This window comes from Streptomyces sp. Y1, from assembly GCF_041053115.1.
Lineage (GTDB): Bacteria > Actinomycetota > Actinomycetes > Streptomycetales > Streptomycetaceae > Kitasatospora > Kitasatospora rubellomurina.
On sequence record NZ_CP163445.1, the window covers coordinates 6,809,013 to 6,866,535 of the forward strand.

Annotated in this window: 49 protein-coding genes (2 of these 49 only partly in view); 34 read left to right on the top strand and 15 right to left on the bottom strand. The window is 74.3% G+C overall.

Translation table 11 applies throughout. From position 1 onward, the window contains the following. Both AB2U05_RS29735 and AB2U05_RS29740 read left to right on the top strand, forming a co-directional pair. Positions 1-1,141, top strand: partial view of a phage tail sheath family protein gene (locus AB2U05_RS29735; protein WP_369184767.1) — the 3' portion only. The gene continues 752 nt to the left of window position 1, outside the view; only the last 1,141 of its 1,893 coding nucleotides appear in the window; the start codon falls outside the window, past its left edge; its stop codon occupies positions 1,139-1,141. A gap of 32 nt (positions 1,142-1,173) precedes the next feature. Then, positions 1,174-1,629, top strand: a complete 456-nt coding sequence (locus AB2U05_RS29740; RefSeq protein WP_045702813.1) for a phage tail protein — start codon at positions 1,174-1,176, stop codon at positions 1,627-1,629. Between the two features lie 13 nt (positions 1,630-1,642). Here the strand turns inward: AB2U05_RS29740 and AB2U05_RS29745 are convergent, their stop codons facing one another. After that, positions 1,643-2,896 (bottom strand): RNA-guided endonuclease InsQ/TnpB family protein, encoded by a 1,254-nt coding sequence (locus AB2U05_RS29745; protein ID WP_369184768.1) that lies wholly within the window; start codon positions 2,894-2,896, stop codon positions 1,643-1,645. 160 nt (positions 2,897-3,056) lie between these two features. On the opposite strand from AB2U05_RS29745, the gene AB2U05_RS29750 reads away from it, so the two are divergent. The 8 genes from AB2U05_RS29750 to AB2U05_RS29785 are packed head-to-tail and all read left to right on the top strand — an operon-like array spanning position 3,057 to position 13,058. Continuing rightward, on the top strand, positions 3,057-5,015 hold the full coding sequence (locus tag AB2U05_RS29750; protein WP_369184769.1) for a phage tail sheath C-terminal domain-containing protein: 1,959 nt from the start codon (positions 3,057-3,059) through the stop codon (positions 5,013-5,015). Between the two features lie 3 nt (positions 5,016-5,018). Then, complete coding sequence (locus AB2U05_RS29755) at positions 5,019-5,576, top strand: phage tail protein (protein ID WP_369184770.1); 558 nt, start codon at positions 5,019-5,021, stop codon at positions 5,574-5,576. After that, on the top strand, positions 5,576-6,868 hold the full coding sequence (locus AB2U05_RS29760; protein ID WP_369184771.1) for a hypothetical protein: 1,293 nt from the start codon (positions 5,576-5,578) through the stop codon (positions 6,866-6,868). Before AB2U05_RS29755 ends, AB2U05_RS29760 begins: the two co-directional genes overlap by 1 nt. 17 nt (positions 6,869-6,885) lie before the next feature. Beyond that, entirely contained in the window at positions 6,886-7,065 is a 180-nt protein-coding gene (locus tag AB2U05_RS29765) for a hypothetical protein (protein WP_369184772.1), read from the top strand. After that, the gene (locus AB2U05_RS29770; RefSeq protein WP_369184773.1) at positions 7,058-8,143 is read left to right on the top strand and encodes a phage late control D family protein; all 1,086 of its coding nucleotides are present in this window, start codon (positions 7,058-7,060) and stop codon (positions 8,141-8,143) included. Before AB2U05_RS29765 ends, AB2U05_RS29770 begins: the two co-directional genes overlap by 8 nt. 45 nt (positions 8,144-8,188) lie before the next feature. Next, on the top strand, positions 8,189-8,854 hold the full coding sequence (locus AB2U05_RS29775; protein WP_369184774.1) for a phage baseplate assembly protein V: 666 nt from the start codon (positions 8,189-8,191) through the stop codon (positions 8,852-8,854). Further along, positions 8,851-10,440, top strand: coding sequence for a hypothetical protein (locus tag AB2U05_RS29780; protein WP_369184775.1), 1,590 nt, complete (start codon positions 8,851-8,853; stop codon positions 10,438-10,440). Before AB2U05_RS29775 ends, AB2U05_RS29780 begins: the two co-directional genes overlap by 4 nt. Further along, positions 10,440-13,058 carry a hypothetical protein gene (locus AB2U05_RS29785; RefSeq protein WP_369184776.1) on the top strand — a complete coding sequence of 873 codons (2,619 nt, stop codon included), beginning with the start codon at positions 10,440-10,442 and terminating at the stop codon, positions 13,056-13,058. The genes AB2U05_RS29780 and AB2U05_RS29785 overlap by 1 nt, the downstream gene beginning before the upstream one ends. A 41-nt stretch (positions 13,059-13,099) precedes the next feature. Here the strand turns inward: AB2U05_RS29785 and AB2U05_RS29790 are convergent, their stop codons facing one another. The 4 genes from AB2U05_RS29790 to AB2U05_RS29805 all read right to left on the bottom strand — a co-directional run bounded on the left by AB2U05_RS29790 (position 13,100) and on the right by AB2U05_RS29805 (position 14,792). Then, positions 13,100-13,312 carry a DUF397 domain-containing protein gene (locus AB2U05_RS29790; RefSeq protein ID WP_369184777.1) on the bottom strand — a complete coding sequence of 71 codons (213 nt, stop codon included), beginning with the start codon at positions 13,310-13,312 and terminating at the stop codon, positions 13,100-13,102. An 89-nt stretch (positions 13,313-13,401) separates the two neighbouring features. After that, positions 13,402-13,626, bottom strand: a complete 225-nt coding sequence (locus AB2U05_RS29795; protein WP_369184778.1) for a DUF397 domain-containing protein — start codon at positions 13,624-13,626, stop codon at positions 13,402-13,404. A gap of 63 nt (positions 13,627-13,689) precedes the next feature. Then, entirely contained in the window at positions 13,690-13,938 is a 249-nt protein-coding gene (locus tag AB2U05_RS29800) for a DUF397 domain-containing protein (RefSeq protein ID WP_369184779.1), read from the bottom strand. Further along, a complete protein-coding gene (locus AB2U05_RS29805) occupies positions 13,935-14,792 on the bottom strand; it encodes a helix-turn-helix domain-containing protein (RefSeq protein ID WP_369184780.1) in 858 nt (285 codons plus the stop codon). Before AB2U05_RS29805 ends, AB2U05_RS29800 begins: the two co-directional genes overlap by 4 nt. A 239-nt stretch (positions 14,793-15,031) precedes the next feature. Here AB2U05_RS29805 and AB2U05_RS29810 point away from each other — a divergent pair, with 239 nt between their 5' ends. The 13 genes from AB2U05_RS29810 to AB2U05_RS29870 all read left to right on the top strand — a co-directional run bounded on the left by AB2U05_RS29810 (position 15,032) and on the right by AB2U05_RS29870 (position 29,427). Then, positions 15,032-15,469 (top strand): ATP-binding protein, encoded by a 438-nt coding sequence (locus AB2U05_RS29810; protein ID WP_369184781.1) that lies wholly within the window; start codon positions 15,032-15,034, stop codon positions 15,467-15,469. Next, entirely contained in the window at positions 15,466-15,738 is a 273-nt protein-coding gene (locus AB2U05_RS29815) for a hypothetical protein (protein ID WP_045701063.1), read from the top strand. The genes AB2U05_RS29810 and AB2U05_RS29815 overlap by 4 nt, the downstream gene beginning before the upstream one ends. Continuing rightward, complete coding sequence (locus tag AB2U05_RS29820; RefSeq protein ID WP_369184782.1) at positions 15,735-15,932, top strand: hypothetical protein; 198 nt, start codon at positions 15,735-15,737, stop codon at positions 15,930-15,932. The genes AB2U05_RS29815 and AB2U05_RS29820 overlap by 4 nt, the downstream gene beginning before the upstream one ends. A 132-nt stretch (positions 15,933-16,064) precedes the next feature. Next, positions 16,065-16,487, top strand: coding sequence for a GPW/gp25 family protein (locus tag AB2U05_RS29825; protein ID WP_045710154.1), 423 nt, complete (start codon positions 16,065-16,067; stop codon positions 16,485-16,487). A gap of 44 nt (positions 16,488-16,531) precedes the next feature. Continuing rightward, entirely contained in the window at positions 16,532-18,724 is a 2,193-nt protein-coding gene (locus AB2U05_RS29830; protein WP_369184783.1) for a putative baseplate assembly protein, read from the top strand. Then, on the top strand, positions 18,724-20,847 hold the full coding sequence (locus tag AB2U05_RS29835; RefSeq protein WP_369184784.1) for a phage tail protein: 2,124 nt from the start codon (positions 18,724-18,726) through the stop codon (positions 20,845-20,847). The genes AB2U05_RS29830 and AB2U05_RS29835 overlap by 1 nt, the downstream gene beginning before the upstream one ends. Further along, complete coding sequence (locus AB2U05_RS29840) at positions 20,844-21,650, top strand: hypothetical protein (protein WP_369184785.1); 807 nt, start codon at positions 20,844-20,846, stop codon at positions 21,648-21,650. Before AB2U05_RS29835 ends, AB2U05_RS29840 begins: the two co-directional genes overlap by 4 nt. After that, positions 21,647-23,239: a hypothetical protein gene (locus AB2U05_RS29845; protein WP_369184786.1), complete on the top strand. Its 1,593-nt coding sequence runs from the start codon at positions 21,647-21,649 to the stop codon at positions 23,237-23,239. The genes AB2U05_RS29840 and AB2U05_RS29845 overlap by 4 nt, the downstream gene beginning before the upstream one ends. After that, positions 23,232-25,313 carry an ATP-binding protein gene (locus tag AB2U05_RS29850; protein WP_369184787.1) on the top strand — a complete coding sequence of 694 codons (2,082 nt, stop codon included), beginning with the start codon at positions 23,232-23,234 and terminating at the stop codon, positions 25,311-25,313. Before AB2U05_RS29845 ends, AB2U05_RS29850 begins: the two co-directional genes overlap by 8 nt. After that, complete coding sequence (locus AB2U05_RS29855; protein WP_045701049.1) at positions 25,310-26,854, top strand: hypothetical protein; 1,545 nt, start codon at positions 25,310-25,312, stop codon at positions 26,852-26,854. Before AB2U05_RS29850 ends, AB2U05_RS29855 begins: the two co-directional genes overlap by 4 nt. Then, on the top strand, positions 26,851-28,284 hold the full coding sequence (locus tag AB2U05_RS29860; protein ID WP_369184788.1) for a hypothetical protein: 1,434 nt from the start codon (positions 26,851-26,853) through the stop codon (positions 28,282-28,284). The genes AB2U05_RS29855 and AB2U05_RS29860 overlap by 4 nt, the downstream gene beginning before the upstream one ends. Further along, positions 28,281-28,508: a hypothetical protein gene (locus tag AB2U05_RS29865; protein WP_045710147.1), complete on the top strand. Its 228-nt coding sequence runs from the start codon at positions 28,281-28,283 to the stop codon at positions 28,506-28,508. Before AB2U05_RS29860 ends, AB2U05_RS29865 begins: the two co-directional genes overlap by 4 nt. Before the next feature lie 112 nt (positions 28,509-28,620). Further along, entirely contained in the window at positions 28,621-29,427 is an 807-nt protein-coding gene (locus AB2U05_RS29870; protein ID WP_369184789.1) for a BTAD domain-containing putative transcriptional regulator, read from the top strand. Between the two features lie 62 nt (positions 29,428-29,489). On the opposite strand, the gene AB2U05_RS29875 is transcribed toward AB2U05_RS29870, so the two are convergent. From AB2U05_RS29875 to AB2U05_RS29900, 6 genes are all read right to left on the bottom strand, one after another. Next, positions 29,490-30,431, bottom strand: coding sequence for a hypothetical protein (locus AB2U05_RS29875; RefSeq protein WP_369184790.1), 942 nt, complete (start codon positions 30,429-30,431; stop codon positions 29,490-29,492). Between the two features lie 204 nt (positions 30,432-30,635). Then, on the bottom strand, positions 30,636-31,139 hold the full coding sequence (locus AB2U05_RS29880; protein WP_045701039.1) for an LURP-one-related/scramblase family protein: 504 nt from the start codon (positions 31,137-31,139) through the stop codon (positions 30,636-30,638). A 94-nt stretch (positions 31,140-31,233) separates the two neighbouring features. Then, entirely contained in the window at positions 31,234-31,902 is a 669-nt protein-coding gene (locus AB2U05_RS29885) for a calcium-binding protein (protein WP_045701037.1), read from the bottom strand. A 41-nt stretch (positions 31,903-31,943) separates the two neighbouring features. After that, positions 31,944-33,104: a non-hydrolyzing UDP-N-acetylglucosamine 2-epimerase gene (wecB, locus tag AB2U05_RS29890; RefSeq protein WP_369184791.1), complete on the bottom strand. Its 1,161-nt coding sequence runs from the start codon at positions 33,102-33,104 to the stop codon at positions 31,944-31,946. Between the two features lie 56 nt (positions 33,105-33,160). Beyond that, positions 33,161-34,414: a glycosyltransferase family 2 protein gene (locus AB2U05_RS29895; protein WP_369184792.1), complete on the bottom strand. Its 1,254-nt coding sequence runs from the start codon at positions 34,412-34,414 to the stop codon at positions 33,161-33,163. Next, positions 34,411-34,575 carry a hypothetical protein gene (locus AB2U05_RS29900; RefSeq protein ID WP_157882218.1) on the bottom strand — a complete coding sequence of 55 codons (165 nt, stop codon included), beginning with the start codon at positions 34,573-34,575 and terminating at the stop codon, positions 34,411-34,413. Before AB2U05_RS29900 ends, AB2U05_RS29895 begins: the two co-directional genes overlap by 4 nt. Before the next feature lie 449 nt (positions 34,576-35,024). Here AB2U05_RS29900 and AB2U05_RS29905 point away from each other — a divergent pair, with 449 nt between their 5' ends. The 9 genes from AB2U05_RS29905 (at position 35,025) to AB2U05_RS29945 (ending at position 46,387) form a co-directional block, all read left to right on the top strand. Beyond that, positions 35,025-36,749, top strand: coding sequence for a DUF2334 domain-containing protein (locus AB2U05_RS29905; RefSeq protein WP_369184793.1), 1,725 nt, complete (start codon positions 35,025-35,027; stop codon positions 36,747-36,749). Positions 36,750-36,784: 35 nt separating this feature from the next. Further along, positions 36,785-37,861: a glycoside hydrolase TIM-barrel-like domain-containing protein gene (locus tag AB2U05_RS29910; protein WP_369186014.1), complete on the top strand. Its 1,077-nt coding sequence runs from the start codon at positions 36,785-36,787 to the stop codon at positions 37,859-37,861. Between the two features lie 407 nt (positions 37,862-38,268). After that, positions 38,269-39,612 carry a cytochrome P450 gene (locus AB2U05_RS29915; protein WP_052706571.1) on the top strand — a complete coding sequence of 448 codons (1,344 nt, stop codon included), beginning with the start codon at positions 38,269-38,271 and terminating at the stop codon, positions 39,610-39,612. 117 nt (positions 39,613-39,729) lie between these two features. After that, a complete protein-coding gene (locus AB2U05_RS29920) occupies positions 39,730-40,752 on the top strand; it encodes a UbiA family prenyltransferase (RefSeq protein ID WP_045701028.1) in 1,023 nt (340 codons plus the stop codon). Then, positions 40,749-41,456, top strand: a complete 708-nt coding sequence (locus AB2U05_RS29925; RefSeq protein WP_045701026.1) for a ubiquinone/menaquinone biosynthesis methyltransferase — start codon at positions 40,749-40,751, stop codon at positions 41,454-41,456. Before AB2U05_RS29920 ends, AB2U05_RS29925 begins: the two co-directional genes overlap by 4 nt. Positions 41,457-41,503: 47 nt before the next feature. Further along, positions 41,504-43,291 carry a non-ribosomal peptide synthetase gene (locus AB2U05_RS29930; protein WP_369184794.1) on the top strand — a complete coding sequence of 596 codons (1,788 nt, stop codon included), beginning with the start codon at positions 41,504-41,506 and terminating at the stop codon, positions 43,289-43,291. Further along, positions 43,288-44,013, top strand: coding sequence for a thioesterase II family protein (locus AB2U05_RS29935; protein ID WP_369184795.1), 726 nt, complete (start codon positions 43,288-43,290; stop codon positions 44,011-44,013). The genes AB2U05_RS29930 and AB2U05_RS29935 overlap by 4 nt, the downstream gene beginning before the upstream one ends. Further along, a complete protein-coding gene (locus AB2U05_RS29940) occupies positions 44,010-45,212 on the top strand; it encodes a cytochrome P450 (protein WP_369184796.1) in 1,203 nt (400 codons plus the stop codon). The genes AB2U05_RS29935 and AB2U05_RS29940 overlap by 4 nt, the downstream gene beginning before the upstream one ends. Beyond that, positions 45,209-46,387 carry a DUF711 family protein gene (locus AB2U05_RS29945; protein WP_369184797.1) on the top strand — a complete coding sequence of 393 codons (1,179 nt, stop codon included), beginning with the start codon at positions 45,209-45,211 and terminating at the stop codon, positions 46,385-46,387. The genes AB2U05_RS29940 and AB2U05_RS29945 overlap by 4 nt, the downstream gene beginning before the upstream one ends. 49 nt (positions 46,388-46,436) lie before the next feature. On the opposite strand, the gene AB2U05_RS29950 is transcribed toward AB2U05_RS29945, so the two are convergent. The 4 genes from AB2U05_RS29950 to AB2U05_RS29965 all read right to left on the bottom strand — a co-directional run bounded on the left by AB2U05_RS29950 (position 46,437) and on the right by AB2U05_RS29965 (position 49,191). Next, on the bottom strand, positions 46,437-46,871 hold the full coding sequence (locus AB2U05_RS29950; RefSeq protein ID WP_045710139.1) for a lasso peptide biosynthesis B2 protein: 435 nt from the start codon (positions 46,869-46,871) through the stop codon (positions 46,437-46,439). Then, a complete protein-coding gene (locus tag AB2U05_RS29955) occupies positions 46,868-47,125 on the bottom strand; it encodes a lasso peptide biosynthesis PqqD family chaperone (RefSeq protein ID WP_045710138.1) in 258 nt (85 codons plus the stop codon). The genes AB2U05_RS29950 and AB2U05_RS29955 overlap by 4 nt, the downstream gene beginning before the upstream one ends. A gap of 65 nt (positions 47,126-47,190) precedes the next feature. After that, the gene (locus tag AB2U05_RS29960; protein WP_157882217.1) at positions 47,191-48,894 is read right to left on the bottom strand and encodes an asparagine synthase-related protein; all 1,704 of its coding nucleotides are present in this window, start codon (positions 48,892-48,894) and stop codon (positions 47,191-47,193) included. A gap of 147 nt (positions 48,895-49,041) precedes the next feature. Beyond that, positions 49,042-49,191 (bottom strand): keywimysin-related RiPP, encoded by a 150-nt coding sequence (locus AB2U05_RS29965; RefSeq protein ID WP_107073100.1) that lies wholly within the window; start codon positions 49,189-49,191, stop codon positions 49,042-49,044. Positions 49,192-49,775: 584 nt separating this feature from the next. On the opposite strand from AB2U05_RS29965, the gene AB2U05_RS29970 reads away from it, so the two are divergent. Next, complete coding sequence (locus AB2U05_RS29970) at positions 49,776-51,242, top strand: aldehyde dehydrogenase family protein (RefSeq protein ID WP_369184798.1); 1,467 nt, start codon at positions 49,776-49,778, stop codon at positions 51,240-51,242. Positions 51,243-51,818: 576 nt separating this feature from the next. Then, a protein-coding gene (locus AB2U05_RS29975; RefSeq protein WP_369184799.1) for an SDR family NAD(P)-dependent oxidoreductase crosses the window boundary here: on the top strand, positions 51,819-57,523 show its 5' portion. 19,369 nt of this gene lie beyond the right edge of the window; only the first 5,705 of its 25,074 coding nucleotides appear in the window; its start codon is at positions 51,819-51,821; the stop codon falls past the right edge of the window.

Consider the following 57,523-nt stretch of genomic DNA (forward strand, 5'->3'; position numbering starts at 1 on the left):
CGTCTACAACGAGCTCGAACTCGACGACGCCCACCCGCGCTCGGTGGCGAGGGTGCTCGCCGCCAAGGACCCGGCCGACGAGTTCTCCCTGGTCTGGCTCGACTACCCGGCGCCCACCGCCCCCGGGGCCCAACCGCCCACGCCGGGCGACACGTTGACCGCCCTGCTGGCGCTCGACGCCGCCCACCCGGGCTTCCTCACGGGCGGCGGCGACGGCCAGGACCCGACCTCGGTGGAGCTGCTGGGCGAGCGCGCCGACCCGGACGACCACAACCGGCCGGCCACCGGGCTGGCCGCGCTCGGCGAGATCGACGACATCGCCGTCGTCGCGATGCCCGACACGGTGAACCTCACCGGCCAGGACCAGACGGAGGCGGCCTCCGGGCTGATCGACCACTGCGAGCAGCTGCGCTACCGGATGGCGATCGTCGACCCGCCGAAGGACAGCTCGATCTCCGAAGTGCGCCGCTTCCGCTCGCAGTTCGACAGCACCTACGGGGCCCTCTACTACCCGTGGCTGCGGATCACCGACCCCACCCGGCGGCCCGACCCGGGCGCGCCCACGCCGACGCTGGACCTGCCGCCCTCCGGCTTCGTCGCCGGGATCTACGCCCGCAGCGACAACGACCGCGGGGTGTTCAAGGCCCCGGCGAACGAAGTCGTTTACGGCATGAGCGAGTTCGTCACCAACGTGACCTACGACCGGCAGGCCGTCCTCAACCCCGAGGGGATCAACGCGCTGCGCTTCTTCGAGGGCCGGTCGAACCGGGTCTGGGGCGCGCGGACGATGAGCTCGGACCCGGAGTGGAAGTACGTCAACGTCCGCCGGCTGTTCATCTACCTGGAGCACTCGATCGACAAGTCGACCCAGTGGGCGGTGTTCGAGCCGAACAACGAGCGGCTCTGGGCCTCGGTGCGGCAGTCCGTCGAGGACTTCCTGCTGGTCACCTGGAAGAGCGGCGCGCTGATGGGCGGCAAGCCGGAGGAGGCCTTCTTCGTCCGCTGCGACCGCACCACGATGACCCAGAACGACATCGACAACGGCCGGATGATCTGCCTGATCGGGGTCGCCCCCACCTACCCGGCCGAGTTCGTGATCTTCCGGATCGGCCAGTTCACCGCCGACGCGCCGGCCGTCTGACGCGGCGTCATTCTCAGCGAAGGAGAGGGCACATGGCCACCCGCAACAACCCGTACGGAGCCTTCAACTTCCTCGTCAAACTCGGCGACGCCGGCGGCGAGGACCAGATCGCCGGCGGCTTCTCCGACTTCACCGGCGCGGGCAACGAGGTGAAGTTCTCCGAGTACCGCAACGGCAACGACAAGGAGAACCACGTCCGCAAGATCGCCAACACCAACACCACCGACGACGTCACCCTCAAGCGCGGCATCATCGGCGACCTGCGGCTGTTCAACTGGATCAAGGCCACCCGGGAGGGCGACTTCGACCCCCGGACGGTCGTCGTCACCCTCCACGACGAGGCCCGCACCCCGGTCTGCTCCTGGACGCTGCACAACGCCCAGCCCAAGAAGTGGGTCGGCCCCACCCTTGCCGGCAAGGGCGGCGGCGAGGTCGCGATGGAGGAACTCCACCTCGTCGCCGAGCGGATCGACTTCGCGTCGCTTTGACATCATCCCCCGGCTACGGCCGGGGGATTCCTCCCGCGCCTGCGGCACGGACGCTCGTGGTCCGCCGGTCGCCAAGGTGGGTTCCCCGTTCACCGGGCCGTGCCTGGCGTGAGATTGCCACGCCGGGTCTGACCGGCCCTCCAGGGGCGTTTAGCCTGTCCGCCTGCCCGGCGGCCAGGATGTTGCGAGCAGCGTTGAGGTCGCGATCATGCTGTACACCGCAAGTGTCACAGGCCCACTCGCGTACGGCGAGGGGCTTGGGTCCGTCACGGTGCCCGCACGCCGAGCAGAGCTGGGACGACGGGAACGCGCGGCCGATGGTGCCGACGTGGCGTCCGTACCGGGCCGCCTTCTCTTCGAGGAGACGACGGAAGATGGACCATCCGGCGTCGTGGACGGACTTGGCGAGTGGGCCCCGGGCGAGGCCGCGCACGTTCAGGTCCTCCAGGTACACCGCTTGGTTCTCGCGGATGATCCGGGTGGTCTGCTTGTGCAGCCAGTCCATGCGGGTGTCGGCCACCTTGGCGTGCGCCTTGGCGACCTTCCTGCGGGCCTTGGCCCGGTTCTTGCTGCCCTTGGCCTTGCGGGACAGCTCCCGCTGCGCGGCCTTGAGCTTCTTCTCCGCCTTGCGCAGGAAACGGGGGTTGTTGATAACGCTGCCGTCCGAGAGGACGGCGTATGTGGTCAGGCCGAGGTCGATGCCGACCTCGGCATCGACCTCGGGCAGTGGCTCCGGTTCTATCTCCACCACGAACGAGGCGTGGTAGCGGCCGGCCGGATCGAGCACGATGGTCACCGACGACGGGTCGGCCGGAAGGCGCCGGGACCACTTCACCCGCACGTCGCCGATCTTCGCCAGATTCAGCTTCCCATTGGACCGGATGCGGAACCCGTTGCGGGTGAACCGCAGCGACTGCCGGCTGTCCTTCCGGGACTTGAACCGTGGCAGGCCTACCGGCCGCCCGGCGCGTTTCCCCGAGACGGAGTCGAAGAAATTCCGGTACGCCGCGTCAAGGTCTCGCAAGGACTGGATCAGCGGATCGACCCCTACCGAGGCAAGCCACGCGCGCTCTCCCGTCTTCTTCGCGGCCGTGATCACCAGCTTTTGGAGATCCGTGCTCCTGGGATACGGCTGCCCCGTTTTTCGGGCCGATTTCCGTATCGCGAGAGCGTCGTTGTACACCACTCGCGCGCACCCGAACGTTCGTGCCAGCACCGCACGCTGACTCGTCGTTGGATAGATGCGATAGGAGTATCGAAGGTGCACGAAATCAACGTACCGGAGGCCACTGACAAGGGTCCTTGGCGCAGCCCGTCGCTGACCACTGAGCTCCCACAGAGCTCCGATTCAGCATCTTCTCCCGCCGACCGGGCAGCGGGACCCCCATCTCTTCGGCCTGAAGGTCTACGCATCTTGGGAGTGCAAAATGACCAGCCCAACCAACGCCCCCGGGCTGCGGCTCGGGGCGCCCGGGGTGTACCGGGACGCCCGGCGGCCGGCGCCCGCCTTCCGGCCGGTGCGGCTGGACGTGGCCGGGTTCGTCGGGGTGGCGCCGCGCGGGCCGGTGGACCGGCCGGTCGCCGTCGAGCGCTGGACGGAGTACCAGCGGCGCTTCGGCGGTCTGGAGGGCCCGGGCCTGCTGCCGTACGCCGTCCGGGCGTTCTTCGCCCAGGGCGGCAGCCGGGCGTACGTGCTGCGGGTCTCGCCGGTGCCGCGCGCGCCCGACCCGGCCGCGCTGGCCGCCGTCGCCCGGTACACCGTCCGGCTGGCCGACCCCGCCGCCGGCGCGCCCGTCGACCTCGGGCTGGTCGCCGCCGACGAGGGCAGCTGGGGCGGACGCCTCGCCGTGCGCTGGGAGTTCGCCGCCGACCGGCACTTCACCGGCCGGGCGGACGGCCTGCGGCTGCCGCTGCCCGACGCGGTCGCCGTGCCGGCCGGCTCCCTGCTCCGGGTCCGCGGGCCGGGGCTGCCGCCCGCCGGGGTGTTCCGCTTCGTCCGCCTGGTGGAGGAGTCGCTGCGCGGCCGAACGGCCGTCCTGGACGCGGCACTTGACGCTGTCGAGCTCGAAGCGGACATCGTCACCGCAACCGTCACCGTCACCGACGCCGACCCCGGCCTCACCCGCGCCGAACGCCTCACCGACCTCGGCCTGTCCGCCGCGCACCCCCGCCCCGCCCGGCAGGTGCTCGCCGAGGAGTCCCTGCTGATCGCCCCGGACGGCGACTGGCCCGAGCGGCTGCTGCCCCCGGACCCGACCCTGCCGGTCGTCGACGCCGTCCTGGTCCGGCCCGGCGCGGACCGCTGGGCGGCCGTCACGGCGGACAGCCTCTTCGGCGACACCCCGCCCGAGCTGTTCCCGGTCGGCGGCGACCGACTGCCCGACGACGGCACCGCCTTCGTCGGCCTCGACCGGCTCGCCCTGGAACCCGAGGTCGCCCTGCTCTCGGTGCCCGACCTGCTCTGGGACTACCCGGTGCCCACCGGCACCACCGACCCGCCGGAGCCGCCGCCCGAGCGGGCGGACGGGCGCTGCCCGCCCCCGGCCGTCCCCGTGGTCTACCCGCCGCCGCCGGAGCGGGCGGTGCTGCTCGACGGCCGCGACCCGGGCGCGCTCGCCGAGATCCTGCGTCGCCAGCGCCGGCTCGTCGACCTGGCGGAGCGCCAGCGCCGCTTCGTCGCCCTGCTGGACGTGCCGCCCGGGCTGCCGCTGCGCCTGACCACCCGCTGGCGCGCCGGCTTCGACAGCTCCTACGCGGCCGCGCACCACCCGTGGCTCGGCGTCGTCGACCCGGACGACCCGCGGCTGAGCGCCGTCCAAGTGCCACCGTCCGCGTTCGCCGCCGGGATCATCGCCGACCGCGAGCACCGGCTCGGCATCCCCTGGGGCCCGGCCAACGCCCTCGCGGCCGGGGCCGTGACGGCGGCCGACCAGCCCGCCCCGGCCGAGCTCGACGAGCTCCACCTGCTCGGGATCGACGTGTTCGCCGCCGAGCGGGACGGCTTCCGGCTGGCCTCCGCCCGTACGCTCTCCCGCGACCCGGACTACCGCCAGCTGAGCGTGCGCCGCCTGATGACGATGCTGCGCCTCGTCCTCGAACGCCAGGCGCAGAGCCTCGCCTTCGAGCCCAACTCGCCGCAGCTGCGGGACGAGTTGCGCGGCGCGGTGACCAGGCTGCTGCGCGACCTGTTCCGTGCCGGGGCGTTCGGCGGGGCCACCGAGGCGCAGGCCTTCTTCGTCCGCTGCGACGAGGAGCTGAACCCCGCGCGGTCGCAGGGGCTGGGCCGGCTGGTCGCCGAGATCGGGGTGGCGCCCGCCCAGCCGCTCGAATACCTCGTCCTGCGGATCGCCCAGGACGCGGACGGCGACGTCAGAGTGGCGGGCTGAGCGATGGCCGAGCTGGTGCAGGGCTTCAACTTCCGGATCTCGCTGCGGCGCAGCACCTCCCCGGGCCCGACCGCGACGCCGCCGCCCAGCCTGGACGGCGGGACGGCCGCCGGCCCGGGGGCGGCCGCCGGGGCGGACGGCCCGGCGGACCGGCTCGGCGACGGCGGCTTCCAGGAGTGCGCCGGCCTGGAGCTGGAGATGGAGGTCGGCGACCACCCCGAGGGCGGCCGCAACGACGGACTGGCCCGGGGGACGGGCCGGATCAGGCTCCAGCCGATCGTGCTCAAGCGCGGCATGCTCGTGCCCACCCCCGGCGGCCGGGCCGACACCGCGCTCTGGGACTGGCTGTACGGCATCGTCAGCGGCGAACGGCGGGCGGCCCGCTACGACGGCGACATCGAGGTGCTGGACCCGACCGGGGCCAGGACCGTCGCCCACTGGCGGTTCACCCGCGGACTGCCCGTCAAGCTCACCGGGCCGGCGCTCAACGCGCGCACCGGCGAGATCGCCATGGAGGAACTGCACATCGCCCACGAGGGCCTGCGACTGGAGGGCACCTGATGGCGGAGCTGGCCCACGCGACCCTGCAGCGGCTCCGGGTGGACCGGGCCGGCGGCAAGGACCGGCCGCCGCTGGTCAAGGGGGACGGTCCGGCGGTCGAGGTCCAGTTCAACCCCGTCTCGCTGCGGCTCAGCCGGAACAACAACGTCGACCGCGGCGGCGTCGGCACCCGCACCGAGAAGCGCCAGAACCCCTCGGCGGAGCCCGCCGTGCTCGCCTTCGACCTGGCCTTCGACACGGCGGAGCAGGGCGGCCCCGGCGCGTACACGGACGTCCGGGAGTGGACGGCGGTGGTCCGGCAGTTCGTCGAGCCGCCGCCGCGCAAGAAGGGCGACCCGCCGCCGATCGTCCGGTTCCAGTGGGGGACGTTCCGGTTCGACGGGATCGTCACCCAGGTCACCGAGGAACTGGACCTGTTCGCCCCGGACGGCACCCCGCTGCGGGCCAAGGTCGGCGTCAGCGTCACCGAGCAGGACTTCGGCCTCGAAGCGCACGAGAAGGGCGCCGGCGCGCGCGACGCCCGCGCCGCCACCGACCCGGGCACGCCGCCGGCCGGCTCCACCCCCGGCACGGCCGGCACGAACCGGCCGCAGCAGGTCGTCCAGGCCCGGGGCGGGGAGAGCGCCCAGCAGCTGCTGGCCCGCCTCGGGCTCGACCCGGCGGCCTGGCGGGCGGCGATGCGGGGGCTGGACAGCCCGCTCGGGCTCACCGCCGGGTTCAACGTGCACCTCGGCGTCGAGGTCGAGGCGGGCGGCGGCCTCGGCCTGTCGGCCGGGTTCGCCGGCGAGGCCGCGGCCACCTCCGTCGCCGGGCTCGCCGGGGCGCTGGGCCTCGGGCCGGATCCCGAAGGTGCCGCTCCCAGCAGCGGGAGCGGCACGGACGACCTGACGGCCGCGGGCTTCGCGCTCTCGGCCGGCGGCGGGATCGCCGCCTCGCTGAGCACGGTGACCGGCGCCCGGGCCGCCCGGGCCGTCGACCTGGCCCGCTGCGCCTTCGCCGTCCCCGGCCCGGTACCCCCGACCGGCGCCGCCCCGCCGCCCGACCCGCGCGCCCTGACGTACGGCCAGGGCGTGCCGCTGCGCAGCCGCGCCGACGCGGACACCCGCGCCGAGGCGGAGACCGGCGGCGCCCGCAGCCTGGCCGGCCGGGCCCGCGCCCGCGAACTGCCGCCGCCGGACGGCGTGACGCCGCCGTGGGAGCACCTGCCGCCGGTGACGCCCGCCCGGGCGGCGGCGGACTGCGCGCAACGCCGCCGTGACGCACCGCCGAGCACCCTGAGGTGGCGGCCGTAGAGGACCCGGGAGGCGCCATGACCGTGCACATCGGCGAAGTCCACACCGACGTCGTCCCCGCGGCCGCGCCCGGCCCGGCGCCCGCCGCCGGGCGCGGCGGCGCCGGGGAGGCGGAGCGGGCCGAGGAGCTGTGCGCGGCGCTCGACCGGGCGCGCTGGCTGGCCGGGCGGGTCGCCGCGGTGGGCTTCGATGACTGAGCCGGGCGTCACCGCCGTCGCCCCGGTCTTCACCGTCGGCAGCGACCTCGTGCGTGACCTGGGCCGGGACTGCGTCCGCCTGGAGGTCGGCGAGGGCACCGAGGGCCTGCGCACCCTGCGGGCGACCTTCCTGGCCAGCGGCGTCGGCGCCCGGGGCCCGCAGCAGAGCCTGCTGCACCTGGACGGGCGGACGGTCGACCTCGGCAGCGCGCTCAAGGTCGCCCTCGGCCCCGACGCCGACCAGCGCAACGTCTTCGACGGCACCGTCTCCGGCCTGGAGCTCGTCCTCGGCGACGGCGACCCGCCCCTGGTCGTGGTGCACGCCGAGGACGCCCTGATGCGGCTGCGGATGACCCGCCGGACGCGCACCTACACGCAGGTGACCGACGCCGACCTCGCCGAGGCCGTCGCCCGCGAGCACGGCCTGCGGGCGGACACCGCCGCGCCCGGCCCGCGCTACGACGTCGTCCAGCAGCTGAACCAGAGCGACCTCGCCTTCCTGCGCGAGCGCGCCCGCCTGCTCCAGGCCGAACTCTGGTGCACCGGCGGCACGTTGCACCTGCGCACCCGGGACACCCGGCCGGGCACCGCGCTCACCCTGGTGCTCGGCCGCGACCTGCTGTCCGCCCGGCTGACGGCCGACCTCGCGCACCAGCGCAGCGAGGTGGTGGTCACCGGCTACGACGCCGAACGCCGGGAGGGCGTCGACGAGCGGGCCGGCCCCGAGCTGGTCGAGGCCGAGGCCGGCGGCGGCCGCACCGGCGTGCGCCTGCTGGCCCGGGCACTCGGCCCCAGCAGCACCCTGCGGGTGCGCGAGGTCGCCCTGAACGCGGCCGAGGCGTCCGCCTGGGCGCGGGCCGAGATGCTCCGGCGCGGCCGGCGCTTCGTCGTCGCGACCGGCCTCACCAACGGCACGCCCGACCTGGTCGTCGGCAGCCGGCTCACCCTGCGGGACGTCGGCGCCCCCTTCGACGGCCCCGGCTACTACGTCACCCGGCTGTGCCACGGCTTCGACCTGGAGCACGGCTTCCGCACCCGCTTCGAGGCCGAGCGGGCCACGCTCAACGACGTGAACTGAGACGTGAACCGAGACGTGAACCGAGACGTGAACCGAGGTGAACCGATGCCCCTGCCCAGCCCGTCCGACGGCGCCGCGCCCGGCTACCACGGCGCCTACCCCGCCCTGGTCACCGACATCGTGGACGAGCAGAAGCTCGGCCGGGTCGAGGTGCGCTTCCCCTGGCTCGGCACCGACGGCGACCGCGACGTCCGGGCCTGGGCCACGCTCTGCTCGCCGTACGCCGACCACGACCAGGGGCTGCTCGTCCTCCCGGAGGTCGGCAGCCAGGTGGTCGTGGTCTTCGAGGCGGGCAACCTGCGCCGCCCGTACATCCTCGGCGCGGCCTGGAACGGCCGGGAGGCCCTGCCGCACCAGCCCGAGCGGGCGAACGACATCCGGCTGCTGCGCTCCCGGGCGGACAGCCGGCTGGAGTTCGACGACACGGCCGGCGCCGCCAAGGTGCGGATCACCATGGCCTCCGGCCACCAGGTGAGCCTCGACGACGCCGCCCAGACCGTGACGGTGCGGCACGCCACCGGCTGCGAGGTCCGGCTGACCGCCACCACGGTCGAGATCAGGGCCAACGTCTCGGTCGACGTCACCGCGCCGATGGTGAAGGTCGACGCGCCGCTGGCCACCTTCAGCGGCATCGTCCAGGTCGGCACCCTGACCGCCGAGCAGATGGTCATGTCACCGGCCTACACGCCGGGCGCCGGGAACATCTGGTGACCGCCGCGGCCCACGGGTTCCAGCTGCGCGCGCCCTGGTACGTCTGCGAGCGCGGCGGCTTCGACCGCTTCGACCCCCGGGCGGCCGCCCCGGCCCTGCAGAAGTACGACGCCCCCGACTTCGTCGCCCGGCTGACGGCGGACCCGCGCGCCTCGCTCGCCTTCGACCCGGTCGAGGACGTGTACGCCTACCCCGTCCCGGTGCCGGCCGGCCAGGCCCGGCGCGGACGGCTGCGCTTCGCCACCCACACCATGGTCGCCACGCCGCTGCGCAAGCTCTACCAGCCCGGCCACCACCGCTTCTACGCCGTCGTCGTCGAGCTGTTCTGCGACCGGCCCGGGCTGCCCCGGCCCGGGCTGCCCCGGCCCGGCGCCGCGGCCGAGGGCGTGCAGCTGCGGATGGTGCTGCGGCGGCAGCAGCGGACCGTCCCGACCTCCGAACGGGCGGCCGTGCGCCGGCTCGCGAGGGCGCTGACCACCGACCTGCTGGCCGCCCGCGGCGCCGCAGCCGGCCGGCTCACCGACCGGGACCTGCCCAATGTGCTCTGGGCCGACCTCGCCTACCGCGCCCGCTTCGAGGCCGAGCACGGCGACCTGCTCGCCGCCCTCGGGCCGCCCGTCGAGCAGAGCTGGACCACCGGCCCCAAGGGCCCGCACTGGGTGCCCACCGGCACCGTGGGCGCGGACGGCAGGCCCGAACCGGAGCAGGAACTGCCGATGTGGCGGATCCCCACCCCCGCCTGGGAGTGCGAGCGGGCCGCCACCCGCTCGCTCTGGTTCGGCCTGGTGCCGACCCTCTCCGGCGAGCACGACGACCAGGGCGCCCCCAAACTCGACGACCAGCACGTGTACGAGCTGCGCTGCGTCGCCCGCCGGCCGCCGGCCCCGGGCCACGAGCACTGCCCGCCGCAGGAGTCCTGGAGCGCCGGCACCGAGCCGTTCAGCCTCGCCGCGTTCTACGACCCGGAGGGCACCAAGAACCACAAGGTCTCGATCACCATGCCGGACCTGCGGGCCCTCGCCGCCCGCGCCGGACGCCCGGCCGGCCCCGGCGGCGTGGCGGTCACCACCCCGCCCGGCTCCCAACTGCCCGTCACCGGCGGCGACATCCCGAAGCCCGGCAGCGGCACACCCGGCGGCACCGACTTCCGGATCTGCACCTTCGCGCTCGAACTCTTCATGATCGTGGCGTTCTTCCTGTTCAGCCTCTTCCTGCCGATCGTGGTGCTCGCCTTCCAGCTCTGGTGGCTGCTCGCGCTGCGCTTCTGCCTGCCACCGGACCTCGTCGCCCTCGGCGCCCTCCAGGCGTACCTCAGCGCCCCCGGGCACGACCTCGCCACGCTGCTCACCGGGCCCGGGCCGGGCAACCCCGGGCCGGGCCGGCTCGACGACCTGCTCGGCGCACCGGGCGCCACGGCCACGATGGCGGCGCGGGCGCCCTTCAAGCCGAGCGCGCCGGGCGCCGATCCGGAGGCCCAGGCGGCGGCCGCCGACCTGGTGGCCGCGCTCGACCCGACCACCGGCGCCACCGGCTCGCCGCCGCCCGTCGAGAGCTCCCCGCCCGACCCGCTGTGCGGAGGCCGCTGATGGCCGGCCCCGCTCGTGAGGTCAAACCGCCCGCGCCCGCCGCGCCCAGGGCGGCGCCCGGGCCTGCGACGGAAGGGCCCGCCGGCGCCCTCGCCGGGCAGCTGGCGGGCGCCGTGCCCGCGCGCCCGGCCGTCGCGCCCGACGTGCCCCGGGACGTCCTCGCGCTGGAGGGCGGCGCCGCCCTGGCGCCCACCCCGGCCGTCACCGCGTACCTGGAGCGGAAGGGCCCCGTCGGTGGCCCCGTCCGGGCCGCGCTGGGCACCCTCGCCACCGGGACGCTCAACCTCCGGAAGACCGACGAGGGCCTGACCACCGGCCCGGACTACGAAACCCTGCCGCTGGCCCACCCGTTCTTCCTGCCGCTCACCCGGTACGGCGTCGAGCCGGTGCTCGCCGTCCGGGTGCGCGGCGGTCTGCTGGAGGGCCACGCCTCCGCCGTCGTGAAGGGCCGGCTGCTCACCGGCCCGGCCGAACTGCTCGGCCAAGTCGCCGAGCACGCCGATCAGTTGGGGCTCGCCGGGGTGAGCGCGCTGAAGCTGCCCGCGGTGGAGAACCGGCTCGACGGGCCGAAGCTGCTGATCCGGGCGGCCGGGCTGCACTTCCGGCTCGGCGGCTTCCTCGACGCCACCGGCGCGCTCGGCCTCGCCGACGAGTTGGTCACCTTCGACGCGACCGCCACCGGCACGGTGCCCGGGCTCGCCGTCGTCACCCTGCCGGTCAAGCGGGACGCTGAGGGGCGGCTGTCCGGCGAGGCCACGGTCGAGGTGGACCTGAAGGGCTTCAAGGGATCGGTGACGGCGGCCCTCGCGGGCGGCGTCGTCGACGTGCGCGGCAGCGTCCACTACGCCAACGACAAGTTCGACGGCGAGGTGACCCTGGTCGCCACCGACGAGCAGAGCGCCGGCCGGCTGACGGGCGAACAGGTCGCCGCCGCTCAGGCCAAGGCGGCGGCGCCGAAGCCGTCCGTCCCCGAGGACGAACAGGCCTCGGGCCCCACTGGCCCGCGCCCCGGGCCGCGCGTGGTTGTCGGCTGGGGAACGGTCAGCGTTCAGCTCGCCGAATGGCTGAGCGGCGAGGCCCTGGTGGTGGTCGACCACCACGGGGACGTCACCCTGGTCGGAAAGATCACGCCGAGGATGACCAAGCCGCTGTTCGAGCAGAAGGACTGGGTCAAACCGCTGCCCAAACTGGAGGTGCGCGCCCTGTACGGCGTGCCGCTGGTCGGCAACGTCTTCGTCTTCGCCAACGTCGGCCTGGAACTGCTCGCCAAACTCGGCCCGGCCACGCTCGACCGGATGGCACTCACCGGCACCTGGTCCACCAAGCCCGAGGTCCTGAAGGACTTCGGCATCACCGGCACCCTCAACGTCTCCGCGTTCGCGGGGCTCCGGCTGGTCGCCCAGGGCGGCGCGGGCGTCGAACTCCTCGGCCACGACATCAAGGCGGGCGTGGCGCTGAACGCCCTCGCCGGGATCCGCGGCTACGTGGAGGCCACCCCGCGGATCGGCTACCGCGAAGTCGCCGACCCCAAGGCCGGCAAGCACGGCGAGTTCTTCATCGGCGGCCACCTGGAGATCGCCGCCCAGCCCTTCCTCGGCCTCGGCGGCGACCTCTTCGTCGCCCTGGTCAGCCCCTGGTGGTCCCCGGCGCCCAGCCACCGCTGGACCTGGCCGCTGTTCCAGCTGGAGTACCCGCTGCCGGGCGAGTTCGGGATCGGCGCCGACGTCGAGCACGTCCTCGGCTCGGGGAAGGTGCCGGAGGTCAAGTTCGGCGAAGTCGCCTTCAGCGCGGACAAGTTCATGACCGATTTGATGAACGACCACGTGCCGAAGAAGTCCGGACGGGACGACCGGAAGGCCGGCACCTGGCACGAGGGCCCGGGCGCGGCGGCGCCCGCGAAGGGCGGTGCCGCACCGCACGCAGCCCCGAAGCCGAGCAAGCCCGCCAAGCCGGAGCAGGAGATGAGCCCCGAGAAGCTGAAACGCTGGCAGGGCGGCCTCCAGGCGATCGGCGCCCTCGCCCAGGAGTCGTTGACCGACCCGTTCGAGGAGGACGAGCTGCGCACGGCTCTCGCCGGGATCAAGAAGACGTACGGCTTCACCCTGCTCGAAGAACAGCGCCAGGGCGACGAGTCGCTGATCGACGCCCGGATGAGTCCGCAGACCAAGAAGAAGCCCAGGGTCAGGCTCGGCACCCGCACGTATCACGGCGGACCGTACAACACTCTCGGCGTGAAGAACCCCAGGGGCGGCAAGAATCGGGCGACCAAGGGTACGGAACGCAACCACATGCCCGCGTGGAAGGCCACCAAGGACGCTCAGGCGGTGGGTGGTAGGACCGCCGAGATCACTCAGGCGTTGAATGTGGTCTCGCGCTACACCGCCCCTGCTGTGGAGATGGACATCGCCGACCACAAGAAGACCGGAAGTTGGGGTACGGCTGACAAGGGCTGGCGAGCGGACCAGACGAGGCTGCTGGTGCAGGGCAAGTTCAAGGAGGCGATCGCCAAGGATGTGCAGGACGCTCAGGCGATCGCGCCCGGCAAGTACACCAGGGCGATCGCCGAGATGAAGAGCAAGCTACCCAAGGAGTGGAAGCAGCTGGGCGCTGACAAGTGAGCGCGAGAAGTCGGCTGGGTCGACTTCTCGCGCGAGGGTGTTCAGGTGTTGGGGAGGAGTTCGCCGGTCTTGATGGAGGTGATGAAGGTTGTCCACGCGTCGGCGGGGAAGACGAGCGCCGGCCCGCCGGGGTCCTTGGAGTCACGAACGGGAACGATGCCGCTGTTGAGGAACGCGACCTCAACACAGGCGGACTGTCCGTTGCTGCGGCTGGACTTGAACCACACCGCTTCTGTCAGATCAACCGTGTCCATAGCTTCCTGCCACTTCGGAGATCAGCAGCCTCGACGCCTGCTCACTGAGCGCGAGAAGTCGGCTGGGTCGACTTCTCGCGCGAGGGTGTTCAGGTGTTGGGGAGGAGTTCGCCGGTCTTGATGGAGGTGATGAAGGTTGTCCACGCGTCGGCGGGGAAGACGAGCGCCGGGCCGCCGGGGTCCTTGGAGTCACGAACGGGAACGATGCCGGCGAAGCCGTCAGCGACCTCGATGCAGTTGCCCTGGTTGGCGCTGAACCTGCTCTTTCGCCAGGTGGCGCGGCTCAGCTCCGGACTGCTCTGGTCGATGATCATCACTCAAGTTCCTTTGCGATTTGCGCGAGAAGTCGGCTGGGTCGACTTCTCGCGCGAGGGTGTTCAGGTGTTGGGGAGGAGTTCGCCGGTCTTGACGGCGGTGATGAAGGTCGTCCACGCGTCGGCGGGGAAGACGAGCGTCGGTCCGCCAGGGTCCTTGGAGTCGCGGACCGCCATGCCCCCACTGTTGAGGACGAGCCCAGCCTCTACGCAGTCGTTGGCCTGTGCGCTGTAGCTGCTCTTGTACCAGCCACGAGCGGAGATCGCCGGCATGGTCATCTGCTCACCCTCTTGTTCTGATCTCGTACTCACGATTCCATCGCGATGGCGGTGATCATATCGATCGACTGGGCCGGGTTCAGTGCCGATGAGCGCAGGTAGTCGAAGACGAGTCCGTAGCCGTCGAGTTCTGCTTCCTGCTCCAGGTAGTGGCTGCTGGTCAGAGTCTCAAGAAACACTGTCCCCGGAGTCGGCGAGTCTGTGAATCCGAACATCACGAACGCGCCGCACGCTCCGGCGAGGGCACCGACGCTGAGCGGGACGACCTGCAATGTGACATTCGGGCGCTGAGCGGCCTCGACCAGGTAGTTCAGCTGTGCGCGTTGTACGTCGAGGCCGCCTACCGGGCACCGGAGGGCAGGCTCCCAGATGATTGCCCAGAAGCGTGCGGGATCTGACTTGGCCAGAACATCCTTGCGCTCCATCCGCACCTTGACGAGTTGGTCGATGCGCTCAGGGCGAACGGCGGCAGGGTTGGCCGCGAGCAAGGCCCGGGCGTAGTCCTCGGTCTGCAACAGGCCGGGCAGAACCAGGGGTTGCCATGTCTGGATGTACCTGGCATCGCCTTCCAGGTAGAGGAAGTCTGCGTACTCGGGTGGGATCGTGTCGCCATAGTCATGCCACCAGCCGCGCTTCTTGCTTTCCCGGGCCAGTGTTTCGAGGGCGTCCCTGTCGCTCGGTCCGGTGACACCGTAGAGGTCCAGCAGGATCCCGAGATCCAATCGCCGGATCCCCACTGAGCCGGTCTCTATCCGGCTGATCTTCGCGCGGGAGCACTTGAGGGACGCGGCCGCATCTTCCGTGGATTTGTTCGCGATCTCTCGGAGTCGTCGAAGCTCCGAGCCCAGGCGACGGCCGCGCACTGTCGGCCTTGGTCCGTCGTTCATGCTCGATCCTCTCTTGGCCTCTCCAGCATGCATTGTGACGGATCGTCGGGGAGAAGCGCACTGAACTGCAAATTGCAGACTTCATGTTGCGAGGCGCATCTGCATCAGTGCACACTTACGGAGTGTGGCGTACGTCACCACGCAGCGTGATCCTCGCGGCTCATCGCTCGGGCATTCCCATGCCTCTCGCCGCTCTCCGGATCGCGAACTTTCCCATTACTCCCGGAGGAGGCCCTGCCATGCCCGGATCGTTGGAGAAGCCGCCCATCCCCGCCGACCCGTTCTCCTGGTGGCTGCCCAGGCACCGCAAGTCCGCCGGTTTCGCCAGGCGGCTGCTCCGCACCTTCCTCGCCCAGCAGCCCAACGGTGAACGGTTCCTCGAATCCGCCGAGTTGGTGCTCGGCGAGCTCGTCACCAACGCCGTGCTGCACGCCAAGACCCCGCCGGGGCGGCTCATCTTCATCCGGTTCGAGCTCCGTCCCTCCGCCCTCCGCATCGAGGTGCACGACGCGGACGCCGGCCGGCCGGCCCTCCCGTTCCCGGCCTCCCCGCACGACGAGGCCGGGCGCGGGCTCTGGCTCGTCTCGCAGCTCTCGACCGACTGGGGCTGCTGCCCGCGAACCCTCGGCCCCGGCAAGATCATGTGGGCGCTGATCGACGGCGAGGGCGCGCGGTGAGCGTCGAACTCCCCTTCCCCGTCAGCGTCGAGATCAAGGGCGTCACCTCGGCCGCCACCTTTGCCGAGCTCTCCCACGCCCTCGACGCCATCCGCACGACCCTCGCCCGGCTCCCGCTGGACGAGGACCAGGCCGGCTACCTCGCCGACTACTTCTCCCCGGCCTCCGCCGAGCGGATCGCCCACCAGCTCATCCACACCGGCACGGTGGGGGCGATCGCCTACCTCGGCCTCGACGCCCACCCGATCTACCTGCACCCCGCGCCGTGATCGGCCGCCTCACCTGGGCCCGGGTCGAGATGTGGTGGTGCCTCAGCGCCCAGTTCTCCCGCCCGGTCCGCGCGATCAGCCCCCGCCGCCGGGCCGCCCACACCGAGATGCAGCGCTGGCTGGCCACCCCGGGAAGCGCCGAAGCCCTTCTCCGCTCCGTCCTCCGCCAGGCCACGCCCCGCCACTTCGAGTGAACGGAGCGAGAGAGGTAGCGCGAGAAGTCGGCCAGGCCGACTTCTCGCGCAAAAGCGTTGCCGCGGCTCGGGGCGGACCGGCAGCCCGCGGCGATAACGCGCCCGTGACGCGCCCCGAGCACCATCGACGGCATGGCAGCAACCGACGCGGGCGCACCCGCCGACGCTTGGCTCGGCACCGGGATCCGGCTGCCCTTCCGGCCGCGGACGGCCGCCGGCGGGCCGGGCGGGGGACTGGCCTGGGCGAGCGGGACGGACCTCGTCCGGCAGTCGATCGAGACGATCCTGGACACCGAGCCCGGCGAGCGCGTCATGCGGCCCGACTTCGGCTGCGGGCTGCGGCAGTTCCTGATGGCGCCGAACACCGCCGCCACCCGGGCCGCGCTGCGGGCGGAGATCGAGCAGGCGCTCGGCCGCTGGGAGCCGCGGATCCAGGTGACCGGGGTGTCCGTGACCCCGGGGGAGGAGCCGACCATGGTGTGGATCGACATCGCCTACGTCCGGCTCGCGGACCTGCGCGCCGACAACCTGGTCTACCCGTTCTACCTGCGCTGACGCGCCCTCCGGCACTGACGACGACCACAGGGGGTGACCCGGCCGTGGCCCTGATCGGCCCGATCCTCGACGACCGATCCTTTGCTCAGCTCCGCGACGAGCTGATCAAGCGCATCCCGGTCTACAACCCCGAGTGGACCGACCACAACGCCACCGACCCCGGCGTGGCGCTGCTGGAACTGTTCGCCTACCTCGGCGAATCGCTGCTCTTCCGCTTCAACCAGATCCCCGACGCGACCCGGGCCGCCTTCCTACGCCTGCTCGACGTCCAGCCGAGGCCCGCCCAACTCGCCCGCACGCTCCTGGTGCTGGACACCGACCGGGCCGAGGGCGTGCAGGTCCTGGCCGGCACCGAGGCCCGCGCCGGCGCCGTCCCCTTCGAGACCGAGGGCGAGGTGGTGGCCTGGCCGCTGGAGACGTACGCGGTCGGCAAGACCGCCGCGCCGGACGCCGAGGCCGGCAGCACCGAGGCCCGGCGGCGGCAGGACGCCGTCGCCGCGCTGCCGCTCCGCCAGCAGGACCACGTGCGCGCCGGGGCCGCCCACGGCTTCTACACCACCACCGCCGTCCCCGCCGACCCGCTGGCCGTCGACCAGTCGCCGCTCGACGTCGCCACCACCCTCGACCAGTGCCTGTGGATCGCCCTGCTCGGCAGGAACGGCACCGACCCGGCCCGGCTGCGCGACCACGCGATCTTCCTCGGCGTCGTCCCCGACACCGAACTCCCCAGGCCCTTCGACCTGGAGGCCCGCGACCCGGACCGCTCCCGGCTGCGCGCCGCCGACCTCACCGCCGACCCGCCCGCCTTCCTCTGGGAACTCTGGAACGGCCCCGACCGGGCCGGCAGCGCCGACGCCGCGTTCACCAACCTCGCCGTCCTCGCCGACACCACCCGCGGCCTCACCGCCACCGGCGTCGTCACCCTGCAGTTGCCCGCCGCTTTCCCCACCCACGCCCCGGCCCCCGCCACCACCGGCGACCTGCACAGCCCGCCCCCGCTGGACGACGAGAAGACCGCCGCCCGGGTCATCGGCTGGCTGCGGGTGCGCCGCCCCGCCACCGAGAACGACGCCATCCACCGCATCCGCTGGGTCGGCGCCAACGCGGTCGGCGTCGTCCAGGCCCGCACCGCCGCCCCCGAACTGCTCGGCACCGGCACCGCCGACGCCGGCCAGACCTACCGCCTGACCCAGCACCCCGTCGTCCCCGGCACCGTGCGGCTGGAGGTCGAGGAGGCGGACGGCTGGCAGCCCTGGACGGAGGTCGAGAGCTTCGCCGCCAGCGGCCCGCTCGACCGGCACTACACCCTCGACCCCGCCGCCGGGCTCGTCCGCTTCGGCACCCGCGGCAAGGTCCCGCAGATCGGCGAACGGATCCGGGCCCTCGGCTACCGCTACGGCGGCGGCGCCGCCGGGAACGTCCCCGCCGGCGCGATCGGCAGCCTCACCGGCGTCGCCGGCGTCAAGGCCCGCAACGTCCTGCCCGCCGCCGGCGGCGCCGACCCCGCCACCCTCGCCGACGCCCTGGACGCCCTCCCCGGCGAACTCCACCGCCGCGACCGGGCCGTCACCGCCGACGACTTCCGCGCCCTCGCCCTCGAAGTCCCCGGCGTCCGGCGGGCCGAGACCCTGCCGCTGTTCCACCCCGACACCCTCAGCCGCACCGCCGCCGGCGTCGTCAGCGTCCTGGTCTTCCCCACCGAGGACCAGCGCGACCTCAGCGCCCCGCTGCCCGACCTCGCCCTGCTGCGCCGCGTCGCCGCCTACCTCGACCCGCGCCGGCTGCTCACCACCGAGCTCTACGTCATCCCCCCGACCTACCTGGACATCGCCGTCTCGATCGGCCTCCACGTCCGGGACGGCTACCAGGTCGACGCCGTCCGCCGCTGGGCCGAACTGATCGTCCGCCAGTACCTCGCCCCCGTGCCCCCCTACGGGCCGGACGGCGCCGGCTGGCCGCTCGGACGGGCCGTCCGGCGCGCCGAACTCGAAGCCGTCGCCGTCCAGGTCGACGGCGTCGAATACCTCGACGGCGAACTCGGCCTCGCCGCCCGCCCCGACCCCACCGCCGCCTGGACACCCGCCCCGCTCGTCGAGCTGAAGGCCTGGCAGGTGCCCCGGCTCGCCGAGATCACCGTCGTCACCGGACCGCCCCTGCCGCCCGGCACCGGCTACGGCCCCACCCCCCTGCCCGGCGGCGACCCCGTCCTCGTCCCGCTGCCCCCGGAGGTCTGCTGATGGACGGCGACCGCGAGACCAGCCTCCTCACCGACCACGACCAGTGGGTCCGCTGCGCCCACGACGGCACCGCGCTGCTCGACGGCGGCGGGGTCGGCCTCGCGTGGGAGGCGCCGCCGTCCACCGGCGGGCCGTGGGGAGAGCCCGCCGGGCTGGCCTTCGACCGCTGGGGGCGCGCCTACCGCTCGTACCCCGACCTCGGGCGGGTCGACGTGCTCGACCCCGGGGCGCCCTCCGCCCCCACCGACCCGCACCCCGGCACCCTGCGCACCCCGCGCGGCCTCGCCGTGGACAGCGCCCAGCGCCTCTACACCGCCGAAAGCTGCGGCGGCGCAGTCCAGGTCGTCGACCTGTGGGCCGAACGCCTGTTGCGCCGGGTGCCCGTGCGCACCGCCGCCCACCGCGCCCGCCGGCCGCTGGACGTGGCCGCGCGCTGCGACGGCGCCGTCGTCCTGCTCGCCGACCCGCCCGGCCTGGCCCTGCTGCGCGGGCGGCGCGGGCCCGCACCCGGACCCGAACTCGGCGGACCGCTGCTCGCCGCCGGCCTGACCCCCGCCCGGGTCGCGGTGTGCGCCGGGCAGGTCCACCTGCTGTGGACGGCGCCCTGCGGCGGGCGGGCCGTGATCGCCCGGCCGGACGGCAGCCACCCGGTCGAGGTCGGCGAGGCGAGCGACCTCGCCCTCGGCCCGGACGGCCTGCTCACCGTCGCCGGCCGCCCCGGGCAGCCGTTCCGCCGCTTCCGGCCGGACGGCGAGCGCTGGGTCGAGATCGAACCCGTCCGGGCACCCCGCTACGACGGCGGCGCCGTCGAGACCGCGCCGGACGGGCGCACCGCCTACACCACCGACCAGGGCCTCGCCTGGACCGCCGGCCCAGCGGCCCGGTACGTGCCGAGCGGACGGCTCGTCACCTACCGGCTCGACGCCGGCGCCTACCGCACCCGCTGGGGCCGGCTCTTCCTCGACGCCTGCCTCCCCCCGGGCACGGACCTGCGGGTCGGGTTCCTCACCAGCGACGAGGACACCGTCCCCGACCCGCTGCCCTGGACGCCCCCGGCCCGGGGGATGCGCGCCGTCCGGCACGGCGACCGGACCCCGCCGCTGCCGTCCGAACTCCAACTCGGCCGCCTCGCCCCGCCCGGCGGGCTCTACCGGCGCCCCACCGGCCGCGAATGGCCCTGGGCGCAGATCGCCCCCGACGACGCCTTCGAGACGTACGAGGCCCCGGTCAGCGCCCCGCCCGGCCGCTACCTGTGGATCGTCCTCGACCTGGCCGGCACCGCCCGGCTCACCCCGCGGATCCGCACCCTGCGGGTCGAACGCCCCGGCCACCGGCTGCTCGGTGAGCTCCCGCGCTCCTTCAGCCGCGACGAGGACGACGCCGACTTCCTGCACCGCTACCTCGCCCCGGCCGAAGGACTGCTGCACGAACTCGACGGGCGCGCCGCCCTGCGCACCGTCCTGCTCGACCCCACCGCCACCCCGCAGGAAGCCCTCGGCTGGCTCGCCGGCCTGCTCGGCCTCGCCCTGGACCGCCGCTGGCCGATCGCCGCCCGCCGCGCGCTCGTCGCCCAGGCGTACGACCTGTTCCGCATCCGGGGCACCCTCACCTGCCTGGAACGGATCCTCCGGCTGTACCTGCCCGTCCCCGTCGCCGTCGTCGAGAACTGGCGCCTGCGCGGCCTCGGCGGCGCCGTCCTCGGCACGGAGCCGGGCGGGCCCCCCGCACCCGCAGTCGGCGGCGCCGCCCGCGCGACCGCCACCCTCGGCCGGTTCGCCGTCGGCGGCCTGCGGCCCGGCGAGGACGGCTACACGGCGACGGCCCACCGGTTCACCGTCCTGATCGCCGCACCCCTGACCGGAGAGCCGCTCGACGTGGTGCGCAGCATCGTCGAGACCCACAAGCCCGCGCACACGCTGGCGGAGATCTGCCCCCTCGGCGCCGGCATGCGGATCGGCCGCGCCCTGCACCTGGACCTCACATCGGTGGTCGGCCCGGGCGCGGCCTGGGGCCCGGCGGTGGTCGGCCACGTCCGGGTGGGGGAGGACGGCGTGGTCGGCGTGCCCTCGGCCGCGGCGAAGGTGGGGGAGACGGCGGCGGTGGGGGCGGTGAGGGTCGGGTGAACGGCGAACTGCCTCGTGTTGTCGATGCTTTGGCGGATGCCGGACTGCTCGGCCACGTTGTGGCGGATGCTGATCCGGCTGAACCCTCCTGCGGCGTGAGCCCGGCCCGAGCCATGGCGGTGGGGCGTGTCTGGCTAGGTGCTCCGGTGGTGGTGGCCGGTGGCGAACACCCCTTTGCCGCCGATGTGTTGGCGGATGCTGATCCGGCTGAACCCTTCTGCGGCGTGAGCCCGGTCCGAGCCATGGTGGTGGGGCGTGTCTGGCTGGGTGCTCCGGTGGTGGTGGCCAGTGGCGAATTTCCCTATGCCGCCCATGCGTTGGCGGATATCTCGCTGGTTGAATCCTTCTGCGGCGTGAGCCGGGCCCTAGCCGTGGTGGTGGGGCGTGTCCGGTTGGGCGCTCTGACGGTGGGCGGTGGCGAACTGCTCTCGGCCGCCCGTGTGTTGGCGGATGCCTCGCTGGCTGGATCCTTCTGCGGCGTGAGCCGGGCCCGAGCCATGGTGATGGAGGGTGTGCGGCTGGGCGCTCCGGTGGTGGTGGTCGGTGGCGAACTTCCTTTTACCGCCAAGGTCTTGGCGGATACATCGTCGGCTGACACCTTCTGCGGCGTGAGCCCGCGCGGTGTGGTGCGAGCGGATGCCGAACGTCCCTTCCCCGCCCGGTCCTTGGTGGATTCCGCGCCGGCTGAATCCTTCTGCGGCGTGAGCCCGCGCCGAGCCGTGGCGGTCGGCCGGTCCGGGTGTACGGGGGCCGGGTGGGTGGTCCGGCGGTTCTCGGCGGTGAGGGCGGTGAAGGCGGGATGAGCGTTCCTGCGGTGACGATCGGGCGGTTCTCCGCCACGCTGCACGACGACGGCTCGGCCCGGCCGGGCGGGGACGGGCTGACGGCGCCTCTCCGGTGCGTTGTGGACGGCGGGTTGGCTCTCGCGTTGCGCGAGGTGCGGCTGCCGGAGGGCCGTTGGTGCGTCCGGAGGCTGCGGCTGAGCCTGCCGCTCGACCTCGACCGGCCCGGGCCGGACGGCGGGCGGGTGTGGTCGGTGGCGGTGGCCGCCGCGATCGAGCGGGCGGTCCGGGAGGGCGGCGGCGACGTCGTCCACTACCGGCACGACGTCGACCTGCTCGCCGACCTGGTGGCCGGGGCGGCCGCGGGCCGGACCGTCCGGCACTGGGCGTGGCAGCAGGCGGGGGCGCTGCGGCCCGGCGACCCGGCTCCCGGTGTCGAGCCCCGGGCGGCCGTGCTCGCCGCGCTCGGCCGGGCCCCGCAGCACGCGGCGGCGGCGCTGCTGCGGGCCGCGCCCGTCTGCGGACTGACCGCCCTGGACCGGCTGTTCGGCGAACAGGGGTGGCAGGCGGTGGCCGGGTTGGCGGCGGTGGCGTCCTGGTGCGGGCCCGCGCCCGCCGGTCCGGACCACGACGGCCCGGTTCCCGCCCCCGCCCGGGCGCTCGCCCGGACCCTGCTGGCGGGCTCGGTGCTGGCGGGGCTCGCACGGTCGGCCCGGTTGCGCCCCGGGCCCGCGACCCTGGCCGCCTGGGCGGTGCTGGCGGCCGCCGAGGCCGATCCCGGATCGCTGCACCGTCGCCCGCACCCCGATCTGCCGAGGGCGCTCGCCCAGGAGCTGGGGGTGGTGCTCGGGCAGGCGACGTCGCCGGGACGGGATCGGCCCGCAGCGCCACCGGCGCCCACGGCACCCGCCGTCCCCGCACCCGTCGCAGCCGTGCCGGAGCCGATGCCGGATTCCTCGCCCACCGTGGAGGCAGCCAGGGCGCACCCGCCCGCACCGGACGAGGAGCCGCCCGCCACGCCCAGCCCGTCCGACCCCGCCCCCGCCCCCGTCCCTGCCACCCCGCACCGCCCCCCGCAGCCGTCCGTCGCCGCCCCGGACACCCCCGGCGGCGCGTGCACCGCCTGGGCCGGGCTGCTCTTCCTTCTCGCGGCCGCGCCCGACGCCGGCCTCCCGCAGCGCGCCCTGGACCACCCCGCCCTGACGGCCCGCCCGCTGCGCTGGGTGCTGCACCGCCTCGGGCGTGAGCTGCTGCCGGAGGCGGCGCCGGACGACGCGGCGCTGCTCGCCCTGGCGGGCCTCGGCCCCGCCCGCGCCGCCGTCCTGCTCGCCGCCCCGCCGCCCACCGAACCGGAACGGACCGCCGTACGCGCCCTCGCCACCGCCTGGGCCTCGGCCACCTGCGCCCGGCTCGGCGACCGCGAGCTGGAAGACGCCACCGCCGTCCGGGCGGTCGCCCGCCGCAGCGGCGAGGTGTGCGCGGAGCCCGGGTGGATCGAGGTGCGGCTGTCCGTCGCCGACACCGATCTGACGGTCCGCCGGGCCGGTCTGGATCTGGATCCGGGCTGGGTGCCCTGGCTCGGCGCGGTCGTGAGGTACGTCTATGTCTGAGACGTTCGGAACACCGTACGCGCCCGAGGCGGTCAGCCGGGCGCTCACCGCCCGGGCGGCCGGGATCGCCCTCCGCCTGGCCGGGCTGCTCGAAGCCACCTGCGACACCGAGTCCGCCGCCGACTCGGTCGGCTTCCTCCGCGCCTGGGCCGACTCCGCGCGCGGCCACCGACCGCCGCTGCCCGCCGAGGCCGAACCGCTGCGGCGCCTGGCGGACCGGCTCGCCCTCACCGAGGTGGAGGTCGACCTGCTGCTGCTCGCCGGCCTGCCGGAGGAGCACGAGGGCCTGGCCAGGACCTTCCGGACCATGCACCCGCGCGGCGACTCGCACCCGAGCGTCGGCCTCGCCGCCCTCCTGTTCGACCAACACCAGCACCCGCACCAGCACCAGGACCAGCCGCACCGGCCGGGCGCCGACCGCGCCGCGCTGCGCCGCCTGCTCCACGAGGGCGCGGCCGCCCGCAGCGGCGCCCTCGCGGTCGCCGGCGAGGGGACGTTCCACGACCGCAGCTTGTGCCTGGCCGACCGCCTGTGGGAGGCCCTGCACGGCTGGGCGGCCTGGCCGGAGGCGCTGGCCGAGATCGAGGTCGGGCCGCCGGTCGCCGGGCTGGACGGCTGGCTCGGCCGCCCGGCCGCCCGGCTGGCCGTGGCCGCGCTGCGCTCGACGGCGCCGCGCACCGTGGTCGTGACCGCGCAGGACGCCACCATCGGGCTGAGTCGCTGCGCCGCCCTGGCCCGCGCCGCCGGGCTGCGGCCGGTCGCCGGGCGGACCCGCCCCGACTATCCCGCCGCCCTCGGCCTGCTCAACCTGCACGCCGCCGCCCGCGGCGGGGTGCCCGTCCTGGTGGTGCCCCGGCCGGAGGAGGGCGCGGGCCCGGCCCGGCTGGACCTGCGCCGGGTGGCCGGCCCGATCCTGGTCTGCGCCGGGCCGGGTGTGGTCCGGCCCGGCCCGGAGCGGCCGGTGCTGGCCGTGCCGGTCGGGCCGATCGGCACGGCCGACCGGCGGGCGGCCTGGCGCGCGGCGCTTCCCCAAGTCGCCGAGCAGGCGGCGCAGTTGTCGGCCCGCCACCCGCTGGACCCGGCGCTGACGGCGCAGGTCGCGATGGACGTGCACAGCTGCGACGCGCTGGCGCCGGGCGGGGCGGGCACGGACGTGTCGGCCGCGATCCGGACCAGGGCCGGCGCCGTCCTGCCGCCCGGCGTGGACCTGGTCGGCCCGCGCGCGGCCTGGGACCGGCTGGTGCTGGCCGCCGAGCCGGAGCGTCAACTCCGGGACGCCGTATCCCGGTTGGCGTACCAGGCGGTGGTGCTGGACGACTGGCGGCTGCGCGAGGCGGCCCGCGCCGACCGCGGGGTCCGGCTGCTGCTCAGCGGCGCGCCCGGCACCGGCAAGTCGCTGGCGGCCGAGGTGCTGGCGACGGCCGCCGGGACGGACCTGCTGGTCGTCGACCTCTCGCAGGTGGTGTCGAAGTGGATCGGGGAGACGGAGAAGAACCTGTCCGCCGCCTTCGACGCGGCCGAGCGGATGCAGGCGGTGCTGTTCCTCGACGAGGCGGACGCGCTGTTCGGGACGAGGACGGAGATCTCCGAGGCCAACGACCGCTTCGCCAACCTGGAGACGGCGTACCTCCTCCAGCGGCTGGACCGCTTCGACGGCCTGGCGGTGCTGGCCACCAACCTGCGGCAGAACATCGACGCCGCGTTCCTGCGCCGGATGGACTTCGTGGTCGGCTTCGACCTGCCCGGCGAGGCGGACCGCCTCCGGCTCTGGCAGCTGCACCTGCCCGAGCCCGTCCGGGCGCCCGGCGTCGACCTCGCCGCGCTCGCCCACCGCTACCCCGTCCCCGGCGGCTGGATCCGCAACGCCGCGATCGCCGCCGCCTTCCGCGCGGCGGAGAGCGGCGGGCGGGTCGGCCGGCCGGAGCTGGTCGAGGCGATGCGCCGGGAGTACGCCAAGGCGGACCGCCCGTTCCCGGCCGATCCGGCCGCCCCGCCCGCCGGGGCCGCCGACGAGCGGGCACTGCGCGCGCTCGGCGCGGCCGGCGCCGGGCCCAACAGGGAGGAGTCATCATGACGGCGCTCGACAGCAGTGCACCGTGCGGCTGCGGCGGCACCACCGGTGGCGCTGCGACCAGGACGGGGGGCGGCCCCTGCGGCCAGGACGACCTGCCGGTCACCCCCTTCGACGCCCTGCGGGTGGCCTTCGGCATGCTGCTCGGCGAGGACGACTTCCGGGTGCTGATGGGCAACCCGCGCGGCAAGCAGATGCTGCACGCGGCCTGGCTGCACGGCCCGGGCGTGCTCTGGGGGTACGGCGTGCACCTGGACGCGGACGGCGACCGGCTGCGCGCCGCGCCCGGCCTCGCGGTGGACGGCTGGGGTCGCGAACTCGCCCTGGAGGCGGAGGCGTGCGCCTCGCTGACCGCGTGGGCCACCCGCTGGGCCCAGGACCACCCGGCGCCGAGCGGCCCACCGGGCCCGCCCGGGCCGTCCGCCCCGGACCCGTGCACCGGCCAGCCCGCCCCCGACCCCTGCCCCGGCGGCACGACCCGGCGGGTGACGGCCTGGCTGGCGGCCGAGTTCGCGTCCTGCCCGGCCAGGCCCGTCCCGGCGCTGGCCGACCCGTGCGACATCACCCGCCGCCACGACGACTACTCGCGGGTCGCCGAGACCGTCCGGGTGGTGGTCCTCGGGGACGAGCCGCCGCGCCGCCGCCCGTACCACCGGCTGCGGGTGCTGTTCGGACTGGAGGGCGTCACCGGCCCGGACGACGCGGCCGGGCGGGAGGCGGCGGAGGCCGCCGCCCGGGTGCGGGCCGCCGCCCCCGGGCGCCGGGCGGAGCAGCTGCTGGCGGAGTTCCGCCGGCTGGCCGCGGGCGACGCCGTCCAGGACGCGCCCGAGCGGGAGGAGGGCGACGCCTGCCCGCAGCTGTTCCCGGTGACGGAGGACCACGCGCCGGTGGTGCTCGCGAAGCTGGCCTTCGACGTCGTCACCGCGCCCGGCTGCGTACGGGTCGCGAACGTCGACGTCGACCAGCGGGCCCGCACCGCCCTGCTGCCCACCGGCGCCCTCCAGGAGCTGCTGTGCGGCCTCGCCCCCGCGCTGCTCGGCGAGACGCTGAGCGAGGACGCCGGCGGGCCCCGGCTGGCGCCGGGCTCGCTGCGCTGGAGCCGCGGCGACACCTGCCTGAGCCTCTGCTTCGACCGGCCGGTGGACCGCCGCTCGCTGGAGCAGGCCCTGACGATCACCTCGCTCTGCGAACGGCCCGAGCACGGCGCGGGCTGGGCGCGGAGCACGGTGGCCGGGGTGCGGCTGACGGACGGCGGCACCCGGGCCGTCGTCGACCTCGAACTCCCGCCCGCGCACCGGCTGGTCCGCGTGCTGATCCGGGGCACCGGCCCCGAGCCCTGCTACGGGACCGACCCGTGGGTGCCGTTCGCCGGCCTCACGGACGGCCCGGCGGCCGGGCGGCACGACGGCCACGACGCCGTGCTCACCATGCACCTGCACCAGCACGACTGCCCGGACGAGCACGAGCACGAGAACCAGCACGACAACCAGCACGGCAACCAGGACACCGCCGACACCGCCGACACCGGGAGGGCCGCGTCATGACCACCGCCGCCACCGCCGCCGCATCGTCCGGGACGCCCGACGAGAACTCCGCCGGCACGCCGGACACCGCCGGCGGCGACATCGACCGCCTGCACGCCTTCGACGGGCTGTTCCTGCGCGCCGAGCACCTGAACCGGATCCAGGACTACGCCCGGGAGTTCGCCTCGGCGATCGGCCGCTGCGGCGGCCCCGGCGTGGTCGAGGGCTACCGGGTCGCCGTCGAGCAGGGCGCGTTGAAGGTCACCGGCGGCCTGGCGATCGACGCGGCCGGCCGACCGCTGCGCTCCCGGCACGAGGTGACGCTGCCGCTGAAGGACCTGCGGGCCGGCGCCGACGCCTTCTGGTGGGTGGAGGTGTCGCGCCTGGACTGGGACTACGGCGACACCGCCGTCCAGGGGCTGCTCTGCGAGGACCCGTGCGCGGGCGCCACCACCAGCAAGCAGTTCACCGCCGAGGGCGTGCGGATCTCGCTGACGGCGGACCGGGCGACCGGGCTGGAGGAGCAGTTCGGCGTGAACCGCCGCAACTGGCTGGCCTCCCGGCTGTTCGCCGCCGAGCAGGCCGACGACACGCCCTGGCTGGCCACCCCGGCCGTCCTTCCGGCCGACTGGGAGCCGCCGGTCGAGTACCCGAGGCCGCCGGTGCGCCTCGCCCTGCTGATCCCGGTCGGGCCGGACGTCTCCCAGTGGATCGTCGACACCTGGACGGCCCGCCGCGAGGTCGGCGCGCCGCCGCCCGAGCGCTGGTGGCAGGGCCGGCTCGGGATGCGGCCGTGGAACGCGTACGCGGCGCAGATCCTGCAGTTCCAGGACCAGTTGGCGCAGTGGCGGGACCCTCGGGCCGGCGGCGCGGCGGCCGCCGAGCGGGCCGCGGACACGGCGCTGGCGGAGGAGATCCGGCGGATCGTCGGGATGGCCCAGGGCGCCCGGTCGCGGCTGGCGCTGTCGATGAAGGAGGCCCTGGAGCGCGCCGCCAGGGAGGACGGCGCACGGCGGGACGCCGCGCTCCCGGCGGTGCCGCCGCTCACCGAACGCGGCTTCGGCGACCTGCCGCCGGCCGGCTACCTGCCGGTCCAGAGCGACCGGCAGCGACTGGAGCAGGAGGTGCGGCGGGTCCTCGGCGACCGGCTGGACCTGCGCTTCTGCGAGGCCTCCCGGGCCGACATCGCGGAGGCCGTCCAGCAGGCGCAGCACCGGGACCGGATCGTCCTCGACTCCGCCGCCGAGGTGGAGGTCCTGGTGCCGGTGGGGCCGGTGACGGCCTCCGCGGTGGACGGCGGGTGGACGGGCGGGTGGGTCGCGTTCGTCCGCAGCCGTCAGGTGTCCTGCTGGTCGCCCGGCGTCGCCGCGCCGCCGGAAGCCGCTGCGCCGACCGCCGCCGAGCCGGAAGCCACTGCGCCGCCCACCGCCGAGCCGGGTGACGGCCGGTGAGACCCGTCGACGAGGACGAACTCCCGTACGCCGCCCTGTGCGTGGTGCGGGTCGAGCCGCAGGCGCCGGGCCGGTTCCTGATCACCGTCACGTCGAGCACCGACCTGCGCCGCCCGTCCGCCGAGTCGCGCACCCGGGCCGCCGACGCTGGCACGGTGCTGGCCCTGGTCGCGGACTTCCTGCGGGGCTGCCGCGTCACGAGCGGTCGGAGCGGTCAGATCTGACCAGGGTTACCGGGAGAAGGGACGGGTAGGCACCATCCGGTCGCTGACGGTGACGGTCCTGTGACGAGGTGCGCATAGCCTCGCAGGGCCGGGCTTCGACTGGAGGACCGCCATGCACGCACCGTTCCTGGAAACGCCGATCCCGATCCCCGGTCAGGCCGACGCGCCGACCCTGCACCTCTTCGGCACTCCCCGGGTGGTGCACGCGGGCCGCCGGCTGGAGGTGCCCGAAGGCAGCAAGCGGCTGCTGGCCTTCGTCGTCCTCAACGGCGGGTGGGTGGAACGCCGCCACGCCGCCGGCACCCTCTGGCCGCTGGGCGACGACCTCCGGGCGGCCGGGAACCTCCGCTCGGCGCTGTGGCGGCTCAAGGCGGCCGGCATCGACGTGCTCGACTCGGACAAGTGCTCGCTCTCCGTGCGCGAGCACACCGTCGTCGACCTGTACGTGCTGTGCGAGTGGGCCGGACGCCTGATAGCCGGCACCGCCACCGCCGCCGACCTCGGCACCTTCCGCTGGCGCGCCGACGTGCTGGACCTGCTGCCCGGCTGGTACGACGACTGGGTGCTGATCGAGCGCGAGCGGATCCGCCAGCGGCTGCTGCACGGCCTGGAGGCGCTCAGCCGCCACCTCGTCCGGGCGGGCCGCTGTGCCGAGGCGGTGGAGTCGGCGATGGTCGCGGTCGGCGTCGAACCGCTCCGGGAGAGCGCTCAACGCGCCCTGATAGAGGCGCACTTGGCCGAGGGCAATCTGGTCGAGGCGCTGCGCAGCTACGACGCCTACCGCGGCCTGACCCACCGGGAGCTCGGCGTCGAGCCCGGCCGGGAGCTGTCGCTGCTGCTGCGGGCGCACTGCGACGCCGTCCGTCCGCCCGCCCCGCCCGGCCCGCGCCGGCCCGACCGCCTCGCGGCGGGCGGCTGAGCAGCGCACTCTGCCCACCGTCCCGCCGCGAGACGACGATCCCGGCTGGCCGGGACCGAGTCCTAGCCGTGCGTCACGCACTTGTTGGCGCTGTTCGACCACAGGCCCTGGAGGTCGAAGGTGCCGGTGCTCAGCGTGACGTAGGCGTCGAGGTTCTCGCACTCGTCGCCGATCTCGCCGCCGCCGCCGTTCCAGCCGATGCTGGGCCAGAAGTCGGTGACGGTCTCGGCGTACTCGTGCGTCTCGGTGGACTCGATGCCGGAGAGCAGCCGGCCGTCCGTGAACGTGGTGCACGAGCCGGCGCCGTTGTCCGGGATGTACGGCAGGTTGGTGTAGGCCAGGGTGCCGTAGGAGCTGCTGGTCTTGTCGTGCCAGGCACAGAAGCCGGTGTTGGGGAAGCCGTCCGGGTGCGTGTGGGTGGCGGAGACCACGACGTACTGGGCGTTGAGGTTGGGCGCCTGGGTGGTGTTGCCGAAGTGGGCGGCGGCCTTGCCGGCCTCGGCGCCGATCTGGGCGGCGGTCGCGCTGCTCGGCGCGGCGGCGGCGTTGTCGAACCACACGCCGGCCAGCGGGGAGGACGCCGGGTGCTGGACGTGGGTGCCCTGGGTGCCGCAGGTGCTGGTGCCCTTGGCGACGCCCTCGCAGTACTGGGACATGATGGTGCCCCAGGTGTCCTGGCTGCCGTACAGGCCCTTGAACATGTTCTGCAGGTCCGGTGCCACGCCGGCCGGGTCGGAGGACCACTGCGAGCCCCAGAAGACCAGGTACACCTTCGGGGTGGGGGACACCACGCCCTGGGTGGCGCTGGAGCCGACCTTGAGCGTGTTGGTGGTGGAGCCGGCGGCGACCTGCGGCGCGGCGCCGGAGTGGAGCGGCTTCACCCCGAAGTGGCCCGGCGCCGCGGCGGGTTGCGCCGCGGCACCGGAGGCCAGCGAGGTGGAGCCGAGGGCGGCCAGGGCCAGCGCGGCCAGCGTGTGGGCGGCGGCCTTGAACGGCTTGCGCATGCGTCTGCTCCCGAGTGTGAGGGTGTGGGAGGGGCGTACGTGCGGTTGCTGAGCCCCGACACCACATCAGCTCGGCGGCGGATCCGTCCAGATGCGCGGAGGCCGCGGCGGGAAGTCTTTGCCGTGGCTATGCCAAACCCTGGACCGGTCCTCACCCGGGTCTCACCCGGTCCGCACCCCGCTCGCCCCCGGCTCGACCCCGTCTCACAGATTGGTGAGCTGGTCGCCCTTGGCGTCCTGGATGGTGTGGTCGACGCAGACCGCGAGGACGATCAGGATCAGCGCGTCCTGCTCGCTGAGCACGTCCACGGCGTACGCGTCGCGGATGGTGAACCAGCGCCGGGACACGTGCGCCAGCGTCGTCCCCTCGTGCCGGATGTCGAACTCCCGGTCCCAGAGGTTCCCGTTCACCTGCAGCCGGCGGCCGTCCCCGAGCCGCACCTTGAAGCGGTCCCCGAAGAGCTTGAACATCTTCTTGCTGATCTTGGCGGTCGGCTGCCCGTCCTGCTTGATCAGCAGCGTGTGGTGGATCGTGAACGCCTTGCGGACGATGGTCGCGACGCGCTCGCCGCTCGTGTCCACCAGGGCGAAGGTGCGCCGCAGCCGGAAGAACTTCCGGTTCACGCGGTACAGCTTCTCCCGGTGCTCGGTCTCGATCCAGGCCTCCTCGTGGAAGGCGAACATCCGGTCGCGGACCAGGTAGCGCACAGTACTTCCCCCGTGATGACTCGTCTCCGCCGCCCCGACCGGAACGGCGCGGCCCAGAGCGTAGCGCCTGCTCAGCACGGGTGGACGCCGCCCCCTACCCGGCCGGTTCCGCCGAGACGTCGGTGAACTCCACGTGGGCGTCCTCGGTGTAGGCGCCGATGCTGCCGGTGGGGTAGGGGCGTTCGTGGTCGTCGAAGGCGACCAGGGGGTGGCCGTCGACGGTGGCTTCGAGGTGGGGGCCGTGTTGGGTGACCCGGACGTCGGCGGGGTGGTCGACGGGGAAGGGCTGGTCGCCGGTGGCGAGGAAGCGTTGGCCGCCGGGGTAGGCGGGGTCGCGTTTGCCCAGTTCCCAGCCGTTGGGCTTGAGGATGACGTAGTAGAAGTGGTCCGGGTCGGTGTAGGCCCAGACGAGCCAGGCGACTTCCCAGGGGTTGGGGGTGGGGGTGCGCAGCTGGGCGACGGTGCGCAGGGTGGCCCGGAGGGTGAGGTCCTGGTACTGGCGGGTGGAGACGATCAGTCCGGCGTGGGTCTCTGCCGGGGTGCGGGCGGGTGCGGGGGAGAGGGAGAGGCCGTTGTCGAGGCCGGTGTTGGTGCCGTGGCCGTCGAAGACGGACCGCCAGGGGCCGTGGACCGAGCCGTCGGTCCACGGCCGGGCGGGTTCGCCGCCTCCGCCGCCCCAGACGGGGCCCACCGTGAGGGCGAGCCCCGTCACCGCGACGGCGGTGAGCAGTGCGAGGGGGAGGAGCCGGTGAACTCGCGTCATGCCGTCGAGTATGCCGCCGCGGGAGCGGGTCGGAGACCGGGTCAGGGGGCGACCAGGGGGTTCGGCGTGGGCGCCGCAGCCGCGTCCACCCCGAAGTCCTCGGCGAGTTGGGCCAGGATCCGTTCGGTGGCGTGTCCGTCGCCGAAGGGGTTGCCGGCCTTGGCCATCCGCAGGTAGGCGTCCTGGTCGTCGAGCAGCCGCTCGGCGGCGTCCAGGATGACCTGCGGGTCGGTGCCGACCAGTCCGGCCGCGCCGGCCTCGACGGCCTCGGGCCGTTCGGTGGTGGTGCGCAGGACGAGGGCGGGCTTGCCGAGGGTGGGGGCCTCCTCCTGGACGCCGCCGGAGTCGGTGAGGACGAGGTCGCAGCCGGCCAGGGTGGCGGAGAAGTCGAGGTAGTCGAGCGGTTCGACGATCCGGATGTCGGGGTGGTCGGAGAGTTCGGGGAACAGGGCCTCGCGGACGGCGGGGCTCTTGTGCAGCGGCAGGACGATCTCGACGTCGCCGCGGTCGGCGAGCCGGCGCAGCGCCTTGCCCATGGCGCGCATGGTGTCGCCCTGGTTCTCCCGGCGGTGCAGGGTGACCAGGACGCGCCGCAGGCCGGTGCGGAAGTGGTTGCGGCCGGTGCCCTCGCGGAGCACCCACAGCAGGTTGTCGATGACGGTGTTGCCGGTGACGAACACCTCGGCCTCGGGCACGCCCTCGGCGGTGAGGTGGCCGGCGGCGCGGGGGGTGGGGGCGAAGTGCCAGCGGGCGATGCGGCCGATGAGGCGGCGGTTGAGCTCCTCGGGGAAGGGGTTGTCGGCCACGCCGGTGCGCAGCCCGGCCTCGACGTGGGCGACGGGGATGTGCTCGTAGAAGGCGGCGAGGGCGCCGGTCAGGGCGGAGGTGGTGTCGCCCTGGACGACGACGAGGTCGGGGCGTTCGGCGTGCACGACCTCGCCGAGTCCGTCGACGAGCCGGGCCGTCAGCTTGGCGAGGTCCTGCCGTTCGCGCATCACGTCGAGCTCGAACTTGGCCTCCACGTGGAGGAGTTCGAGCATCTGCTGGAGCATCTCGCGGTGCTGGCCGGTGCTGACGACGAGGGGGGTGAAGTGCGGGGAGGCGGCCATGGCGCGGGCGACCGGCGCGAGCTTGATCGCTTCCGGCCGGGTGCCCAGGACGAGCATGGCGCGGACGGGTGTGGTGCTGGCGTTCGGGGACATGGGTCTCCCAGGGAGGGTGCCTGCCCGTGGTGGCAGGGGGGAGGGTCGGGTGCGCGTCAGGTGCGCGCGGTCTTGAGCCAGGTCTGCTTGCCGGTGAGCATGCGCCACAGGCCCCACCATCCGGCGGCGAACCAGATGTAGCCGTAGAGCACGAAGACGTGGGACAGCAGGATCGCGCGGACGAGACCGAGTCCGCGCTCGCGGCGGGAGTACACCCAGCCGTAGGCGTACGCCGCGCTGAAGGACAGGACGTACGGGCCGATGAACCACATCGGTGTCATCAGCGGGTGGCCGGCCCGGACGGAGCCGAGCACGACGGCGCCCGCGGCGACCAGGAAGGAGAGCGGCAGCAGCGAGGTGAGCAGGATCAGGACGGGACTCGACAGGTGGTAGAGCAGGTCGACGGCGGGTTTGACGGGGACTTCGCGCAGGATGAGCGGGACCAGCTTGGCCGACTGCAGGTGGCCCTGGAACCAGCGGGACCGCTGGCGCACCAGCCGGCGCACGTCCAGGACGGCCTGCTGGGAGACGGCGGCGGTGGTGCAGTGGTGGTTGGTCCAGCCGCGGGCGATGAGGCGCACCCCGAGGTCGAGGTCCTCGGTCAGGGAGTCGCTCCACGGCCCGTTGCCGTGGTCGTCCATGAGGCCGTCCAGGGCGGAGAGCCGCATGAACTGGCCGTTGCCGCCCATGCCGACGCTGCCGAAGTGGCGCCGGGCGGACTGGAAGATGTCGCCGTAGATGACGAACTCCATGTCCTGGAGCCGGGCGAGCAGGCCCTGGTGGCGGTTGTACATCCGCACGCCGACCTGGGTGGCGCCGGTGCGCGGGTCGTCGAAGTACGGGTCGACGGCCTGGACGACGTGCGGGTCGAGGCGGCCGTCGGCGTCGACCACGCAGACGACGACGTCGCCGGGGTCGCGTCCTTCGAGGATGCCGGACTCCCGCAGGTGGCGGATGCCGGCGTTGAGGGCGGCGCCCTTGCCCTTGCGGGCGTCGGGCAGGTGCCGCTGGAGGAGCTTGACCCGGGCGGGGTCGGCGGCGCGGGCGATGTCGGCGGTGCGGTCCTCGGAGGCGTCGTCGATGACCAGGGCCAGGAAGTTGCCGGTCGGCAGCGAGGTGATCCGGGCCAGGCTCTCGGCGAGGACCTTCTCCTCGTTCAGGCAGGCGAGGAGGAAGACGTAGAGGCGTTCGGTGTCGTGGCCGTGGTCGTGGCGGACCGGGCGTCGGGAGAGCAGGAAGAGGGCGGAGTTGTAGCAGCCCGCCATCACGATGATGGCGATGCTGGACCAGAGCAGAACCTCCGTGATCACTTTTGTTCACCATGGTTTCGGAGAACGAACCAGAATTTGGCCAGAAGGAGAACGGCGGCTGTCGTGCAGTAGAGCAGGAATCCGGCACCGGCCACTTCCTGCAGGCCCTTGGCAAAAGGTATGCCGGGCAGGACTTCTGGGGCCGCGGTGAGGCCGGCCAAGGGCAGACCTATCCCCAGAGCTGGTTTTCCGTACATGAGAGAGATCCCCCCGGATTTCGGCACGCCCGTCGTCCCGGGGCATGCGCAGGGAGGTTATCAGACGGGAAGGGGCCTTTACGGTTTATTGTCGGAGATGAAGAATCGGAAGGATGAATTCCGAGATCGTCGGGTCCTTGTCAAATGCGGCTTCGGCGTCCGGAGCCCTGTTGACACTCCCCGGGCCCGGAGCAAGAATCACCGAATTATCAGGCTTCGTCGCGGCGTTCTCCCCGATTAGCGGGGCGCCTTCGGTGAAGGGCCGGTAAAAACGCCAAATCAGGGGGGCAGTAATGAAGAATGTGCGAGGGAGAGCTCCGGTTTCTCATGTCTCGCTCAGCTTGACCGTGATCGCGGCCCTCCTGGGCGGCGTCGGCCTTTCCACGGGGGCGGAGGCCAGCCCGGGACCGGCGGTGTCCTCGCCCGGGACCAGCGGATTCCAGAGCGGATTCGACGGAGCGTCCGAGGACCTGACGGCGTGGAGCGCCGAGCAGCGGCAGAACGACCGCGAGCGCCGGGGGCACCGGCTCGCCGTCACCCCGGCCGCCGCGCCGAAGGCCGCGGCCGCCCCGAACGCCACGGCCGCCACGGCCGTCCCGAACGCCACCGCCGGCACCGCCGGCACCTCGGCCCTCGTCCTCTACGACACCACCGGCCCCTACGGCTACCTCGGCGAGCTCTACGCGATGGCCGTCGCCAACCTGGCCGGCCACTTCGGCACCGTCACCGCCAAGCCGGTGTCCGCGTACACCCCGGGCCTGGTGGAGCAGTACTCCGCCACCGTCTACGTCGGCTCGACCTACTACGGCGGCGCCATACCCGACGCCGTGCCCGCGTCCTTCTACCAGGACGTGATGGCCACGGCGAAGCCGGTCGACTGGATCGGCGACAACATCTGGAACATGGCGAACGCCGTCGGCATCGAGAACTTCAAGACGAAGTACGGCTGGGACCCGACCAACTCCTACTTCTCCACCAACGGCGGCGTCGGCAACATCAACCAGGTCGTCTACCAGGGCCAGACGCTGACCCGGAAGTTCCCGGCGGGCCAGGACGGCGGCGTGCTGCACCCCGCCCTGTCCGGCGCCGGCTACCCGCAGGTCACCCAGCTCGCGCAGGCCGTCGACGGCACCACCGGGGCCACCAGCCCGTGGGCGTTCCGCTCGGCGAACCTCACCTACGTGGGCGAGATCCCCTTCGCCTACGTGTCCGAGCAGGACCGGGTGATCGTGTTCGAGGACCTGCTGTTCGACGCCCTCGCCCCGGCGACCCCCGCGCGCCACCGGGCGTTCGTGCGGCTGGAGGACATCAGCCCCGACGCGGACCCGGCGCAGCTGCGGGCCATGGCCGACTACCTGGCCTCGCAGCACATCCCGTACGGGATCAACGTCATCCCCGTCTACACCGACCCCAAGGGCGTCTACGACAACGGGATCCCGCAGACCGTCACCCTGGCCCAGGCCCCGGACGTCGTCGCCGCGCTCCAGTACATGCTCCAGCACGGCGCCGTCCTGATGAACCACGGCTACACCCACCAGTACGGCAACGTCGCCAACCCCTACACCGGCGTCACCGGCGACGACTTCGAGTTCTTCCGCGCCCACATCGACGCCGCCAACAACGTGGTGTACGACGCCCCGCCGGCCGAGGACTCCGCGGCCTGGGCGCAGGCCCGGGTGAGCGCCGGCCTCGCCCAGTTCGCGTTGGCCGGCCTGCCCAGGCCCGCGCTCTGGACGACCCCGCACTACGCGGCCTCCGCCGCCGACTACCGGGTCTTCGGGCAGAACTTCACGGCGCGCCTGGAGCGCCCGCTGTACTTCGCCGGAACGCTCGGCGGCGGACCGGTGAACGCCGCCCGCTACATCGGCCAGTTCTTCCCGTACTCCGTGAAGGACGTCTACGGTACGACCGTGCTCCCGGAGAACATCGGCAACTACGAGCCGGTGCCCATCAACAACCACCCGGCGCGCCTCCCGGCCGACCTGATCGCCTCGGCGAAGGCCAACCTGGCGGTCCGGGACGGCGTGGCGAGCTTCTTCTACCACCCGTACTACGACGTGGCCCCGCTCCAGCAGACCATCGACGGCATCAGGGCCCTCGGCTACACCTTCGTCGGCCCGATGGACCTCGCCAACTGAACTCCCCGGATGAGGAGTCGTCACACGTGAACCCGATGAAGAGGATGGCCGCCGCCTGGTCGGCGCTGGTCGTCCTCTTCGTCGGCGCCGGATGCTCCTCGTCCGGCGGCGACGAAGAGGACACCCCGCAGCCCGCCCCCTCGGCCAGCGGCCCCAGCACCCGGCCCGCGGACGGGGACACCGGCGCGTTCCGGGGCATGACGCTCCCCTCCTGGGCCACCCACGACTACGACAGCCCGCAGGCCGCGACGTACCTGCAGCAGATCGCCGCCACCGGCGCCCGGTGGGTGACCCTCACCCCGACCTGGTACCAGGACCGGGTCACCGACTCCGAGCTGCGCACCACCGAGGAGACCGCCTCCGACGAGAGCCTGCGCAGCATCATCCGGCGCGCCCACGACGCGGGCCTCGCGATCATGGTGAAGCCGCACGTGGACCTGGTGAAGGGCGGCGACCGGGCCGGGATCAGGCCCGCGGACCCGGACGCCTGGTTCGCGGCCTACCGGCGCTTCATCACCCACTACGCCGACCTCGCCGCCGACACCGGCGTCGAGCAGCTCTCGGTCGGCACCGAACTCGCCGGCACCTCCCAGGACGGCGCGCGCTGGAGCGGCGTCATCGCCGCCGTCCGGGGCCGCTACCGGGGCCGGCTGACGTACGCCGCCAACTACGACGAGTACCGGAACGTCCCGTTCTGGAAGGACCTCGACGTCATCGGCATCGACGCCTACTGGCCGCTCGCCGACCGGGCCACCACCGACGGCGCACAGCTGCGCGAGGCCTGGAAACCCATCGCCGACGAGCTCGCCGCCTTCTCCGAACGCCAGCAGCGGAAGGTCCTGTTCACCGAGGCCGGCTACGTCAGCCAGCGCGGCACCACCACCGCGCCGTACTCCTGGACCGTCTCCAAGAGCGACGGCAGCGCCGAACAGGCCGCCGCCTACGAGGCCTTGCTCGCCTCCTTCGACGGCAAGGCGTGGTGGGCCGGCGTCTGCTGGTGGATGTGGGACGACTGGCCCGACAGCGGCGAGACGGCGAAGCACCTCGCCTACACCCCGCACGGCAAGCCCGCCGAGGAGGTCCTGCGCAGGTGGTGGGCGCACACCGGCTGAGCCGGCCCCGGCCCACGGCCGGATCCGTCCGGGCGCCGAGGACGCACCGCCCCTCGCGCCCCAAGTCGGCCTGGTCAAGCGCGCGGTGAGGAAATCTCAGGCATGAGGTGGACGGAAACGCCCGCCCCACCCGTCACCTTCCTGCCATCCGCTTGCTCCGCCGGGCCGCGCGAGAGTACGACTTGTACACGCCGACTGGATCAAGGTGCGGCCGCTCCCGCGGGCGGCGTCCCGGCCGACCGGCGAACTCCGTACGGACTCCGTGTCCGGCGCTCCGCCGGGAGGTGCCCGGTCGCCGTCACCCACGCCGACCGCACGCGCCCCCCGGCCACCGGCATTGACGCATCGATTCACCAGGGGGGCCCGAGATGGCAGGGACGGTCGCGAGCGCGCTACCCGTGAGGCAGGTGCGGCACGACAGCGGCGTGCTCGCCGCGCCCACCGTGCCGCCGAGGCGCCTGCCCGTGCTCGGCGACCTGCCGCGGCTGCGCTCGAACCTGCTGAACGCCATCCAGTACGCCGCCCGGGACGGCAGCGAGCTCTCGTACTTCTCGGTCGGCCCCAAGCGCATGGTCTTCGTCAACCGCAGCGCCGCGGCCGACACCGTCCTGTCCGACATCCACACCTTCGGCAAGCCGGACGGCGAGAACCCGCTGCGGCTGGTGCTCGGGGACGGGCTGATCAGCAACCCGTACCACGACCAGTGGCTGCAGCGCAGGCGCGCCCTGCACCCCATGTACGGCCGCCCCAGCCTGGCCGGCATGCGGCAGACGATGGCCGACGTGATCGCCGAGCACACCGGGCGCTGGCAGGGCCGCGAGCGCACGGAGCTGCGCGTCCACGAGGACATGCTGTCCTTCGCCCTCGACATCGTGTCCCGGTGCATGTTCAGCCGCTCCGGTGACTCGGTGGCCGCCGTCCTGACCCCGGGCACGATCTCGTTCCTGCTCGGCTTCGTCGAGCGCCGCCTGCAGATGCCGCTCTCCCTGCCGGTCGGCGTGCCGACCCGCCGCAACCGGACCTTCACCGCCACCATGCAGGGCCTGGACGACCTCGTCCACCGGATCATCCGGGAGCGCCGCCGCACCGGCGAGCGGCAGGGCGACCTGCTGGACATGCTGCTGGAGGCCAGGGTCGGCGACGCCGCCGAGCCGCTGACCGACGTCGAGGTCAGGGACGAGGTGCTCACCACCTTCGTCGCCGCGTACGAGACCACGGCCAGCGCGCTCACCTGGATTCTGTACCTGCTCGCCTGCTACCCGGACGTCCAGCAGAGCCTGCGCGAGGAGGTCCGCGCGGGCACCCCGGCCGACTCCCGGGAACGGCCGGGGAGCACGCTGATGGAGGGCGTCATCAACGAGGGGATGCGGCTCTTCCCGCCGTCCCCCACCATCCCCCGCCAGGTCCAGAAGGACGTGCGGATCGGCTCGTCCACGGTCCCCGCGGGATCGATGGTGATGCTCAACGTGGCCGCCATCCACCGGGATCCGGACGTGTGGGAGCGCCCCGACGAGTTCCTGCCGGAGCGCTTCCGGGGCGGCACCCCCGGCAAGGGGACCTTCCTGCCCTTCGGGGCCGGCGCCCACATGTGCATCGGCAAGGGCTTCGCCATGATGGAGATGAGCATGCTGCTCGCGAGCATCCTCGACACCTTCGAGATCTCCCAGCGGGACGCCACCGGCCCCGCCCCCAAGGCCATGCTCACCCTGCGCCCCCGCGAAGGCTTCGGGCTGACTCTCACCCGGATGTGACGGCACCCCGGCCGCCCGCCGCCGGGGCGGCGGCCGCCCCGTGCACGCCGTCCCGTGCACGCCGCCCCCGCACGCCCGCCGGAGTCGGCACGATTCCCGTCAGAGAGGTTCGTCCCCATGCGCGGCACGACGCGTTTCCACGCGGTGGTCAAGAACGTCCGCCCCCGCACACTCCTGGTCAGCCCGCTCTCCTACTGCGTGGGCGCGGCGGTCGCCGGCCACAGCCTCGACCTCACGGTGCTGCTCGGCGTCCTCTTCCACGTGCTCGCCCCGCTCGCCGCCAACGCCCACAACGCCGTGACCGACCTGGTGGAGGACGGCGAGAACGTCCCCGGCCGGCTCAAGCTGGTCGAGGCGGCCGGCGTCGGGCTGCTCCAGCGGGTCCTGTACGGCGGCCTCGCCGTCATGCTGCTGCTCGCGCTGCTGATCTCCTTCGCCCAGTCCCTGCTCTGGGTGTACGCCGTCTTCCTGGTGCTCGGCTACTCCTCCAAGCGGTTCCGCCTGAAGGGCCGTCCGGTCGTCGGCATGGCGGTCTTCTCGATGGCCGTCACCGAGCCGTTCATCGCCGGCGCGCTGCTCGGCGACTCCTGGTGGGAGCTCCCGCACTACGACTCCCTCCAACAGCCCGTCCTGCTGGCCGCGTTCCTGTTCTGCTGGTACTTCGCCAAGGGCATCATGAAGAACGTCCCCGACTACGCCGGGGACAAGGCCGCCGGGCTGCGCACCATCCCCGCGCTGCTGCCCTCGCAGCAGGCCGGCGCCTGGGTCGCGGCCGTCGCCACCACGCTGGTGTACGCCGCGTTCCCGCTGCTCGTGCTGGTCAGCGACCTGCCGAACCGGCTCGCCTACGTCGGCGTCATGGTCGTTCCGGCCGTGGCTAACATGGTCTCCATGGTCCGCGCCCGGACACCGATCGAGTACAACCTGGTCGGCCAGCGGGACATGTACGTGTCCGTGGTCTTTCTCGGCCTGCTGCTCTTCGGCGTGCGGCCATCGGTCGGGACGGCGCTCATCGGAGCGTTCGCCGTCGCGGTCATGGCCTGGGCGGACCTGTCCGGTTCGGACTCCCGGGTGAGCCACCACATCACCCGGGCCGAGCCGGAGGCGGGTGTTCCCAGTGGAGGAGGGCGTAACAGGTGACGACTGACCGCACGCAGGACGGCAAGGGTTCCGACGTGCACGGGATCTTCCAGAAGATCGCCGGCTACTACGACCGGATGAATTTCGTCATGACGCTCGGCCGTCATGAGAAGTGGTGCCGGGAGGTGGCCGCGCGCGTCGCGCCCGCCCGCGGCGGACAGCTGCTGGACCTGGCCACCGGCACCGGCGTGATCGCCCTGGAGGCCGCCCGCCGGTACCCCACCGTCACGGTGACCGGCGCCGACTTCTCCGCGGAGATGCTGCGCCGCGCGAAGGCCAAACCCGGTGCCGACGCGGTGCGTTGGCAGCACGCGGACGCCACCGACCTGCCGTTCGAGGACGAGTCCTTCGACGGCATCACCGAGGGCTACCTGCTGCGCAACGTCGCCGACCTGCCCGCCGTGCTCCGCGAGCAGCACCGCGTTCTCAAGCCCGGCGGCCGCGTCGTGATCCTCGAAACCTGCCCGCCGAGCGGCCTGGTGGAGCCCGTCGTGAAGTGGGGCATGCGCGTCATCGTCCCGCTGCTCGGGCAGGTCGTGGCGCGCGACCGGAAGTCGTACACCTACCTGGAGTCCAGCACCCGCGCCTTCGAGACGCCGCAGAGCATCGCCGTCGTGCTGCGCGGGCTCGGGTTCCGGGACATCGGATGGCGCAAGAAGTTCTTCGGAACGAACGTCATCCTGTGGGCCACCAAGGCGAATTGACGGCGAAGGGGCGGGCGGGTGTCGTGGTGAACTTAGGGGGAGAACTGGTGAGTAGGCCCGTGACGGACAGCCACGCGAGCGTGCCGCACATAGCGCACGCCAGGAGGGCACTCGAGTCCTGGGCGTCCGAGCACCCCGACCGCCCCGGCTTCGTCGGGACCGACGGCACGGGGCTGACCTGGGCGCAGATCGCCGCCTCCACGCGGACCCTGGCCGACCGCCTGGAGCGGGCCGGGGTCGGCGCGGGCGACCGGGTCGCCGTCATGGCGGGCCGCTCGCGCTACGGGCTCAGCAGCCTGCTGGCGATCTGGGCCAACGGCTCCTCGGCGGTGCTGCTCGACGAACGGCACCCGGCCGAGCGGCTGCGCTGGATCGTCGCGGACGCCGGGTGCAAGGTGCTCGTGACCTCCGAGCCCGACGACGCCGACCTCGGCCTCGCGCTGATCGGGACGGACGGCACGGAGGGCGCCGGCGCCGCGCCGGCCACCGACCTCGGGTGGGACGACTGGGCGGACACCGAGCGCCAGGCCGAGGCGTACGTCGTCTACACCTCGGGCACCACCGGCCGCCCCAAGGGCGTCCGGGTCGGCTCCGCCGCCCTGGGCAACCTCCTCGCCGAGGCCGCGACGCTCGGCTTCCGGCCCGGCAGCCGCGCCGTCGTGGCCGTCTCCCCGGGCTTCGACGGCTGGCTGTGGTCGGTGCTCACCCCCTTCGTCAACGGCGTCACCTGCGTCGCCGTCGACCCCGCGCTCGGCAACCTCGAACAGGCCCTGGCCGCACGGGAGATCGACAACCTCTGCCTGACCCCCTCGCTGTACGCCGCGCTCACCGAACTGCCCAGGGCCGAGGTCGCCGTGGTCGCCGGCGAGCGCTGCCCGGACGCCCTGGTCGACCGCCTGCGGGGGGCGGCCGACCGGGTGCTCAACGTGTACGGCCCGACCGAGGGCACCATCGCCGCCACCGTGGCCGACACCGCCCGCGGGGACGACCCCCGCACCATCGGCCGCCCGCTCGCCGGCTACACCGTCACCGTCGTCGACGCCGACCTGAACGAGCTCCCGGCCGGCGAGGCCGGCGAGCTGCTGATCGGCGGCGCCGGCGTCGCCCTCGGGTACGTCGACCCGCGCGCGCCCGGCGCCGAGCGCTTCGTCGAGCGCGGCGGCGCCCGGTACTTCCGCACCGGCGACCACGGGACGCTGCGCCCGGACGGACAGCTGAGCATCCTCGGCCGGGCCGACAACCAGGTCAAGATCGGCGGCTTCCGGATCGAGCTCGAGGAGCTGGAGAACATCGCCGGCGAGGAGCCCGGCATCGAGGGCGCGGTCGCCTACACCCGCGGCGAGCCGGCCACCCTGGCCATCGGCCTGCAGACCGCCGCCGGCCGGCCGCTCGACGAGGAACTGCGCGCCCGGCTCGCCGCCCGGTTCGCCGCCCGGCTGCCGCGCCAGCTCTGCCCCGCCCTGCTGCACCGGATCGCCGACATCCCGCTGGAGCCGACCGGCAAGGTCGCCCGGCACGCGGTGGCCGCGCTCGGCGAGGCCGCGCAGGCCGAACAGGACGAGCGGGCGGTGCGGGCCGCCGCGGGCGGGTCGGACGGTCCCGGCCGGGACGACCACGTCCTCGGCAGCGTCCTCGCGGCCTGGGGCGGCGCCTTCGGGCACGCCGTCGACCAGGACGCCGACTTCTTCGACATCGGCGGGCACTCCCTGCTCGCCGCCCAACTGGCCTCCCGCATCGAGACCGACCTCGGGGTGACCGTCACCATCAACGACGTCCTCACCGCCCGGACCCCCGGCGCACTCGCCCGGCGGATCGACGAAACGAGGGCGGCGTGAGCTACCTGCGCTCCTTCGCCCCCGCGGGCGAGGCCGCCGCCACGACCGTCGCGGTCTTCCCGCAGGCCGGCGCCGGCTGCCTGCGGCTGCGCGCGACCGCCCGGGAGATGCCCCCCGGTACCCACCTGATCGGCGTCCAACTCCCCGGTCGTGAGGACCGGTTGGAGGACCGGCCGGCCGCCGGCCTGGCCGAGGTGGTCGACCGCGTCGCCGCCGAACTGCGCGACGGCGCGCGGCGCGGCCCGCTGGTCCTGCTCGGCGTCAGCCTCGGCGCGCTCATCGCCTACGAGGTGGCGCGCCGGCTCGAAGCCGCCGGCACCGCGGCCCGCGCCCTGGTCGTCGTCGCGGCCCGGTCGCCCGAGCACTGGCGCACCTTCCCCGCCGCGAACCCGCCCGAGGACGAACTGGCCGCCCTGCTCCACCCGGCCGTCCGCGACACCGAACTCGCCCGGTACGCCGTCGACGCGCTGCGCGCGGACCTGCGGCTGATGGCCGGCTACCGGGACCCGGCCGAACCGCTGACCGGCACCCCGCTGCGCTCCGTCTCCGGACTGCGCGACACGGTCGTCACCGCCGAGCAGATGGCCCGGTGGCGCGAGCGGGCCGCCGACTACCGAGGACACCACGTGATCGACGCGGACCACCACGCGTTCATGGCGCCCGACACCCTGCTCCGGGCCCTCCCGGACGACGACCTGACCCGGCAGGCGGTGCGCGGATGACCGAGCAGCGTACGGCACCGGGCGGGACGGCGCCCGACCTGTTCGAGCCGGGGCTCTTCGCGGGCACCGGCTTCTACGAGCGCTTCGCCTGGTACCGGGCGAACGACCCCGTCTCCTGGCAGCACCCCGCCGGGGAGCCGGAGGGGTTCTGGAGCGTCACCCGCTACCACGACGTCGTCGCGGTGCACCGCGACACCACCCGGATGAGCTCCACCGGGGGCATGCGGCTCGGCTCCACCGAGCGCGCCGTCAGCGCCGTCGCGAACAAGATGCTGATCGTCGCCGACCCGCCCGACCACACCCGGATGAAGCGCGTGCTCATCCAGCCGTTCTCGAACGACGTGCTGTCCCGCGCCGAGCAGTACGTCGAGCAGGTCGTCGCCGACGTCGTCGAGACGGCCGTCCGCCGGCCCGGCCCGGACCTGATCGCGCAGCTCGAACGGATCCCGACCGACGTCATCTGCGCCATCATGGGCCTGCCCCGCGCCGACTGGGAGTGGATCGGCCGCAAGACCACCGACGCCTTCGAATCCCCCTCCGAGGTGCAGCGGATCACGGCGAACGGCGAGATCTTCAAGTACTTCAGCGACCTGGTGCGCGAGAACCGCCGCACGGGCGCCAACGCGTTCGTCAGCGGCCTCACCGCGCAGGACACCGGCGGCGCGCGGCTGACCGACGAGGAACTGGTCTTCAACTTCAGCGGCATCCTCGCCGGCGGCAACGAGACGACCCGGTTCACCCTGGCCGCACTCACCCTCCAACTCGTCGAGCAACCGGACCAGTTGGCGCGCGTCCTGAGCGGGGAGGCCGATCCGGCCGTCGCCACCGAGGAGGCGCTGCGCTGGTCCGTGCCCGGCATGCACGTCATGCGCACCGCCACCGAGGCGCTGCGCGTCGGCGGCGTCGAGGTCGAACCCGGCCAGCGCGTGGTCACCTGGATCGGCTCGGCCAACCGCGACGAGGAGGTGTTCGCCGAGCCGGACACCTTCGACGTCGGCCGCACCGAGAACCGCCACCTGAGCTTCGGCGCGGGCCGCCACATGTGCCTGGGCAGCCGGCTCGCGCGGCTGGAGGTCGCCGCGTACCTGCGGACCCTGCGCCGCCTGGTGCGCGCGATGACCCTGGAGGGCGAACCGCGCTACAACGGGTCGAACTTCACCTGGGGCCTCAACGAACTGCCGGTGGTGCTGCACGCATGACATCCGACCTCTCTCCGGTGCGCGCCGTGACCCTCTGCCTCCCCGACGAGGCGTTCCCGGGCGGCCGGGCCGACACCGTCGACACCGCGGCCATCGGCCGGTACGGCGAGCAGGCGCTGGCGATCGCCGGGGAACTCGCCGCCGCCGGGTACGAGGTGCAGACCGTGCGCCTGTCCGCCCCGGCGCTCGACGGGCCGCTCGGCCCCGACCGGCTCCGCGCCCGGGCCGCCGCGCTCACCGAGGCCTGCCGGCGCTCCGGCGTCGGCAGCGCCTCGCTCGGGGCCCTGCGGCCGTCCGCGCTGGCCGGGGTGACGCCCGCGGAGGTCGCGGAGGTGCTGGTCGCGCACCCGCTGCTGTTCCTCGCCGTCCTGGTCGCCGAGGACGGCCGGGTGGACCACGCCGCCGTCGCCTTCGGCGCGGCCGTGGTGCGCGAGCTGGCGAACCGCGACGGGGAGGCCAACTTCCGGTTCGCCGCCGTCGCCCACCTCGGCCCCAACGCCCCGCTGTTCCCCGGCTCGTACGGCGACGGCGGCGCCGCCGGGGTGAGCGTGGGGCTCCAGTCGGCGGGCCCGCTGCTGGCCCGGGCGCGGGCGGCCGGCGGGCCCGACCCGGTGGCCGCGACGGAGCTCACCAGGAGCTGCCTGGACGGGCAACTCGCCCCGCTGGCTGCCCTGTTGCGGCCCGCCTGCGAGCGCCGGGGTCTGCTGTTCCACGGCTTCGACCCGTCCCCGGCCTGCGCCCCGGACGCCAGCATCGCGGAGTTCCTGGAGGCGGTCGGCGGCATCCGCTTCGGCGCCCCCGGGACGGTGGCGGCCTGCGCCGCGGTCACGGCGGGCATCCGCTCGGTCGGCCAACCCACGGTCGGCTACGCGGGGTTGATGCTCCCCGTCCTGGAGGACCGGGTGCTCGCGCTGGCCTGGCAGGAGGGGCGCATCGACACCGACTCGGTGCTCGCGTACTCCTCGGTCTGCGGCGCCGGGCTGGACACCGTCCCGCTGCCGGCGACCACCGGTGACGACGAACTCGCCGCCGTCATCGGGGACATGGCGGCCCTGTCGGCCCGCTGGGAGAAGCCGCTGTCCGCCCGGCTGATGCTCGCACCGCCCGACGCCGACCCGCGCCGCACGCAGTTCCGGGCCGAGCAGATCATCAACATCGAGTACCCGGGCGGATAGCACTGCGGGGGACCGCCGGGCACCCCGGCGATCCCCCGCAGCACGCTTTTCAGGCCCGGTCGCCCGCCGGGCCGACGGTGAACAGGCTGCGGAAGTACGCGGGGTCCACGCCCTCGTCCACCATCCGCCCCTCGGCCTCCACCCAGGCGTGCGCGCCGAACGGCGGCCGGGCCCGGACGCCCACCACCCAGGTCGGCCAGGTGCCGCGGGCCCGGCAGAGCAGGATCGTCGCCAGCGAGCGCGGCAGGCAGCCCTCGAAGGCCGCGCAGCGCAGGCTGACCGTGACGACGGCGTTGCGGGCCGCCTCGGCCTCGGCGTAGGTCGCCGGGCGGGCGCCCTTGCTCAGCCTGGTCAGGAGGACGCGGATCCGGGCGGGCGGCTTGCGCGCGAGCAGCCGGGCCACGCCCACGGCCGTGCGGGCGGCGAGCTTGCGGCCGAGGGTGAGCCGCGTCGCGGCCCGGGCGGGGACCACCGAGTTGCTCACGCGGTCACCACCTTGAGCGCCGCGAGCTTGGCGACCAGCCGTTCGACGTCCTGCCGGGCCTGGTCCAGTCCGACGGCGAAGGCGGCCGTCAGCCGCTCGGCGGCCTGCTCGACGGTGCTGCCGTCCGCCAGCGCCCGGAACGCCGTGGCGGCGGTCCCGTTGAGCTGGTAGTACCGGCCGTCGCGGCCGTCCAGCAGCACGATGCCGTACTCGGTGTCGGCGGTGGACACGTCGGGGTGAAGGGTGAGGGCCATGCCGGTCTCTCTCGTCGTGGTCGGGCGCGGTGCGGCGGGCCGGCGGCAGCCGGCGGGGGAGGTGCTCAGGCGAGCCGGTCCCTGGCCCACAGCTCGACGCTCAGGGCGGCGAGCATCCGCACCCCGTGCGTGGTGGCCGTGTACGGGCGGCGGCTCAGCTCGCGCAGCGGGGCCGGGTCGACCAGCCCCAGCTCCGCCAGCCGGGAGGTCTGCCAGAGCGAGTCGAGTTCGAGCCGGTGCTTGGCGAAGCCCTCGGCGGCGATCATCGAGCCGTCCGCCTTGGTGCGCCGCTCCAGCATCCGCGGCGGCAGCACGCCGACCATGGCCCGCTTGATCAGCGGCTTCAACTCCCAGGGAGTGGCGCGGTCCTCCGGCCGGGCCGCGAGGCAGGCCGCGACCACCCGGTCGTCCAGGAACGGCGAGGAGCCCTGGTAGCCCGGCTGGGCGGACAGCTGGTGCATCGACCGGATCAGCAGCCCGGTGTCCTGGATCGTGACCAGGTCGCGGTGCCGACCGCGGCCGGGGTCGAGCGGCCGGGCCTGCTCGGCGGCGGCGCGCAGTTCGGCGAGGGCGGACTCCCTGGCCTCGGGGGTCAGCCAGTCGGGGAGGCCCATCGGGGCGTCCCAGTCGAAGACGTTGTTGCGGCGCCGGGCCCGGCCCGAGGCGAGCGCGTCCACCTCGGCCGTGAGCCAGGAGCGGTAGGAGCTGCCGTCCAGGAGGGTGCGCAGCGAGGCCCCGACGTCCATCCGGCTCAGTAGCCGGATGGTCCGCAGCCGCCGCAGGGCCTCCAGCGGCTGTCGGCGCAGCAGGCCGTGGTAGTAGGCGAAGGTGCCGGTCAGCATCTGGTCGCCGCCCAGGCCGTCCAGGTGCAGGGTGGAGCCGTGGCCGGTGGCGAGCTCGCGGGTGGCGTGCAGCCGGGGCGCGCTCAGCAGGGCGAGGTTGGGCTCGTCGGTGACCGCCCTGATGCCGGCCAGGCCTTCGAAGTTGCCGGGTATCTGGTGGCTGCCGAAGACGACGTGCCGGAGGTGGGGGAGTTCGGCGGCGGCGGTCTCGGCCCAGTACAGGTCGTCGTCGGCCTGGTCGTCGTTGGCCATGGTGAACCCGACGACCGGGGTCTCCTGCGCGGCCAGCGCGAGCAGGGAGGTGGAGTCGAGGCCGCCGGAGAAGTCGCCGGTCAGCCGGGTGGTCACGGCGAGCCGCGCGTCGACGGCACCGGTCAGCTCGGCGCGCAGCGCCGTCGCCGCGTCGTCGAGGGGCAGCTCGGGCCGCGGCGGCCGCCACCAGGTGTGCACCGAGGCGCCCCGGCCGTCGGCGGGCACCGACAGCCAGCTGCCGGGCGGTACGGTGTCGACGCCCCGCCAGACCGAGCGCTCGGACAGCGGGTGCGGCAGCGGTGCGAGCAGGCGCAGGGCGAGGACGCCCAAGTCGGCCTCGGAGCCGGTGAGTCGGGCCAGCAGGTCGGCCCGGTCGGCGGCGAGGGTGAGCCCGTCGAGGCGGGTGTGGCAGATCCGGCGCAGCCCGGAGGCGGTGCCCTGGATCCGCAGCCGTCCGCCCACCGAGGCGATCAGGTGGTAGCTGCCCGACCAGCGCAGCGACAGCTCGTCCAGCTGGGCCGGGTCGGTGATGCGGCGGGCCTGGGCGTCCAGGTCGGCCTGGGTGGCGGAGCAGATGCCCGCGACGGCGAGCAGGGTGTCCCCGGCCTCGGCCGTCAGGAACTGTCCGGGGACGATCCGGCCGGCCAGGAACGGCCGGCCGGATCGGTGCGACATGAGTGGGGTGGCATCCGGGGGGAGCCGGTCGGCAGCGGTGGCCGCGCTCTGTTGGTCCGGAAGGACCACGAAGTACTGCTCACCGAAATCCACCGGACCATCTCCCCCTCAACGGATCAGCGTGCCACCCTCACCCACGGCGCGGACCTACCACCAGCTGGTGTGCAGGGTCGGGAAGAACGGCTCGGCGCCGTGAAGGCCGAGCGCGCCGGTGTCCTCGGCGAAGGAACCGGCCTCGAAGACCTCGGGGGTCTCGTAGGCCTGGAGCTCCAGAGTCTCCACGGAGGTGTTCTCCATGACAATCTCCTTCCTCGTTGTGCGGAACACGTCAGGGCGGGACAGAGCGCTCGGAGAGCGTTCCTTGTCCGCGGGGATCGGCACTCGCGCCGGCCTGCGCCGGAACGGAACGGGGCGGCATCGACCCGATGTGCCCCGTACTGCCCGACCAGAACCGATGACTGACGTCGTGTCAGTCGATGGGAATTGCCTGGAGGACCGTGATCCACACCCCGTGACGGTCTCCCTGACGCAGTCCAGGACACTACCTACGCGATCTGTGCCGGGCAACCATCGGTCATGCCGGGCGAACCGGGGCGAAGCACGATCGGGAGGCGGGGGGCGGGAGGTCGCCCGGTGTCGCTGGCCGTTCGTGCAAATGCCCTGGTGAAAGCGATCTTGACGGTGCGTCGGACGGGATTTCGGGGCCGGATCCGCGTCGTCCGCGGGCGCGCGCCGGGCGGATCGGTCGACGCCGGGCGTCAACTTGCTGCGAAGACGAAGTGCCCGGCGTCAACTTGCTGTCGAGGTCGTAACGTTGACCGAGGCATGACGCTGAGTATCCACTACCAGCACGTTCTGGATTCGAGAGAGAGGGGCGGCCCATGCCGCTCGAACCGTCCATCAGCGACTTCTCCTACGACCTCAAGGAGCACTGGATCGGTGGCGCCTGGGCCACCTCGATCGCTCCGGCGGCCGACCGGGTGTTCAACCCGGCGGACGGCGGCGTCCTGGGCAGCGTCCCCCGGGGCGGCGCGGCGGACGCGCAGGCCGCGCTCGCCGCGGCGGCGGCGGCCCTGCCCGGCTGGATGGCGACGCCGCTCGGGGAGCGGTCGGCGGCCGTCCGGAGCTGGCTGGGCCTGGTCGAGGCCGACGCGGCGTTCCTCGCCGAGCTGGTCTCCCGGGAGGTGGGCACGCCGGTCGGCCTCAGCCGCATGGTGCAGGTGGGGCTGGCGCTCGACGTCGCCCGGGCGGCTCTGGACGCGGTGTCCGTCCTGGACGACCAGCGGCGCGGCAACTCCGTGATCCGCCGGGTCCCGGCCGGGGTGGTGGCGGCGATCATCCCCTGGAACGTGCCGTTGATCCTCACCCTGCAGAAGGTCGTGCCGGCGCTGCTGGCCGGCTGCGCGGTCGTGGTCAAGCCCAGCGAGCTGACGCCCCTGCACGCCGCGTACCTGGCGCGGCTGGCCGAGCGCAGCGAGCTGCCGGCGGGCGTGCTCAACATCGTCTTCGGCGACGGGCTCGGCGTCGGCGCGGCGCTGGCCTCCTCGCCGCTGACCGACCTGGTGTCGTTCACCGGTTCGGTGCGGGCGGGCCGTTCGGTGGCGGCGGCGGCCGCGGCCAACCTGACCCGGGTGCACCTGGAGCTCGGCGGCAAGAGCGCCTCCCTGGTGCTCGACGACGCCGACCTGACCCGGGCGGTGACGGCCTCCGTCGACCAGGCGATGTTCAACAGCGGCCAGGCGTGCCTGCAGTGGAGCCGGCTGGTCGTGCCGCGCGACCGGGTCGCCGAGGCGGAGGAGCTGGTGCGGACCCTCACCGCCGGGTACGTGGTGGGCGATCCGGCCGCGCCGGGCACCGACCTGGGCCCGCTGATCACCGCGGAGGCCAAGGCCCGGGTGGTGGCGGCCTGCGAGCGCGGGCTGGCCCAGGGCGCCCGCGCGGTGGTCCCGTACCGCGAGCTGGGCGGCCAGTTCGTGGCGCCGGTGGTGTTCGGCGACGTCACGGAGGACATGGACCTGGCGCAGGAGGAGATCTTCGGCCCGGTCGTGTCGATCATGGCCCACGACGGGGACGAGGACGCCGTCCGGCTGGCCAACTCCACCCGCTACGGGCTGCACGGCTCCGTCTGGTCGGCCGACGACGAGCGGGCCGGCGCGGTGGCGCGCCGGGTGCGGTCGGGCCAGCTGGAGGTCAACGGCGGCCCGATGAACCCGGCCGCCCCCTTCGGCGGCTTCGGCCACTCCGGCATCGGCCGCGAGTGCGGCGCCGAGGGCATCGACGCGTTCTGCGAGCTGCAGGCCCTGCACTACCCGGTGGAGGGCGGCCGCGCCATCCGTGCCCGGGGCTGACCCGGGCCCGCCCGTCCCCCCTCTGCTTGGTCGCGTGTTCGACGGACCCGGCGCCACCCGGCGCCGGGTCCTTTTCCTTGTCGATTCCGTGGACGACGCATCCGTCCAGGTGATCTTGGTGCCCGCCCGGCGCCGGGTCGGTGTAGGTTCCCGATTGGCCGGAATTCGCGGGCGCTTCGGAATGCCTTCACCTCCGGTATTCCGGCAGGCGTTCGAGTGTCGGTGAATTCGGCATTACGGGCGGCCTGGAATTGTGGCAGGAAGTGACGAAAGTGATTCCCGCGCCTCGGAATCGAACGTCCTTTCAGTGGTGAACGTCTTTTCGAAGGGGAATCGGACGCGTGGATGCGAGGGCCGCGACGGTGGGAACCGGGTTGGTGAGCTTGTCGGTTGATCGCATCTCCGCAGTTCCGGGCCCTCGCGTCGGCGGGCGCCGGCAGCCCCGGCGGAATTCGGATCCCCGCCGCGCCGTCGCGCCGGGCAAAAGGTGGGGTTGCGAATGATCGGCCCCCCGATTCACAGTTCTGCTGCCTGCGCTCGCCCGTGCTGATCGACGACTGGACGTGATGGAACGGTATGACCGATTCGGAAGCTGTCGCGATCGTCGGATTCTCCTGCCGGGTCGCCGGAGCCGACACTCCGGACGCATTCTGGGAACTCCTGCGCACCGGCGTCGACGCCGTCCGGGAATTCCCCGCCGACCGCCGCACGGCGACCGCGCCGGAGCACCCGGAGCGCCCGGCCGCCGCCGCGCCGCACCCGCCCCGGCGCGGCGGGTACCTGGACCAGGTCGACCGCTTCGACCCGGAGTTCTTCGGCATCGCCCCCGGCGAGGCCGCGCTGATGGACCCCCAGCAGCGGCTCATGCTCGAACTGAGTTGGGAGGCCCTGGAACACGCCGGCATCCCGGCGCACGGCCTGAGCGGCGGCCCGGTCGGCGTGTTCGCCGGAGCGATCTGGGACGACTACGCCGCGCTGCTGCGCCGGGCGGGCGTCGCGGCCGGGTCGCGCCAGGTGACCGGCCTGCACCGCAGCATGATCGCCAACCGGGTCTCCTACGCGCTCGGCCTGCGCGGCCCCAGCATGACGGTCGACGCGGCCCAGGCGTCCTCGCTGGTCGCCGTGCACGTCGCCTGCGAGAGCCTGCGGCGCGGCGAGTCCGCACTCGCCCTGGCCGGCGGCGTCAACCTCGACCTGCTGGCCGACGCCCCGGGCGACGCGGGCAAGCTCGGCGGCCTCTCCCCGGACGGGCGCTGCTTCACCTTCGACGCCCGCGCCAACGGCTACGTGCGCGGCGAGGGCGGCGCGGTCGTCGTGCTCAAGCCGCTGGCCCGCGCGCTCGCCGACGGCGACACCGTGCACTGCGTGGTGGCGGGCAGCGCGATGAACCACGACGGCGGCGGCGCGGCGCTCACCACGCCCGAGGCCGCGGCCCAGGAGCAGGTGATCCGCGCGGCCCACCGCCGGGCCGGGTTCCGCCCGGCCGACGTGCAGTACGTCGAACTGCACGGCACCGGCACCCCGGTGGGCGACCCGGTGGAGGCCGCCGCCCTCGGCGCCGCCCTCCGTACGGCTCCGGGCACCTCGCCGGCCACCCGCCGCCCGGCCGGCGCGCCGCTGCGGGTCGGCTCGGTGAAGACCAACCTCGGGCACCTGGAGGGCGCGGCCGGCATCGTCGGCCTGGTCAAGACCGTCCTCGCGATCCGCCACCGGGAGCTGCCGCGCAGCCTCCACTTCGCGACCCCGAACCCCCGCATCCCGCTGGCGGAGCTGGGCCTGCGCGTCCAGGACACGACCGGCCCCTGGCCACGGCCCGAACGGCGACTGGTCGCCGGCGTGAGCTCCTTCGGCATGGGCGGCACCAACTGCCATGTGGTGCTGGCGGAACGGCCGCCCGCACAGGGCCCGGCCGAGCCACCCGCCGCCGAGCCCGGGGCCCTCCTCCCCGTCCCGCTCTCCGGTACCACGCCCGAGGCGGTGGCCGCCCAGGCCGACCGCCTGCACGCCCACCTGCTGCGCCACCCCGACGCCGAGCCGGCGCGGCTCGGCTGGTCGGCCGCCACCACCCGCAGCCACCTGCCCGCCCGCGCCGTCGTCCTCGCCGCCGACCGCGCCGAACTGCTGGCCGGCCTGGACGCGTTACGCACCCACGGCGCCGCCCCCGGCGTGGTCACCGGCCGGGTCAGGGCCGGCCGCACCGCCTTCCTGTTCACCGGCCAGGGCAGCCAGCGCCCCGGCCTCGGCCGCGAACTGCACGCCCGCTTCCCCGTGTTCGCCGAAGCCTTCGACGAGGCCTGCCACCACCTCGACCCGCGGCTGCCGCGCCCGCTGCGCGAGGTGCTGTTCGCGCCCGAGGGCAGCGCGACGGCGGAGCTCGTCCACCGCACCGAGTTCACCCAGCCCGCCCTGTTCGCCCTCGGGACGGCGCTGCACCGGCTGCTGGCGCACTGGGGAGTCGTCCCCGACCTGCTGCTCGGCCACTCGGTCGGCGAGCTCACGGCCGCCCACGCGGCCGGCGTCCTCGACCTGCCAGACGCCTGCGCGCTGGTCGCCGCCCGGGGCCGACTGATGCAGCAACTGCCCACCGGCGGCGCGATGCTGGCGGTCCGCCTCGGCGAGGCGCAGGTCGCCGAGGCGCTGACCGGCCTCGGCGCGCGGGTCTCGATCGCGGCCGTCAACGGGCCCGCCGCCACCGTCGTCTCCGGCGACGAGGAGGCCGTGCTCGCCCTCGCCGAGCAGTGGCGGGCGCAGGGCCGCAAGGTCCGGCGGCTGAACGTCGGCCACGCCTTCCACTCCCCGCGCACGGAGCCGATGCTCGACGCCTTCGCGCAGGTCGCGCGCGGGCTCGCCTTCCACCCGCCGGCCACGCCCGTGGTGTCCAACCTGACCGGCCGCACGGCCACCGCCGAGGAGCTGTGCTCGCCCGACTACTGGGTGCGGCAGGCGCGCGAGGCCGTGCGCTACGCGGACGGCGTCCGGCGGCTGCACGAGGCCGGCGCGACCGTCCTGGTCGACCTCGGGCCGGACGGCAGCCTCTCCGCCCTGGCCCGCGAGTGCCCGGTGCCCGAGGGCGGCGAGGCCTTCGCCGCCGTCGCCACCCTGCGGGCCGGCCGGCCGGAGGCCGACGCCCTCGCCGAGACGGCCGCCCGGCTGCACACCCTGGGCGCCGCGCTCGACTGGACGGCCCTGTTCCCGGCCGGCGCGCGGCGCCGGGTCGACCTGCCCACCTACGCGTTCCGGCGCACCCGGCACTGGCTGCGCGCCGCCGCCCCCGAGGACGCCCCGGTCGTCGGGGGCGTCGAGCAGGACTCGCCGCTGGCCCGCCGGATCGCCGGGCTCCCGGAGGCCGACCGGCAGCGCGTCGTCCTGGACCTGGTCCGCTCGCACGCGGCCGCCGTTCTCGGCCACGCCACCCGGGACGCCGTCCGCCCCGGCCTCGCCTACCGGGAGTCGGGCCTCGACTCGGCCGCCACCGTCGAACTCCTCCAGCGGCTCTCCGGCGCGACCGGCCTCGACCTGCCCGCGAGCGCCGCCTACGACCACCCGACGCCCGCCGACCTCGCCCGCCACCTGGCCGCCCTCGCCCTGGCCCGACCCGTACCGGAACAGCCCGCCGAGCCGTCCCCGGCGGCCGCCCGCCCGGACGACGACCCGATCGCCGTGGTGGCGATGGCCTGCCGCTTCCCCGGCGGCGCCGACACCCCCGAGCAGCTGTGGCGCCTGGCCGCCGAAGGCGTGGACGCCATCGGACCGTTCCCCCGGGACCGCGGCTGGGACCTCGACCGGCTGCACCACCCGGACCCGGACCGGCCCGGCACCACCTACGTGCGCGAGGGCGGATTCCTCGACGGCGCGGGCGAGTTCGACGCCGAGTTCTTCGGCATCAGCCCGCGCGAGGCGCTGGCCATGGACCCGCAGCAGCGCCTGCTGCTGGAGACCTCCTGGGAGGCCCTGGAACGCGCCGGGCTCGACCCCGCCGGGCTGCGCGGCGACCGGGTCGGCGTGTTCGTCGGCGCCACCGCCCAGGACTACGGCCCGCGCATGCACCAGCCCGTCGACGGCCTGGACGGCTACCTGCTCACCGGCACCACCCCGAGCGTCGCCTCCGGCCGGATCGCCTACGCGCTCGGCCTCGAAGGCCCCGCCGTCACCGTCGACACCGCCTGCTCCTCCTCCCTCGTCGCGGTGCACCTGGCCGCCCGGGCGCTGCGCGCCGGCGAGTGCGCGCTGGCCCTCGCGGGCGGCGCCACCGTGCTCGCCGAGCCCGGCATGTTCGTCGAGTTCGCCCGGCAGCGCGGCCTCGCCCCGGACGGGCGCTGCAAGCCGTTCTCCGCCGACGCGGACGGCACGGCGTGGGCCGAGGGCGTCGGCGTGGTCCTGCTGGAACGGCTCTCGGACGCCAGGCGCCTCGGCCACCCGGTGCTGGCCCTGCTCGCCGGATCCGCCGTCAACCAGGACGGCGCCAGCAACGGCCTCAGCGCCCCCAACGGGGCGGCGCAGCAGCGGGTGATCCGGCAGGCGCTCGGCGCCGCCGGGCTGGCGCCCGGGGACGTCGACGTGGTCGAGGCCCACGGCACCGGAACCGCCCTCGGCGACCCGGTCGAGGCGCACGCCCTGCTCGCCGTCTACGGCCGCGACCGCGCCCCCGAACACCCGCTGCTGCTCGGCTCGGTGAAGTCCAACATCGGCCACACCCAGGCCGCGGCCGGGATCGCCGGGCTGATCAAGACCGTCCTCGCGATCCGGCACGCGCTGGTGCCCGCCACCCTGCACCTGCGCGAGCCCTCGCCGAAGGTCCGCTGGGCGGACGGCGCGCTCACCGTGCCGGCCGCCGCCACCCCGTGGCCCTCGCCCGGCGGCCCCGCGCGGCCCCGGCGGGCCGGCGTCTCCTCGTTCGGCATCAGCGGCACCAACGCGCACGTCATCGTCGAGCAGGCGCCGGGCGAGGCGGTGGACGGCGATGCGCCCGGGCGGCCGGACGTGCCCGTGCGGTCGGACGTCCCTGTGCCGCTCACCGTCTCCGGCCGCACCGGGGCCGCCCTGCGCGCCCAGGCCGACCGGCTGGCCCGGCACCTCGCGGCCCGGTCCGAGGGGGCGGGCGTCGACCCGACCGCGCTCGGCCACGCCCTGCTGCGCGGCCGCACCAGGTTCGACCACACCGCCGTCGTCCTCGCCCGCACCGGCGCCGAGGCGCTGCGCGGGCTGACCGCGCTCGCCCACGGCGAGCCGGCCGACAACCTCGTCCTGGCCCAGTCCGCCGCCCGCGGCGCGACCGCCCTGGTGTTCCCCGGCCAGGGCTCGCAGTGGCCCGGCATGGCCGTCGAACTCCTCGACACCGCACCGGTGTTCGCGGCCGAGCTGGACGCCTGCGCGGCCGCCCTCGCCCGCTGGACGGGCTGGTCGTTGCACGACGTCCTGCACGGCCGGCCGGGCGCGCCCGACCTCACCCGGGTCGACGTCGTCCAGCCCGTGCTGTTCGCCGTCATGGTCGCGCTCGCCGGGCTGTGGCGGTCCGTCGGCGTCGAGCCGAGCGCCGTCGTCGGCCACTCGCAGGGCGAGATCGCCGCCGCCCACGTCGCGGGCGTGCTCACCCTGGACGACGCCGCCAAGGTCGTCGCCCTGCGCAGCCGCGCCCTGCTCGACCTGGCCGGCACCGGCGGCATGGTCTCCGTGCCGCTGCCCGCCGAGGCGGTCGGCGCCCTCCTCGCGCCCTGGCCCGGCCGGCTCGGCATCGCCGCCCGCAACGGCCCCGCCACCACCGTCGTCTCCGGCGACGACGACGCCCTCGACGCGCTCCTCGCCGAGTGCGCACGGACCGGCGTGCGCGCCCGCCGGATCCCGGTGGACTACGCCTCGCACTCGGCGCACGTCGAGTCGCTGCGCGAACCGCTGCTCGCCGCGCTCGCCGACCTCGCGCCCCGGGCCGCGCACACCGCCTTCTACTCGACCGTCACCGGCGGGCTGCTGGCCGACACCACCGCGCTCGACGCCGACTACTGGTACCGCAACCTGCGCCAGGAGGTCCGCTTCGAGCCCGCCGTGCGAGCGCTGCACGCGGACGGCCACCGGCTGTTCGTCGAGGCGAGCCCGCACCCCGTCCTCAGGATGGGCACCCAGGAGACCCTGGACGCCTGCGGCGACCAGGACGGAGCCGGCGGCGCCGGTGGCACGGCCATCGGCACCCTGCGGCGCGACCACGGCGGTCAGGGCCAGTTCCTCGCCGCCGTCGCCGAGGCGATCGTCCACGGCGCGGAGCCCGACCCCGACGCGCTGCTCCCCGG

Excerpts from the sequence above, each read along its gene's own strand:
- AB2U05_RS29740 (WP_045702813.1), top strand. The coding sequence starts at position 1,174 with ATGGCCACCCGCAACAACCCGTACGGAGCCTTCAACTTCCTCGTCAAA.
- AB2U05_RS29750 (WP_369184769.1), top strand. The coding sequence starts at position 3,057 with ATGACCAGCCCAACCAACGCCCCCGGGCTGCGGCTCGGGGCGCCCGGG.
- AB2U05_RS29755 (WP_369184770.1), top strand. The coding sequence starts at position 5,019 with ATGGCCGAGCTGGTGCAGGGCTTCAACTTCCGGATCTCGCTGCGGCGC.
- AB2U05_RS29760 (WP_369184771.1), top strand. The coding sequence starts at position 5,576 with ATGGCGGAGCTGGCCCACGCGACCCTGCAGCGGCTCCGGGTGGACCGG.
- AB2U05_RS29765 (WP_369184772.1), top strand. The coding sequence starts at position 6,886 with ATGACCGTGCACATCGGCGAAGTCCACACCGACGTCGTCCCCGCGGCC.
- AB2U05_RS29770 (WP_369184773.1), top strand. The coding sequence starts at position 7,058 with ATGACTGAGCCGGGCGTCACCGCCGTCGCCCCGGTCTTCACCGTCGGC.
- AB2U05_RS29775 (WP_369184774.1), top strand. The coding sequence starts at position 8,189 with ATGCCCCTGCCCAGCCCGTCCGACGGCGCCGCGCCCGGCTACCACGGC.
- AB2U05_RS29785 (WP_369184776.1), top strand. The coding sequence starts at position 10,440 with ATGGCCGGCCCCGCTCGTGAGGTCAAACCGCCCGCGCCCGCCGCGCCC.
- AB2U05_RS29790 (WP_369184777.1), bottom strand. The coding sequence starts at position 13,312 with ATGGACACGGTTGATCTGACAGAAGCGGTGTGGTTCAAGTCCAGCCGC.
- AB2U05_RS29795 (WP_369184778.1), bottom strand. The coding sequence starts at position 13,626 with ATGATCATCGACCAGAGCAGTCCGGAGCTGAGCCGCGCCACCTGGCGA.
- AB2U05_RS29805 (WP_369184780.1), bottom strand. The coding sequence starts at position 14,792 with ATGAACGACGGACCAAGGCCGACAGTGCGCGGCCGTCGCCTGGGCTCG.
- AB2U05_RS29810 (WP_369184781.1), top strand. The coding sequence starts at position 15,032 with ATGCCCGGATCGTTGGAGAAGCCGCCCATCCCCGCCGACCCGTTCTCC.
- AB2U05_RS29825 (WP_045710154.1), top strand. The coding sequence starts at position 16,065 with ATGGCAGCAACCGACGCGGGCGCACCCGCCGACGCTTGGCTCGGCACC.
- AB2U05_RS29835 (WP_369184784.1), top strand. The coding sequence starts at position 18,724 with ATGGACGGCGACCGCGAGACCAGCCTCCTCACCGACCACGACCAGTGG.
- AB2U05_RS29845 (WP_369184786.1), top strand. The coding sequence starts at position 21,647 with ATGAGCGTTCCTGCGGTGACGATCGGGCGGTTCTCCGCCACGCTGCAC.
- AB2U05_RS29850 (WP_369184787.1), top strand. The coding sequence starts at position 23,232 with ATGTCTGAGACGTTCGGAACACCGTACGCGCCCGAGGCGGTCAGCCGG.
- AB2U05_RS29855 (WP_045701049.1), top strand. The coding sequence starts at position 25,310 with ATGACGGCGCTCGACAGCAGTGCACCGTGCGGCTGCGGCGGCACCACC.
- AB2U05_RS29860 (WP_369184788.1), top strand. The coding sequence starts at position 26,851 with ATGACCACCGCCGCCACCGCCGCCGCATCGTCCGGGACGCCCGACGAG.
- AB2U05_RS29870 (WP_369184789.1), top strand. The coding sequence starts at position 28,621 with ATGCACGCACCGTTCCTGGAAACGCCGATCCCGATCCCCGGTCAGGCC.
- AB2U05_RS29875 (WP_369184790.1), bottom strand. The coding sequence starts at position 30,431 with ATGCGCAAGCCGTTCAAGGCCGCCGCCCACACGCTGGCCGCGCTGGCC.
- AB2U05_RS29885 (WP_045701037.1), bottom strand. The coding sequence starts at position 31,902 with ATGACGCGAGTTCACCGGCTCCTCCCCCTCGCACTGCTCACCGCCGTC.
- wecB (WP_369184791.1), bottom strand. The coding sequence starts at position 33,104 with ATGTCCCCGAACGCCAGCACCACACCCGTCCGCGCCATGCTCGTCCTG.
- AB2U05_RS29910 (WP_369186014.1), top strand. The coding sequence starts at position 36,785 with ATGAAGAGGATGGCCGCCGCCTGGTCGGCGCTGGTCGTCCTCTTCGTC.
- AB2U05_RS29920 (WP_045701028.1), top strand. The coding sequence starts at position 39,730 with ATGCGCGGCACGACGCGTTTCCACGCGGTGGTCAAGAACGTCCGCCCC.
- AB2U05_RS29940 (WP_369184796.1), top strand. The coding sequence starts at position 44,010 with ATGACCGAGCAGCGTACGGCACCGGGCGGGACGGCGCCCGACCTGTTC.
- AB2U05_RS29945 (WP_369184797.1), top strand. The coding sequence starts at position 45,209 with ATGACATCCGACCTCTCTCCGGTGCGCGCCGTGACCCTCTGCCTCCCC.
- AB2U05_RS29955 (WP_045710138.1), bottom strand. The coding sequence starts at position 47,125 with ATGGCCCTCACCCTTCACCCCGACGTGTCCACCGCCGACACCGAGTAC.
- AB2U05_RS29960 (WP_157882217.1), bottom strand. The coding sequence starts at position 48,894 with ATGTCGCACCGATCCGGCCGGCCGTTCCTGGCCGGCCGGATCGTCCCC.
- AB2U05_RS29965 (WP_107073100.1), bottom strand. The coding sequence starts at position 49,191 with ATGGAGAACACCTCCGTGGAGACTCTGGAGCTCCAGGCCTACGAGACC.
- AB2U05_RS29970 (WP_369184798.1), top strand. The coding sequence starts at position 49,776 with ATGCCGCTCGAACCGTCCATCAGCGACTTCTCCTACGACCTCAAGGAG.